At 73.3% G+C, this 57,671-nt stretch carries 44 protein-coding genes and 1 riboswitch (2 of these 45 running past the window's edge); of the genes, 20 read left to right on the plus strand and 24 right to left on the minus strand.

The features are described from left to right. The 4 genes from ACIO5D_RS28370 to ACIO5D_RS28385 all read right to left on the minus strand — a co-directional run. A protein-coding gene (locus ACIO5D_RS28370; RefSeq protein WP_363607964.1) for a S8 family serine peptidase crosses the window boundary here: on the minus strand, positions 1-839 show its 5' portion. The gene continues 649 nt to the left of window position 1, outside the view; 839 of the gene's 1,488 nt are visible here — the first part of the coding sequence; the start codon lies at positions 837-839; its stop codon lies beyond the left edge, outside the window. Between the two features lie 263 nt (positions 840-1,102). After that, positions 1,103-2,221 (minus strand): amidohydrolase family protein, encoded by a 1,119-nt coding sequence (locus ACIO5D_RS28375; protein WP_400798665.1) that lies wholly within the window; start codon positions 2,219-2,221, stop codon positions 1,103-1,105. A gap of 3 nt (positions 2,222-2,224) precedes the next feature. After that, the gene (locus ACIO5D_RS28380; RefSeq protein ID WP_400798668.1) at positions 2,225-3,664 is read right to left on the minus strand and encodes a glutamine synthetase; all 1,440 of its coding nucleotides are present in this window, start codon (positions 3,662-3,664) and stop codon (positions 2,225-2,227) included. Positions 3,665-3,740: 76 nt separating this feature from the next. Continuing rightward, positions 3,741-6,443, minus strand: a complete 2,703-nt coding sequence (locus ACIO5D_RS28385; protein WP_400798671.1) for an MXAN_6230/SCO0854 family RING domain-containing protein — start codon at positions 6,441-6,443, stop codon at positions 3,741-3,743. Positions 6,444-7,003: 560 nt separating this feature from the next. Between ACIO5D_RS28385 and ACIO5D_RS28390 the strand changes: the two genes are divergently transcribed. The 9 genes from ACIO5D_RS28390 (at position 7,004) to ACIO5D_RS28430 (ending at position 18,633) form a co-directional block, all read left to right on the plus strand. Beyond that, positions 7,004-8,782, plus strand: a complete 1,779-nt coding sequence (locus ACIO5D_RS28390; protein ID WP_400798674.1) for a 3-hydroxyacyl-CoA dehydrogenase family protein — start codon at positions 7,004-7,006, stop codon at positions 8,780-8,782. A 182-nt stretch (positions 8,783-8,964) separates the two neighbouring features. After that, on the plus strand, positions 8,965-9,882 hold the full coding sequence (locus tag ACIO5D_RS28395; protein ID WP_400653980.1) for a TetR family transcriptional regulator: 918 nt from the start codon (positions 8,965-8,967) through the stop codon (positions 9,880-9,882). 391 nt (positions 9,883-10,273) lie between these two features. Continuing rightward, positions 10,274-11,644 (plus strand): crotonyl-CoA carboxylase/reductase, encoded by a 1,371-nt coding sequence (gene ccrA, locus ACIO5D_RS28400; RefSeq protein WP_363607970.1) that lies wholly within the window; start codon positions 10,274-10,276, stop codon positions 11,642-11,644. Continuing rightward, positions 11,644-13,683, plus strand: coding sequence for a protein meaA (locus tag ACIO5D_RS28405; protein ID WP_400653978.1), 2,040 nt, complete (start codon positions 11,644-11,646; stop codon positions 13,681-13,683). Before ccrA ends, ACIO5D_RS28405 begins: the two co-directional genes overlap by 1 nt. A gap of 26 nt (positions 13,684-13,709) precedes the next feature. Then, the gene (locus ACIO5D_RS28410) at positions 13,710-14,696 is read left to right on the plus strand and encodes an HpcH/HpaI aldolase/citrate lyase family protein (protein ID WP_400653976.1); all 987 of its coding nucleotides are present in this window, start codon (positions 13,710-13,712) and stop codon (positions 14,694-14,696) included. Positions 14,697-14,714: 18 nt separating this feature from the next. Beyond that, positions 14,715-15,218, plus strand: a complete 504-nt coding sequence (locus ACIO5D_RS28415) for a MaoC family dehydratase (RefSeq protein ID WP_363607973.1) — start codon at positions 14,715-14,717, stop codon at positions 15,216-15,218. Between the two features lie 157 nt (positions 15,219-15,375). Next, positions 15,376-16,578 carry an acyl-CoA dehydrogenase family protein gene (locus ACIO5D_RS28420; protein ID WP_363607974.1) on the plus strand — a complete coding sequence of 401 codons (1,203 nt, stop codon included), beginning with the start codon at positions 15,376-15,378 and terminating at the stop codon, positions 16,576-16,578. 497 nt (positions 16,579-17,075) lie between these two features. Next, positions 17,076-17,768: a phosphatidylserine decarboxylase gene (locus ACIO5D_RS28425; protein WP_363607975.1), complete on the plus strand. Its 693-nt coding sequence runs from the start codon at positions 17,076-17,078 to the stop codon at positions 17,766-17,768. Beyond that, complete coding sequence (locus ACIO5D_RS28430) at positions 17,755-18,633, plus strand: CDP-alcohol phosphatidyltransferase family protein (protein WP_400653970.1); 879 nt, start codon at positions 17,755-17,757, stop codon at positions 18,631-18,633. Before ACIO5D_RS28425 ends, ACIO5D_RS28430 begins: the two co-directional genes overlap by 14 nt. A 106-nt stretch (positions 18,634-18,739) precedes the next feature. Here ACIO5D_RS28430 and ACIO5D_RS28435 read toward each other — a convergent pair whose 3' ends face one another. Both ACIO5D_RS28435 and ACIO5D_RS28440 read right to left on the minus strand, forming a co-directional pair. Further along, positions 18,740-20,014 (minus strand): hypothetical protein, encoded by a 1,275-nt coding sequence (locus ACIO5D_RS28435; RefSeq protein ID WP_363607976.1) that lies wholly within the window; start codon positions 20,012-20,014, stop codon positions 18,740-18,742. Positions 20,015-20,444: 430 nt separating this feature from the next. After that, positions 20,445-21,560, minus strand: coding sequence for an alpha/beta hydrolase family protein (locus ACIO5D_RS28440; RefSeq protein WP_400798677.1), 1,116 nt, complete (start codon positions 21,558-21,560; stop codon positions 20,445-20,447). Positions 21,561-21,840: 280 nt separating this feature from the next. Next, positions 21,841-22,005: riboswitch (cobalamin riboswitch) on the plus strand. 98 nt (positions 22,006-22,103) lie between these two features. Between ACIO5D_RS28440 and ACIO5D_RS28445 the strand changes: the two genes are divergently transcribed. The 5 genes from ACIO5D_RS28445 to ACIO5D_RS28465 are packed head-to-tail and all read left to right on the plus strand — an operon-like array spanning position 22,104 to position 28,746. Beyond that, a complete protein-coding gene (locus ACIO5D_RS28445; protein ID WP_400653966.1) occupies positions 22,104-23,093 on the plus strand; it encodes a cobalamin biosynthesis protein in 990 nt (329 codons plus the stop codon). Continuing rightward, complete coding sequence (locus ACIO5D_RS28450) at positions 23,090-24,634, plus strand: cobyric acid synthase (protein WP_400653964.1); 1,545 nt, start codon at positions 23,090-23,092, stop codon at positions 24,632-24,634. Before ACIO5D_RS28445 ends, ACIO5D_RS28450 begins: the two co-directional genes overlap by 4 nt. Next, on the plus strand, positions 24,631-26,745 hold the full coding sequence (locus ACIO5D_RS28455) for a putative cobaltochelatase (RefSeq protein ID WP_400798679.1): 2,115 nt from the start codon (positions 24,631-24,633) through the stop codon (positions 26,743-26,745). The genes ACIO5D_RS28450 and ACIO5D_RS28455 overlap by 4 nt, the downstream gene beginning before the upstream one ends. A gap of 5 nt (positions 26,746-26,750) precedes the next feature. After that, positions 26,751-27,356: a cob(I)yrinic acid a,c-diamide adenosyltransferase gene (gene cobO, locus ACIO5D_RS28460; protein ID WP_363607981.1), complete on the plus strand. Its 606-nt coding sequence runs from the start codon at positions 26,751-26,753 to the stop codon at positions 27,354-27,356. A gap of 10 nt (positions 27,357-27,366) precedes the next feature. Continuing rightward, a complete protein-coding gene (locus tag ACIO5D_RS28465; RefSeq protein ID WP_400798682.1) occupies positions 27,367-28,746 on the plus strand; it encodes a cobyrinate a,c-diamide synthase in 1,380 nt (459 codons plus the stop codon). 38 nt (positions 28,747-28,784) lie between these two features. On the opposite strand, the gene ACIO5D_RS28470 is transcribed toward ACIO5D_RS28465, so the two are convergent. From ACIO5D_RS28470 to ACIO5D_RS28485, 4 genes are all read right to left on the minus strand, one after another. Further along, positions 28,785-29,615, minus strand: a complete 831-nt coding sequence (locus tag ACIO5D_RS28470) for a hypothetical protein (RefSeq protein ID WP_400798684.1) — start codon at positions 29,613-29,615, stop codon at positions 28,785-28,787. A 208-nt stretch (positions 29,616-29,823) separates the two neighbouring features. Further along, positions 29,824-30,858: a TolB-like translocation protein gene (locus ACIO5D_RS28475; RefSeq protein ID WP_363607984.1), complete on the minus strand. Its 1,035-nt coding sequence runs from the start codon at positions 30,856-30,858 to the stop codon at positions 29,824-29,826. Beyond that, positions 30,855-32,177 carry an MFS transporter gene (locus tag ACIO5D_RS28480; protein WP_400798686.1) on the minus strand — a complete coding sequence of 441 codons (1,323 nt, stop codon included), beginning with the start codon at positions 32,175-32,177 and terminating at the stop codon, positions 30,855-30,857. The genes ACIO5D_RS28475 and ACIO5D_RS28480 overlap by 4 nt, the downstream gene beginning before the upstream one ends. A gap of 5 nt (positions 32,178-32,182) precedes the next feature. After that, positions 32,183-33,142: an alkaline phosphatase family protein gene (locus ACIO5D_RS28485; protein ID WP_400798689.1), complete on the minus strand. Its 960-nt coding sequence runs from the start codon at positions 33,140-33,142 to the stop codon at positions 32,183-32,185. A 304-nt stretch (positions 33,143-33,446) separates the two neighbouring features. Between ACIO5D_RS28485 and ACIO5D_RS28490 the strand changes: the two genes are divergently transcribed. Continuing rightward, positions 33,447-34,673, plus strand: coding sequence for a cobalamin biosynthesis protein (locus tag ACIO5D_RS28490; RefSeq protein WP_400798692.1), 1,227 nt, complete (start codon positions 33,447-33,449; stop codon positions 34,671-34,673). Further along, complete coding sequence (gene cobC, locus ACIO5D_RS28495; RefSeq protein WP_400798695.1) at positions 34,670-35,716, plus strand: Rv2231c family pyridoxal phosphate-dependent protein CobC; 1,047 nt, start codon at positions 34,670-34,672, stop codon at positions 35,714-35,716. The genes ACIO5D_RS28490 and cobC overlap by 4 nt, the downstream gene beginning before the upstream one ends. 162 nt (positions 35,717-35,878) lie before the next feature. Here cobC and ACIO5D_RS28500 read toward each other — a convergent pair whose 3' ends face one another. From ACIO5D_RS28500 to ACIO5D_RS28525, 6 genes are all read right to left on the minus strand, one after another. After that, complete coding sequence (locus ACIO5D_RS28500) at positions 35,879-36,406, minus strand: hypothetical protein (protein WP_400798697.1); 528 nt, start codon at positions 36,404-36,406, stop codon at positions 35,879-35,881. Positions 36,407-36,589: 183 nt separating this feature from the next. Continuing rightward, positions 36,590-38,431 carry an asparagine synthase (glutamine-hydrolyzing) gene (gene asnB, locus ACIO5D_RS28505; protein ID WP_400798699.1) on the minus strand — a complete coding sequence of 614 codons (1,842 nt, stop codon included), beginning with the start codon at positions 38,429-38,431 and terminating at the stop codon, positions 36,590-36,592. 76 nt (positions 38,432-38,507) lie between these two features. Further along, complete coding sequence (locus ACIO5D_RS28510) at positions 38,508-39,770, minus strand: nucleotide sugar dehydrogenase (protein ID WP_400798702.1); 1,263 nt, start codon at positions 39,768-39,770, stop codon at positions 38,508-38,510. A 67-nt stretch (positions 39,771-39,837) separates the two neighbouring features. Beyond that, the gene (locus ACIO5D_RS28515; protein ID WP_400798705.1) at positions 39,838-41,223 is read right to left on the minus strand and encodes an MFS transporter; all 1,386 of its coding nucleotides are present in this window, start codon (positions 41,221-41,223) and stop codon (positions 39,838-39,840) included. Beyond that, entirely contained in the window at positions 41,216-43,120 is a 1,905-nt protein-coding gene (locus ACIO5D_RS28520) for an NAD-dependent epimerase/dehydratase family protein (protein WP_400798708.1), read from the minus strand. Before ACIO5D_RS28520 ends, ACIO5D_RS28515 begins: the two co-directional genes overlap by 8 nt. 106 nt (positions 43,121-43,226) lie before the next feature. After that, a complete protein-coding gene (locus ACIO5D_RS28525) occupies positions 43,227-44,009 on the minus strand; it encodes a phytanoyl-CoA dioxygenase family protein (RefSeq protein WP_400798711.1) in 783 nt (260 codons plus the stop codon). A 590-nt stretch (positions 44,010-44,599) separates the two neighbouring features. Between ACIO5D_RS28525 and ACIO5D_RS28530 the strand changes: the two genes are divergently transcribed. Then, positions 44,600-45,229: a hypothetical protein gene (locus tag ACIO5D_RS28530; RefSeq protein ID WP_400798713.1), complete on the plus strand. Its 630-nt coding sequence runs from the start codon at positions 44,600-44,602 to the stop codon at positions 45,227-45,229. 204 nt (positions 45,230-45,433) lie between these two features. On the opposite strand, the gene ACIO5D_RS28535 is transcribed toward ACIO5D_RS28530, so the two are convergent. Together ACIO5D_RS28535 and ACIO5D_RS28540 are read right to left on the minus strand one after the other, a co-directional pair. Next, positions 45,434-46,621, minus strand: a complete 1,188-nt coding sequence (locus tag ACIO5D_RS28535; RefSeq protein WP_363607990.1) for a serine hydrolase — start codon at positions 46,619-46,621, stop codon at positions 45,434-45,436. A 123-nt stretch (positions 46,622-46,744) separates the two neighbouring features. Next, positions 46,745-47,371, minus strand: coding sequence for a TetR/AcrR family transcriptional regulator (locus ACIO5D_RS28540; protein WP_400653937.1), 627 nt, complete (start codon positions 47,369-47,371; stop codon positions 46,745-46,747). A 115-nt stretch (positions 47,372-47,486) separates the two neighbouring features. Here ACIO5D_RS28540 and ACIO5D_RS28545 point away from each other — a divergent pair, with 115 nt between their 5' ends. The 3 genes from ACIO5D_RS28545 to ACIO5D_RS28555 all read left to right on the plus strand — a co-directional run bounded on the left by ACIO5D_RS28545 (position 47,487) and on the right by ACIO5D_RS28555 (position 51,774). After that, complete coding sequence (locus ACIO5D_RS28545; protein ID WP_400653935.1) at positions 47,487-49,043, plus strand: long-chain fatty acid--CoA ligase; 1,557 nt, start codon at positions 47,487-47,489, stop codon at positions 49,041-49,043. A 46-nt stretch (positions 49,044-49,089) separates the two neighbouring features. Then, a complete protein-coding gene (locus ACIO5D_RS28550) occupies positions 49,090-50,259 on the plus strand; it encodes an acyl-CoA dehydrogenase family protein (RefSeq protein ID WP_363607993.1) in 1,170 nt (389 codons plus the stop codon). Between the two features lie 186 nt (positions 50,260-50,445). Next, positions 50,446-51,774 (plus strand): MFS transporter, encoded by a 1,329-nt coding sequence (locus tag ACIO5D_RS28555; RefSeq protein WP_400798716.1) that lies wholly within the window; start codon positions 50,446-50,448, stop codon positions 51,772-51,774. 100 nt (positions 51,775-51,874) lie between these two features. Here the strand turns inward: ACIO5D_RS28555 and ACIO5D_RS28560 are convergent, their stop codons facing one another. The 6 genes from ACIO5D_RS28560 to ACIO5D_RS28585 all read right to left on the minus strand — a co-directional run. Then, positions 51,875-52,324 (minus strand): cupin domain-containing protein, encoded by a 450-nt coding sequence (locus ACIO5D_RS28560; protein WP_400798718.1) that lies wholly within the window; start codon positions 52,322-52,324, stop codon positions 51,875-51,877. Beyond that, on the minus strand, positions 52,321-53,418 hold the full coding sequence (locus ACIO5D_RS28565; protein WP_400653930.1) for an LLM class flavin-dependent oxidoreductase: 1,098 nt from the start codon (positions 53,416-53,418) through the stop codon (positions 52,321-52,323). The genes ACIO5D_RS28560 and ACIO5D_RS28565 overlap by 4 nt, the downstream gene beginning before the upstream one ends. A 262-nt stretch (positions 53,419-53,680) precedes the next feature. After that, positions 53,681-54,703, minus strand: coding sequence for a glutamine synthetase (gene glnII, locus ACIO5D_RS28570; RefSeq protein WP_400653928.1), 1,023 nt, complete (start codon positions 54,701-54,703; stop codon positions 53,681-53,683). A gap of 175 nt (positions 54,704-54,878) precedes the next feature. After that, complete coding sequence (locus ACIO5D_RS28575; RefSeq protein ID WP_400798721.1) at positions 54,879-55,889, minus strand: SCO1860 family LAETG-anchored protein; 1,011 nt, start codon at positions 55,887-55,889, stop codon at positions 54,879-54,881. A gap of 199 nt (positions 55,890-56,088) precedes the next feature. Further along, positions 56,089-56,766 carry a uracil-DNA glycosylase gene (locus ACIO5D_RS28580; RefSeq protein WP_363608006.1) on the minus strand — a complete coding sequence of 226 codons (678 nt, stop codon included), beginning with the start codon at positions 56,764-56,766 and terminating at the stop codon, positions 56,089-56,091. 82 nt (positions 56,767-56,848) lie between these two features. Continuing rightward, positions 56,849-57,671, minus strand: partial view of an amidohydrolase family protein gene (locus ACIO5D_RS28585; RefSeq protein ID WP_400798724.1) — the 3' portion only. It continues 269 nt past the right edge of the window; only the last 823 of its 1,092 coding nucleotides appear in the window; the start codon falls outside the window, past its right edge; the stop codon is at positions 56,849-56,851.

Below are 57,671 nucleotides of genomic sequence, written 5' to 3' on the forward strand. Positions count from 1 at the left end.
TTGAACATCCACGGGTCGACGTAGTAGCTGTTGTTGGTGACCTTGAACTTGTGCTCACCGGCCCAGACGAAGCCGCAGATGGCGTACTCCGGGTAGATGAAGCCGCCCTCGTCGACGACCTTGACCGCGGCCAGCTTGACGTTCGGGGCCACGCCGACGACGCCCTTGCCGTTCTTGGCGGCGGCGATGGTGCCGGCCACGTGGGTGCCGTGGTCGCTGCTGGTCGGCTGCCAGGCGTTCCAGTCGGTGTTCGGCTTGCCGCCGTCGATGCAGGAGACCGACTGCGAGGCGTCCACGTTGGGTGCCAGGTCCTCGTGCAGCGCGTCAATGCCGGAGTCCAGCACGCCGACGGTGACGTTGCGGCTGCCGAGGGATATCTTGTGCGCCTTGTCCGCACCGATCTGGCGCATGTCCCACTGGTTGGCCTCAAGGGGCTCCTGGCCGGGGGCGGGCGCGGCGGTCGGCTCGGCGGCCACCTCGGCCTTCTGCGAGTCGGCGGCGGTGATGCCCTTGGTACGGCTGGCACCGACCGACTCGACGCCCTTCGCCTGCCGCAGCTTGGCGGCGAACTGGGTGTCGTTCGAGCGGGCGATCACCACGCCGATCTGCTCGTACGAGTAGACCACCGTGCCGCCGAGCGCGCTGACGGCCTTCTCGACCTTCTGCACCTGGCCGTGGTTGGCCTTGGTGTTGACGACGTAGCTGAGCAGAGGCCCGGTCGTCGGCTCGGCCCCGGCGGCCGCGACGGCGGTGCCTGCCGGCAGCGCGAGGGCGCCGGCGGTGGCGAGAACGAGGCCCACCGCGGCGTACCGGGTCCGGCTGATCCGAGGAACACTCATAGGGGTTGGCCCTCCCGAGTCGTCATGCAGCTGCGGTTGGCAGGTGCACTGGAATGATCGGGACGCTAGTGAACAAGCGTTGCAATCCGCAAGAGGTAGACATCTAATCGTCACAAGTCGGCCATCTGCGGAAGTTAAGACTCCGCTGTTGACTGCCGCGACGAAAGGTTCAGACCATCGGACTGTCAATCACATGAGCCCGGGCGTGTCGAGAGGGGGGAGTCAGCCCCGGACGGACGGCTGCTCGGGAACCGCCGACCGACTCAAAGGCCGTACAGGCAACGGGCGTTGTCCGCGGCGACCTGCCGGGCGAGGCGCTGCGCGTCCGCCGCCGAGCAGGCGCCGTCGGCCCGCCAGCCGGCCAGCAGGGCACCCAGGCCGTGCCGGAACTGGGCCGCGCCGACCAGGTACAGCTCCGGCAGCCCGTAGGCGTCGGTGGAGAACAACAGTTTGCCGAACGGTGCCAGCTCCAGCATCTCGCCGAGCACCGCCGCCGCACGCGGCCCGACGTAGGAGGCCGTCAGCCCGAGATCGGTGTAGACCCGGGGGAACGCCTGGGCCAGCCAGGCCGCCTGCCGGTGGTACGGATAGCCGTGCAGCAGCACCAGCGGGACGCCGCTCGGCTCGGCGGCCCGGACGAAGTCGGTCAGCAGGGACGGGTCGGCCCGGTGCAGGGTGAGGTCCGGATCGCCGAAGCCGGTGTGCAGCTGGAGCGGCAGACCGAGGTCCGCGCAGACCTCCAGGGCCGTCCAGAGCAGGTGGTGCAGCAGCACCGGATCGGTCAGCCGGCCGCGCCCCGCCCGCAGCCACTCCCCCGCGGCGGCGACCACCGCCGTCGGGGCGGGCCGCTCGGCGGGCACCGCGAGACCGTACCGGTAGGCGAGCACCGATTTGACCGCCACCGCACCGGCGGCGGCCGCCGCCAGCGCCTCCCGTACCGCGAGCGGCCAGGCCTGCGCCGTCGCCGAGACCACCTGGGCCACCGACTCCAGCCGCACCACCTCGCGCACCCGGGCGCCGGCCGCCTCGGCGAACTCGCTGAGCGGGAGCAGCTGGTGGCCGGCCGCCGTGGTCAGCCCGGTGTCCACCAGGCAGGTGTCCAGCGCGGCGGCCGCGAGCAGCCGCCGGGTGGCCTCGGGAGCGCCGAGCTCGCGCCGCCGGGCCAGGTAGTCGGCGGCCGGGGCGTGGCAGGGCAGCCCGAGCGCGGGCGGGCACCAGCGCCGGACCGCCAGGCCGAGTGCGCTGTCGAACGGCGAGGTGCCGGGGGCGGGCGGCCGGTCGGACTCGGTGAGCAGCCCGGCCAGGGCGTCGTCGGCCAGATCGGCCACCACCACGCTGTGGCAGTGGTGGTCGAGCAGCGCCGGGACATCCAGCGAGTCCACCGGTCAGTACCGCCAGCGGGTGGCCGCGGCCAGCTGCTCGGGGGTGGCCGCGGCGTACTGCTCGCTCTCGGCCCGGCGGACGGCCAGCACCGCCTCGTACAGCGGCTCACCGAGCGCCTCGCGGAGCACCGCCGACTTCTCGTACGCCGCGATCGCCTCGGCCGGGCTCGCGGGCAGCCGGGGCACCGTGCCGGGCGCGGCCCCGGCCGGATCACCGGTGAACTCCGGTGGCAGCGCGAGCCGTTGGTCCAGCCCTGCGAGGCCGGTGGCGAGCACCGCGCCGACCGCCAGGTACGGATTGGCGGTGGCGTCGAAGCACTTGACCTCGGCGTTGGCCGCGGTGGCCCGCTCGCCGGAGGAGCCGGTGATCAGCCGCAGGGCGGCCTCGCGGTTCTCCAGACCCCAGCACTGGTAGGCGCCGGCCCAGCGCGAGGGCACCAGCCGCAGATAGCCGGCGGGGCTGGAGGAGCCGAGCACCAGCAGCTCGGGCAGCGCGCCGAGCACCCCGGCGAGGAAGCCCTCGGCCTCCACCGTCAGCCCGTGCGGTCCGGCGCCGCCCCGGCCGAGGTTCCGCCCGTCGCGCCAGAGGCTGAGGTGGAGGTGGCCGCCGTTGCCGACCGCGCCGGGCTCGACCACGGGAGCGAAGGAGACCCGCAGGCCGTGCCGGGCGGAGACGGCCCGCACGGTGTGCCGGACCAGCACGGAGGCGTCGGCCGCGCCGACCGGGCCCTCGGGGGCGACCGACACCTCGAACTGGCCCGGGGAGTACTCGGGGTGGATCTGCAGCACCGTCAGGCCCTGCTCGCCGAGGGCGCGCAGCACGTCCCCGAGGTAGTCGGAGAGGTCGGTCAGGCGGTGCATACCGTAGGCCGGGCCGTCCGTCGGGTAGCGCAGGCCCTCCTGGGGCGCTCCGGCGCGGGCGACCACCCACTCGACCTCGATGCCGGCCTTGAGACTCAGGCCGCGCGCGGCCGCGGCGGCCTCCATCCGGCGGGCGAACAGCCGCTGGCACCCGGGGTGCGGGTCCCCCGTCTGCGTGTACCTCTCCCCCGGCGCCCAGGCCCAGCCGGGCTGGGCGGCCAGCGGGACGATCCGGTCGAGGGCCGGGTAGAGCCGCAGATCACCCGTCGGGCCGCCGATGATCCGGCTGGTGGTGATCGTGTCGTCGGCCAGGAAGACGTCGAAGCAGGGCGCGGTGCCGACGCCCCACTGCGCGGCGTGCACCAGCCCGCCGAGCGGGACGGCCTTCACCCGGGTGATGCCCGCGTTGTCCACCCAGGTGACGGCCACCGCCTCCACCCCGGCCACGCGCAGCCGCTCGGTGGCCGCCTCCGCCCGCTCGCCGCGCTCGGCGCGCGGCGGCAGGGCGACGGCGCCGAGGTGGCCGCCGAGGCCGGTGGCGGGCGGCTCGGCGGGGCCCGCGGCAACGGTTCCGGTGCTCATGCCCCCATGCTGCCGGGCCCGTTGACCCCGGGGAATTCCTCTATCGGGTGATTGGAGTGGACGCCTGTCCGCCCGTTCACTCGTCCGGGTTGAACAGGGCCACCAAGTCCCCTGCGGTGAGCCGCTCCACGGTGTCGGGCGCGGCGTCCGACGGGCCCGGGTACAGCCGGTAGGCGGCGCCGGTGAGGCCCGCGGGGACGGGCACATCGGCGTGCACCAGCGCGGTGAACGCCCGGGCGCCGGTGAGCCGTTCGGCGAGCAGCCGGACGGTGTCGTCGGCCGGCCCGTCGGTCCGGTCGTCGGGCTCGTGCCGGGCGCGCAGCCGCTCGGCGAAGGCCGCCACCGGCTCGCCCCCGGCCCGGCGGTAGGCGCTCAGCGCGGTGCCGGTGCGGCCGCGGACCAGGACCTCGTCGGTACGGGCGGCGGCGGTGGCGCAGGCGAGGTCCCAGAGCGTGGCGCGGGAGCCCCCGGCGAAGTGCGCCAGCACGTCGGCGGCGAGCACGCCGATCCGGTCCCGGTGCCGCCAGACGTTGTGGAAGCCGCCCGAGGCACTGGTGTTGAGGTCCGTCCAGACGTACTCGCGCTGGGTCAGGTCGACGATCATCGGGACACAGACCCTGGCGTCGCCGGCCAGGTCGAGGCGCTGGCGGACGTCCTTCGGCCGGAAGCTGCTCCGGCGGTACTTCGCGGTCTCGGTGGCGTCAAGGTCCAGGAAACCGGCGAAGGCGTCGGTGAGGTCCTCGAAGGGGATGTCGTTGTAGCTGAAGACGATCGTCACCGCGTAGCGCGCCCCGGCCGCGGCCAGCACGAGCAGGTCGAGGTCGACGAACTCGGTGGCGCCGTGCGGCGGCGGGGCCGAGGTGAGGTCGCCCGAGTGCACCGCCGCGCGCGGGCCGTGCACCAGGTGGGTGTAGTCGCAGAGGCCGACGAACCGCCACTGGTCGTCGTAGAGGGCGACCGACAGATCCAGGTCGACGCGTTGGCGCGGGGTCTGCATCCAGTGCAGGAAGAGCCGCACCCGCCGGCCGTCCGGGAGCCGCTGCACGCTGCCGCGCGGCAGCGCCACCAGCGTTTTGGCGCTGGCCCGTTCGGCGAACGGGACGACCAGGTCGGCCAGGCCCTCGTCCAGCACCGCGAGGTCGAGGCGCTCGTGCGCACCCGCCCGGCGCAGCAGTTCGGCCTCGATCAGGGCGCAGACCGGTGCGCTGAGGGCGGCCGGGACGACGGTGCCCCAGTCGTCGCGGGCGTGGGCCAGCGAGACCCGGCCGCGCGGGAAGTACAGCCGGCGCTCGCCGAGTTCACGCGGGGCGCGCAGCCGACCGTACGCGCCGAGCAGCGGGCCGGGCGCGACCTTGCGCAGCGCGCCCGGCAGCGCCCCGGCGAGCGCGGCGGGCAGCGGTTCGGCCGGGCTCCAGGTGGCGTGCACCCGCAGCAGGTGGTGCAGTCGGCGGACCAGCTCGCCCGGGCGGGCGGTCAGCAGCCGGACGGCGGCGGGCACGTCACCGACGGCGAGGGCCTGTTCGACCCGGCCCGCGAAGGTGGTGACGGCCAGCCTGGTGTGGCCGCCCGGGGTCTCGGCGACCCGCAGCGGCGCGGGCGCGTCGCGCAGTTCGGCGCCGAGGCCGTGCAGGTCGAGGTCGCTCTGCCGGAGCACGGCGAACGCGGCGGCGGCGTACGGGAAGCGGGCCCGGTGCTCGTAGGGGTGCAGCAGTTCGCCGGCCCGTAGCCAGGCGGACCGGTGGCGGCCGAGGTCCTCGGCCAGGGTGCCGAGCGGCAACGCGTCGAGGGCGGCGAGCAGTTCGCGGCGGAGCGGGCGGGGCAGGTTGCGCAGCCGCAGGCCCTTGGCGGTGGCGGGCAGCAGGTCGGGCTCGGCGCCGGACCAGGCCCAGATCAGCCGCAGTACGTCGGTGGCGGTGGTGAGGCGGTCGGCGAGCAGTGGGCGGGCGGTGGCCTGGTCGCGGTGGAGCAGGGCGGCCAGGACGCTCGCGCGGCTCTCCCGGACGGGGATGTCGACGGGCAGCCAGTCGGCCGGATCGGCGGGGGCGTGGTCGAGCAGCAGGGCGAGGTCTTCGCGGTCCTGCGGGTCGAGCGGGGTGCGGCGCCCGAGCAGCCGGGCCAGTTCGGCGGCGGCCACGGCGGCCGGGTCGGCGCCCTCGGCGAGGCGCAGCGGGCGCAGCAGGCTGTCGCGGGGGTGCTCGCGGGCTGCGTTGCGGACGGCCTTGGCGTCCAGCGGGAGGTGGCGTTCCCCGTCGACCGGGGTGCTGCAGAGCAGGCATCGCGCCCCGCGCGGCCAGAGGGCCTCGGCGTCCTGGTAGCAGTCGTCGCAGAGCAGGTGGGCACAGGGCGCGAGGGCGCCGATGCCGACCTCGACGCCGGTACGGTCGCACCAGGAGCAGGGCTGGTTCGGCTGGTTGAGCAGGAAGGCGCGGATGTGCGCGGAGTAGGTGGCGTGCGCGTGGGCCGGGACCGTCTCCGGGAAGCGGCGGAACAGCGGCTGGTGCTTGCGGTCGGCGCCGAGCAGGGCGTCGATCCGGCGCAGCAGTTCCGCTCCGGCGTCGGCCAGGGCGGCCGGGCGGAGCCGTCCGAGCGCGGCGCGCAGCGGCCCGGTCAGCAGGAAGCCGCGCTGCGCGAGGTCGGCCTCCAGGGCGATCAGCCCCGACGCGTTGGAGGGGTCCGGCTCTCCCGGGGCCGCCCCGGCGGCGACCACGACCGTCCCGTGCCGGCGCAGCAGGTACGCGTCCAGACCGGTGTCGGGCGTGGCGGTGCTCTGCTTCTTCACTGGTGTCCCCCGGGGATATGACGAAGCGGGGGCGGAGAGTGGGCGCACTCGGGTTCATTGTAAGAGATGAGAGGAGAAGGAAGCACGCCGCGGAGCCGCCCCCGCACCGCCACCCTAGCGAAGCCCCCGCCCGACGCCGAACGGATTTCCGGTTCGGTCCCCCCACCCCCTTCCTACTGGCGAGTAGCTTCGCTACAGTGTCCGCACGCACCACCGCCGGGCTTCGGGAGCCGCACCGGCGGGGTCGTCGGCCGGCGCGCGGGATCGTGCGGTACGGGCGGCGGCGGGCGGTGCGTCTTTCACCGGTCCGTGCCGCGATGGGCGGCGGGCCGGGTTTCCTCCTCGTATCAGCGCCGCTTCCTTCACCTTTGAGCGCCTGAGTACCACGGCACACCCGCGGCACGGCCGGAGCGGACCGGCGGCTGCGCCGGTGGGCCGCAACCGTCATCTCCCCAGCCCCGCGCGCGAACCCTCCTCCGGCGGCGGCCGTCCCCGGTGTACGGGCGCGGCGGCGCGCCCGCCGGAGCGCGCGGGCCCTTCATGACAAGGAGTCAGGACAGATGGAGCGTCCCTTTCCCACGGTCGCCGTGGTCGGCCTCGGCACGATGGGTGCCGGTGTCGCGGTCGCGGCCGCGAAGAGCGGCCGCCGGGTGATCGGCATCGAGGCCACCGCGGACTCGGCCGCCCGGGCGCTGGCCCGGATCGAGGAGGCGACCGCCCACGCGGTGGCCCGTGCGCGGATCACCGCCGAGGAGCGGGCCGCGCTGCTCGCGCTGATCTCGGTGGGCCACGCGCTGGAGGCCGCCGCGGCGGCGGACCTGGTGATCGAGGAGGTCCCCGAGCAACTGGAGCTGAAGCGGGAGCTGTTCGCCGCACTGGACCGGATCTGCCCGGCGGAGACGGTGCTGGCCACCGGCACCACCGCCCTGTCGGTGACCCGGATCGCCGCCGCCGCCACCACCCGCCCGGAGCGGGTGCTGGGGCTGCACTTCTTCAACCCGGTGCACACCATGAAGCTGGTCGAGGTGGTCCGCACCGTGCTGACCGCCCCGCAGGTGGCCGAGGACGCCGCCGCGTTCTCCCGCGACCTGGGCAAGGAGCCGGTGGCGGCGGGCGACCGGGCCGGCTTCGTGGTGAACGGGCTGCTCTTCGCCTATCTGAACCAGGCCGCCGCGATGTACGAGTCCCGGTACGCCACCCGGGAGGACATCGACGCCGCGATGCGGCTCGGCTGCGGCCTGCCGATGGGCCCGCTGGCGCTGCTCGACCTGATCGGCGTGGACACCGCCCGCACCGTGCTGGAGGCGATGTACGAGCAGTCCAGGGACCGGCTGCACGCGCCCGCGCCGATCCTCGGCCAGCTGGTGGCGGCCGGGCTGCTGGGCCGCAAGACCGGCCGCGGCTTCTACACCTACGAGGCGCCGGGCTCGTCCAGGACGGTCGACGCGGCGACCGCCGGCACCGCGGCGCGGGTGCCGGGCCGGGAGGTGCGCGACGTCGGAGTCTGCGGCTCGGGCACCATGGCCACCGGCATCGCCGAGGTGTTCGCCAAGGCCGGGTACCCGGTGCTGCTGGCCGCCCGCGGCCAGGAGAAGGCCGACCGGGCCAAGGCGCGGCTCGCCGGGTCGCTGGAGCGCTCGGTCTCCCGGGGCCGGCTGACGGCGGACCAGCGGGACGCGGCGCTGGCGCTGGTGACACCGGTCGACCGGTACACCGAGCTGGCCGGGGTGGACCTGGTGGTCGAGGCGGTGGCCGAGGACCTGGCGGTCAAGCGCGAGCTGTTCGCCACCCTGGACAAGATCGTCAAGCCCGGCGCGGTGCTCGCCACCACCACCTCCTCGCTGCCGGTGATCAGCTGCGCCACGGCCACCTCGCGGCCGCAGGACGTGATCGGGATGCACTTCTTCAACCCGGCGCCGGCGATGCGGCTGGTCGAGGTGGTCTCCACGGTGCTGACCGCGCCGGACGTCACCACGACCGTGCTGGAGCTGTGCGCGGCGGTGCGCAAGCACCCCGTGGAGTGCGGCGACCGGGCCGGGTTCATCGTGAACGCGCTGCTCTTCCCGTACCTGAACGACGCGGTGCGGATGCTGCAGGAGCACTACGCGACGGTGGACGACATCGACACCGCGATGAAGCTGGGCTGCGGCTATCCGATGGGTCCGTTCGAACTGCTGGACGTGGTCGGCCTGGACGTCTCGCTGACCATCGAGCAGGTGCTGCACCAGGAGTTCCGCGAGCCGGGTCTGGCGGCGGCGCCACTGCTGGAGCACCTGGTGGCGGCCGGCTGCCTGGGCCGCAAGACCGGCCGCGGCTTCCGCGACCACGCGCGCCGGTGACCGCGCCGTCGGCCGGGGGCGCCGGGCCCCGCGGCGCGGTGCCGCACGGGTCCCCGCCGCCCGGCTGGAGCCCCGGGGCGGTGGCCGCCCGGTGGCCGAGACCGGCCGTGACCGGCCCGGTTCCGCCGGTGCGCCGGGGAAGGCCGGCCACCCCGGCGGCGGGGACGTGTAGCGTTCCGGACATGGATCGGGTTCAGTCAGCCTCCCCACAGCACGCCGCCGTACCGCGCGGCGCCGACCGGCCGGCCGGGTCCGGCCCCGCCGTCCCCGACACCGGCCCGGGCAGCCGCCGGGCGGCCGCGCAGCGCCAGCAGATGCGCCAGGACCTGGCGACGGCGGCGATGGAGCTGTTCGCCTCGCAGGGCTACGAGGAGACCACGGTCGATCAGATCGCGGCGGCCGCCGGGGTGGCCCGACGCACCTTCTTCCGGTACTTCCGGTCCAAGGAGGAGGCGATCTTCCCGGACCACGACGACACCCTGGTCCGGGTGGCCGACCTGCTGGCCAGCGCCGAGCCCGAGGAGCACCCGCTGGACGTGGTCTGCCGGGGCATCAAGGAGGTGCTGCGGATGTACGCCTCCACCCCCTCGGTGTCGGTCGCGCGGTACCAGCTGATCCGTCAGGTCCCGGCACTGCGCGAGCGGGAGATCGCGGTGGTGGCCCGGTACGAGCGGTTGTTCACCCGCTATCTGCTGGGGCGGTTCGACACCCGCGAGTCCATCCCGTCGGGCTGGCAGCGCGGCGGTGAGGACGACTCGATGCTGGCCGAGGTCTCGGCGGCGGCGGTCGTGGCGGCGCACAACCACGTGCTGCGGCGCTGGCTGCGGGCCGGCGGGCGGGGGGACGTGGAGGCGCAGCTGGACCACTCCTTCGAGGTGATCCGGCGGACCTTCTGGGCCGCCTCGGAGCCCGGCCCGCGACGGCGTGGGTCGCTGGTGGCACCCGGTGCCAGTGTGACGCCGCTGGAGACGGCGGCCCGGAGCGCACTGAGTGCCAGCCCCGGAGGTGAGGTGCTCATCACAGTGGCCAGGACGGACGCCCCGCTGGACGTGGTGGTGGACAGCATCAGGGCTGCGCTGATCAGCGCCAAGGAGGCCTGAGCAGTAGCGTCTTCGCAGGTCGAAGCGGTTTCACAGGGCCTTGGGGGCCCGCGCCGGAGGGTCGGCGCGGGCCCCTTCCGCGTCTGCGGGCACCCGGTCGAACACGGATCCGGTTCACCCGAATTGATGACACCCGGTGTCTTTACGCGTGGCACAGGGTGCCACTACCTTGTTACCCACCAGTCGCGGCGCCGCGGCTCCCACCTCGGCGCGCCGTCGTCCGGCGTTCCCACACCCCGGGAGCTCTGCCCTACGCCAGGCACCAGCCGGGCGCACGCCAGGCCCACCCCGCCAGACCACCCACCACCCACCTCAGCGAAGCCGGTGTCCGCTCCCGGCTCCCCCAGACGCCCTGTGCTCCCTCGGCACAGGTACGCCTTCGGAGGCAGCCATGAAGGAAATCCTCGACGCGATCCTCAGCTCCGACAGCACGTCCGCGGACTTCGCCGCGCTCAGACTGCCGGAGTCCTACCGGGCGGTGACGCTCCACAAGGACGAGGAGCAGATGTTCGCGGGCCTCGACAGCCGCGACAAGGACCCCCGCACGTCCCTCCACCTCGACGAGGTCGCCCTGCCCGAGCTGGGCCCCGGCGAGGCGCTGGTCGCCGTCATGGCCAGCGCCGTGAACTACAACACGGTGTGGAGCTCGATCTTCGAACCGGTCTCCACCTTCGGCTTCCTGGAGCGCTACGGCCGCCTCTCGCCGCTCACCAGGCGCCACGACCTGCCCTACCACGTGGTCGGCTCGGACCTCGCGGGCGTGGTCCTGCGCACCGGCGCCGGGGTCAACGCCTGGAAGCCGGGCGACGAGGTGGTCGCCCACTGCCTCTCGGTCGAGCTGGAGTCCTCCGACGGCCACAACGACACGATGATGGACCCGGAGCAGCGGATCTGGGGCTTCGAGACCAACTTCGGCGGCCTGGCCCAGCTGGCCCTGGTGAAGACCAACCAGCTGATGCCCAAGCCCGCCCACCTGACCTGGGAGGAGGCCGCCTCCCCCGGTCTGGTCAACTCCACCGCCTACCGCCAGCTGGTCTCGCAGAACGGCGCGGGCCTGAAGCAGGGCGACAACGTGCTGATCTGGGGCGCCAGCGGCGGCCTCGGCTCGTACGCCACCCAGTACGCGCTGGCCGGCGGCGCCACCCCGATCTGTGTGGTCTCCAACGACCAGAAGGCCGAGATCTGCCGGGCGATGGGCGCCGAGGCGATCATCGACCGCTCCGCCGAGGGCTACCGGTTCTGGAAGGACGAGAACACCCAGGACCCGCGCGAGTGGAAGCGCCTCGGCGGGCGGATCCGCGAGCTGACCGGCGGCGAGGACGTGGACATCGTCTTCGAGCACCCCGGCCGCGAGACCTTCGGCGCGAGCGTCTACGTCACCCGCAAGGGCGGCACCATCGTCACCTGCGCCTCCACCTCCGGCTACATGCACTCGTACGACAACCGGTACCTGTGGATGTCGCTCAAGCGCATCGTCGGCTCGCACTTCGCCAACTACCGCGAGGCCTGGGAGGCCAACCGCCTGATCGCCAAGGGGAAGATCCACCCGACGCTGTCCAAGGTCTACCCGCTGGAGCAGACCGGCCAGGCCGCCCTCGACGTCCACCACAACAAGCACCAGGGCAAGGTCGGCGTGCTCTGCCTCGCCCCCGCCGAGGGCCTGGGCGTGCGCGACGCCGAGCTGCGCGCGAAGCACCTGCCGGCCATCAACCTGTTCCGCGAGGTCTCCGAGCGGGCGGCAGAGCCGAGCCGGGGCCTCTGATGGCAGACCGCGACCGCCCCTGGCTGATGCGGACCTACGCCGGCCACTCCACCGCGAGCGACTCCAACGCCCTCTACCGGCGGAACCTGGCGAAGGGTCAGACCGGTCTCTCCGTCGCCTTCGACCTGCCGACCCAGACCGGCTACGACTCCGACCACGTCCTCGCCCGCGGCGAGGTCGGCCGGGTCGGCGTCCCGGTCGGCCACGTCGGGGACATGCGCACCCTGTTCGAGGGCATCCCGCTCGACCGGACCAACACCTCGATGACGATCAACGCCACCGCGATGTGGCTGCTGGCGCTCTACCAGGTGGTCGCCGAGGAGCAGGGCGCCGACATCTCCGGGCTCACCGGCACCACCCAGAACGACATCGTCAAGGAGTACCTCTCGCGGGGGACGCACGTCTTCCCGCCGGGCCCCTCGGTGCGCCTGATCACCGACATGATCGCCTACACGGTCGGGCGCCTCCCCAAGTGGAACCCGATCAACATCTGCAGCTACCACCTCCAGGAGGCCGGTGCCACCCCGGTCCAGGAGATCGCCTACGCGATGTGCACCGCCATCTCGGTGCTGGACGCGGTCCGCGACTCCGGCCAGGTGCCGGCCGAGCGGATGGGCGAGGTGGTCGCCCGGATCTCCTTCTTCGTCAACGCCGGCGTGCGCTTCGTCGAGGAGATGTGCAAGATGCGCGCCTTCGCCCGGCTCTGGGAGAAGGTCACACTGGAGCGCTACGGCATCCAGGACGCCAAGCAGCGCCGCTTCCGCTACGGCGTCCAGGTCAACTCGCTGGGCCTGACCGAGGCCCAGCCGGAGAACAACGTCCAGCGGATCGTGCTGGAGATGCTCGCCGTCACGCTCTCCAAGGACGCCCGCGCCCGGGCCGTCCAGCTGCCCGCGTGGAACGAGGCGCTCGGCCTGCCCCGCCCCTGGGACCAGCAGTGGTCGCTGCGAATCCAGCAGGTGCTCGCCTACGAGTCCGACCTGCTGGAGTACGGGGACCTCTTCAACGGCTCCGAGGTGGTCGAGGCCAAGACCGCCGAGCTGCTGGCCGGCGCCGAGGCCGAGATCGCCAAGGTGCTGGAGATGGGCGCCCGGGCGGGCAACCGGGGCATCATCCCGGCCGTCGAGTCCGGCTACCTCAAGTCCAGCCTGGTCGCCTCGCACGCCGCCCGCCGGGCCAGGATCGAGTCCGGCGAGGACAAGATCGTCGGGGTCAACTGCTTCGACACCACCGAGGAGAGCCCGCTCACGGCCGACCTCGACACCGCGATCATGGTGGTCGACCCGGCCGCCGAGCAGTCCGTGCTCGCCGCGCTGGAGGACTGGCGCGCCCGGCGCGACGAGGCCGCCGCCCAGCGGGCGCTGGAGGAGCTCAAGGCCGTCGCCGCCACCGACGCCAACCTGATGGCGCCGACGCTCGACTGCGCCCGGGCCGGGGTCACCACCGGCGAGTGGGCCTTCGCCCTGCGCGAGGTCTTCGGCGAGTACCGCGCGCCCACCGGCGTCGGCGGCGCCCCGGTCGCGGTCGCGGCCGAGCCGGGCGGCGAGCTGGCCGCGGTCCGCGCCGCGGTGGCCGCGACGGCCGCCGAGCTCGGCGCCGGCAAGCTGCGGCTGCTGGTCGGCAAACCCGGGCTGGACGGGCACTCCAACGGCGCCGAGCAGATCGCCGTCCGCGCCCGGGACGCCGGGTTCGAGGTGGTCTACCAGGGCATCCGGCTGACACCCGAGCAGATCGTCTCCGCCGCCGTCGCCGAGGACGTGCACTGCGTGGGCCTGTCGATCCTCTCCGGCGCCCACACCGAGCTGGTTCCCGACGTACTGCGGCGGCTGCGCCGCGCCGGGGTGGAGGATGTCCCGGTGATCGTGGGTGGCATCATCCCGGCAGCGGACGGCGAGGCCCTCAAGGCCGCCGGCGTCGCCGCCGTGTTCACCCCGAAGGACTTCGGCATCACGACCATCATCGGCCGGATCGTGGATGAGATCCGGCTGGCCAACAGGCTCCAGCCGTGGACGCCCGAGCCCGCCGCGACCACCAGCTGACCCCCGGAAGGAACTGACCCGCCCTCATGAGCAACGCCAGCCCGACGCCCGCCGCCGCCTTCGACCGGCTCCGCCCCCGCCGCTCCTGCCTCGCGGTACCGGGCAGCAACCCGCGCTTCCTGGAGAAGGCCCAGGGCCTGCCCGCCGACCAGGTCTTCCTCGACCTCGAGGACGCCTGCGCCCCGCTGGTCAAGGAGAGCGCCCGGCACTCCATCGTCGACGCGCTGAACAACGGCGACTGGGGCGGCAAGACCCGCGTCGTCCGCGTGAACGACTGGACCACCCACTGGACGTACCGCGACGTGATCACCGTCGTCGAGGGCGCCGGCCCGAACCTCGACTGCATCATGCTGCCGAAGGTCCAGGACGCCGAGCAGGTCAGGGCCCTCGATCTGCTGCTCACCCAGATCGAGAAGACCATGGGCTTCGAGGTCGGCCGGATCGGCATCGAGGCGCAGATCGAGAACGCCAAGGGCCTGATCAACGTCGACGCCATCGCCACGGCCTCGCCCCGGCTGGAGACGATCATCTTCGGCCCGGCCGACTTCATGGCCTCGATCAACATGAAGTCCCTGGTGGTCGGCGAGCAGCCGGCCGGCTACCCGGCCGACGCCTACCACTACATCCTGATGCGCATCCTGATGGCCGCCCGGGCCAACGACCTCCAGGCGATCGACGGCCCCTACCTCCAGATCCGCAACCAGGAGGGCTACCGCGAGGTGGCCGGCCGCGCCGCCGCGCTCGGCTTCGACGGCAAGTGGGTACTCCACCCCGACCAGGTCGCCGCCGCGAACGAGATCTTCTCGCCCGCGCAGGAGGACTACGACCACGCCGAGCTGATCCTGGACGCCTACGACTGGTGCACCTCCGAGGAGGGCGGCGCCAAGGGCTCCGCGATGCTCGGCGACGAGATGATCGACGAGGCCAGCCGGAAGATGGCACTGGTCATCGCTGGCAAGGGCCGCGCCGCCGGTCTCAAGCGCACCTCCACGTTCGAGCCCCCGCAGGCCTGACCCCCAGGAGCCCTGATCATGCAGTTCGGACGCACCTACGAGGAGTTCGAGGTCGGCGCGGTCTACAAGCACTGGCCCGGCAAGACGGTCACCGAGTACGACGACCACCTCTTCTGTCTGCTCACCATGAACCACCACCCGCTCCACCTGGACACCAACTACGCCGAGAAGACGACGGACTTCGGCAAGAACGTCGTGGTGGGCAACTACGTCTACTCCCTGCTGCTCGGCATGTCCGTCCCGGACGTCTCCGGGAAGGCCATCGCCAACCTGGAGGTCGAGTCGCTGCGGCACATCGCGCCGACCTTCCACGGCGACACCGTCTACGGCGAGACGACCGTGCTCGACAAGTGGCCGTCCAAGTCCAAGGACGACCGGGGCATCGTCCACGTCGAGACCAAGGGCTACAAGCAGGACGGCACCGTCGTCTGCGTCTTCCGCCGCAAGGTGATGGTGCCGACCGAGACCTACACCAAGGAGCGCGGGGGCGAACAGCCCGGGCGCCCCACCCCGCAGCCCTAGGACCCCGGACGGGTAGGCCGCCGTCATCGGCCGAACCCCACCCCGGTACGGGGGCCCTGCTGCCGCAGCCACGCCGGCGGGGCCCCCGGCAATCCCCCCCCCCCCGCTCTTCCGCCCTTACCCCCACCCTCTTCCTCTTCTCCACAGGAGCCGCACGATGGGACGCCTCGCACAGACCGACGGCCTCACCGAGATCCAGCGGGACATCCTCGCCACCGTGCGGGATTTCGTCGACAAGGAGATCATTCCGGTCGCGACCGAGCTGGAGCACCGGGACGAGTACCCGACCGCCATCGTCGAGGGGATGAGGCAGCTCGGCCTCTTCGGCCTCACCATCCCCGAGGAGTACGGCGGCCTCGGGGAGTCGCTGCTGACCTACGCCCTGGTGGTGGAGGAGATCGCCCGCGGCTGGATGTCGGTATCCGGAATCGTCAACACCCACTTCATCGTCGCGCACATGATCAACGCGCACGGCACCCAGGAGCAGAAGGACTACTTTCTGCCGAAAATGGCGGCCGGCGAGATCCGCGGCGCCTTCTCGATGTCCGAACCGGGCCTCGGCTCCGACGTTTCCGCGATCTCCACCAAGGGGGTCCGGGACGGCGACTGCTACGTCCTCAACGGCCAGAAGATGTGGCTCACCAACGGCGGCACCTCCACCCTGGTCGCGGTGCTCTGCAAGACCGACGAGGGCGGCAGCACCCCGTACAAGAACATGACCACCTTCCTGATCGAGAAGACGGCGGGCTTCGGCCCGAACCCGTCCGTCCCCGGCCTGACCGTGCCCGGGAAGATCGAGAAGATGGGATACAAGGGCGTCGACACCACCGAGCTGGTGCTGCAGGACGTCCGCGTCCCGGCCGACCGCGTCCTCGGCGGCGTCCCGGGCCGGGGCTTCTACCAGATGATGGACGGCGTCGAGGTCGGCCGGGTCAACGTGGCCGCCCGCGGCTGCGGCGTCGCCCGCCGCGCCTTCGAGCTGGGCGTCTCCTACGCCCAGCAGCGCTCCACCTTCGGCAAGAAGATCGCCGAGCACCAGGCGATCCAGTTCAAGCTCGCCGAGATGGCCACCAAGGTGGAGGCCGCCCATCAGATGATGGTGATGGCCGCCCGGAAGAAGGACGGCGGCGAGCGCAACGACCTGGAGGCGGGGATGGCCAAGTACCTCGCCTCCGAGTACTGCAAGGAGGTCGTCGAGGACGCCTTCCGCATCCACGGCGGCTACGGTTTCTCCAAGGAGTACGAGATCGAGCGCCTCTACCGGGAGGCCCCGATGCTGCTCATCGGTGAAGGTACTGCGGAGATCCAGAAGATGATCATCGGACGCCGGCTGCTGGAGGAGTACCGCATCGCGGAGTGACCCCCGGGCGGGGGACGCGCCGAGCGGGGGTCTCCCCGGGCAGGCGACTCAACCGACCCGGTGACGGCCGGTCGACGGGCGTGCGGGCCCGTCCCGGCACCGCGCCGTGCCACCAGGAACCCCGGCCTGGTCCGCCGGGAGTCCGGCACGGCCTTCCGGAAGCGGCCGCAGGGCGTACAACTGCTGTCACACGCCCGGCGGCCGCTTCCGCGCGTCCGCGACACGCCCTTGGCGGTCCCCGGTTCCTCCGGGACGCCCGTTGAGACAAGAGTCACCGGCCTCGTCAGGACCCTTGGGAACCGGACCGGGGCGAGCTACGGTCGTACACACAGAAGGCGCGCGAACGCCGCGCACAGGACACATGAACGAGCAGGCGGGTTGCCCACCCACCGTGTGCTCCCGATAGCATCCACCGGGACAGCAGCCGTCCCTTTATTACTCGATCCCCGCGGTGGCCCCCGTCCAGCGGCCATGATCCCCCGCGACAAAGGTCTTCGATGCCCATCAGCCCGTCCCCTCACACCTCCGTCCCGGAAGGCGATGCCCTCGCCGCTCCGACGGCCGGTCGGCGACCCCGCGTGACCATCGCGCGCGGAGCCACCCCCTGGTTCGTCCCCACCCTCGCCACGGCCGCCGTGACCACCGCGCTCACCCGGCGCAGCGGCAAGTGGGCCCTGGCGGCGGTACCCGCCTGCGCGCTCGGCGCGGGCATGCTGTGGTTCTTCCGCGACCCCGAGCGTGAGATCGGCACGGGCAGAGTGATCTCCCCCGCCGACGGCGTGGTGCAGAGCATCGACGCCTGGCCGGACGGCCGCACCCGGGTCGCGATCTTCATGAGCCCGCTCAACGTCCACGTGAACCGCGCGCCGCTGCCGGGCACGGTCACGTCGGTCGAGCACGTGGCGGGCGGCTTCGTGCCCGCGTTCAACAAGGACAGCGACCAGAACGAGCGGGTCGTCTGGCACTTCGACACCGAGCTCGGCGACATCGAGATGGTGCAGATCGCGGGGGCCGTGGCCCGCCGGATCGTGCCGTACGTCGAGGCCGGAACCAAGGTCGAGCAGGGCGATCGGATCGGTCTGATCCGGTTCGGGTCCCGGGTCGACACCTACCTGCCGGCCGGCGTCGAGGTCGGCGTCGAGGTCGGCCAGAAGACCACAGCCGGGGTGACGCGCCTTGACCGTGACTGATCCTGAGACGATCGTCGGCCTGGACGACGAGGAGACGGTTCTGCGCCGCCGCCGCTGGGCGCGCGACCGCGAGCTGCGTGCTCCGCGTTCTCCGCAGCACCTGTCCACCGCCGACTTCCTGACCCTGGGGAACGCCGTCTGCGGCTTCCTGGCGATCTACTCGATCACCACCGGGGTCCTGGTCCCGCACATCACCAACCCGGACGTCGCTCCGGACCGGCACAGCGCCGCCACCGCGGTGACGCTGCTGCTGATCGGCTCGATGTGCGACCTCTTCGACGGGCTGGTGGCGCGCAAGCTGCGCTCCTCCGCCCTCGGGGCCGAACTCGACAACCTGGCCGACCTGATCAGCTTCGGCATCGCGCCGGCCTACTTCGTCGCGGTCTGGGGCATGGTCTCGCCGGGCTCCGACAGCCGGCTCTCCGCCCTGATCGCACTGACGGTCCTGCTGTCGGTGGTGCTGCGGCTGGCCCGCTTCTCGGCCGTGAAGATGCGCCCGGGGGTGTTCCAGGGCATGCCCTGCCCGATGGGCGCCATGACGGTGATCGCCATCGTGCTGCTGGACCCGCCGTTCCTGCCCGGCCTGCTGGCCATCGCGGGCACCGCGTACCTGATGATGAGCCGCATCGAGTACCCGAAGCCACAGGGGCTGCTGGCCACCGCCACGCTCTGCTGGATCGTGGTCTCGATCGGCTGCCTGGCGGCCTGGGCGACCGGCCTGCCCGGCGGCGACATGCTGCTGCACATCGGCGCCTTCGCCCAGATCACGCTGGCCGCGATGGCTCCGCTGCTGGTCATCCGCCGCAAGGTGGGCCAGAAGGTCGGCGACGTCCGCGCCCGCCGCGCGGAGTCCCGGATCGGCTGACCGGCCGCACGCGCGACCGCATGACGGAGGGCCCGGATCCACTGGATCCGGGCCCTCCGTCATGTCCTGGGCCCTGAGCCCTGGAGCCTGGGGACCGCCGGCCGGGTTACGCCCCGCCGCGGTGGACGCTGAACGCCGAACGGCGGGCCGCGCGGGCCACGCCCGGGTCCGGGTGGACACCGGAGACGGCGGTCAGCACCGAGGCGGCCCGGGGGTGCCCGGACTGCCTGGCGCGGGCGAACAGCCGGACCGGGTCACCCGCCGAGGCGCCCTCGACATGGCCGACCAGCAGATCCGTCTCCCCGTGGTCGAGTACGGCGGCGGCGGTGTCCACCCAGAGCCAGGCGGCGTCCTCCGCGCCCAGCACATCGGCCGGGGAGACCCCCTCGTCCGACTGCTCGGCCAGCCAGAGCAGCGCGTACGGGCGCAGCACCGGCTCGTCCACCGCGGCGCGGACGGCCTGTTCGGCGGTGCTGCCGGCCACCCGGAGCGCCTCGAAGGCCAGGCCGCGGACCAGCGCGTCGTCGCCCTGGGCGGCGTCCAGCAGCTCGGCCACGGCCCGGTCGGCCGGACGGGCGGCGACCCAGGCGCGGAACTCGGCCCGGGCCGGGCCCGGCGAGTAGTCGGCGCAGGCGTTGAGCAGTTCGAAGGCGCTCTGCTCGATGTGGCCGGCGGCGGTCTGCGCGACGGTACAGATCTCCTCCAGCTTGGCCCGCACCGCCCAGTGCCCGAGCGGCGAGAGCTCGGCGGCCTCGTCCCGGCGGACCACGGCGCCGACGGCGGCCAGGCCGTCCAGCATCCAGTCCAGGACGGCGGCGACGTCGGACGGCGCGGCCGGGGTGTCGATCTGCGGCTCGCGGCAGGTGCCGCGGACGGCGGACACGGCGGAGGCGGCGTGCGGGATGGGCGAGAGGCCCAGCGCACCGGCGCCACCGCCGACCCGGCGCTCGTCCAGGCCCCGGCGCAGCAGCTCCAGCAGTTCGCTGTCGGCGACCGGGCCGGCCACCAGGTGCAGGAAGGAGAGCAGCTGCGGCGCCTGGTCGACGGCCTGCCCGGCGAGCACCGCGAAGACGCCGCGCAGCGCGGCTGGCGGGACGGGGGCGAGCAGCGTCCAGGCGTCGAACAGCGCCGACCAGCCGCGGACCACGGCCTCGTCGTCGTGCTCCCAGGCGTGCAGGCGCCAGCCGGGGGCGGCGCCGCCGTCCCTGGCCTCGACCAGGCCGACCAGCAGGGCCTGGCCCCAGGCCCGGGCCGCGGCGCCCACCGTCATGGCGAGTGCCCGGCCGGCGGCGCGGGCGTCCTCGGGGAGCAGTTCGCCGCGCTTGTCGACCTCGGAGAGTTCGCCGGCCCAGCGGGCGATCCGGACGGCGTCGACGAGCATCCGACGGGCCAGCGGAGCGAGCTCGGCGGGGGCCGGGAAGCCCTCCGGTACGGGGACCCGGCCTCGGCCGGGAGCGGGTGCGGGGCCTCGTCGGCGGGGTACGCCGGGAGCGCCCGGCCTGATGCCGGCGGGGCGGTGGGCCGTTCCGGGGAGACGGGTCACCGTCGCACCGGTACCGATCGTCGGCGGGAGCGGGGCATCACGGTCGCGCGGGTTCCGAGACGTCACGTCGAGCAGTCTTCCCCTTGTACCGGCCTTCTGTCACATCCGGTTGGCCACGGACTCCGGAAGGGCGGTCGCGGCGGGTCGACAAGATCGGGCAACAGAGGCCAAACCGCCTGGCCGGATCTGCATGACGCGAACACGCCAGGTCAGAGCGGTCGGCCGGCCGGGCCGGAGGGAGCTGCCGGACGGCCGGCCGGAGCCGTCGTCAGAGCAACGGCGTGAGCCAGCGGCGCAACAGCTCTTCATAGCGGTCGGGGTCGGCGTTCCAGAGGGCGGCGTGGTCGGCGCCGGGGAAGGCCTGGAGGCTGACCAGGTCGAAGCGGCGGTCGGCGAGCCGGGCGGCGGCCCGCCAGGGCGCCACCGGGTCGTCAGGGCTGTGCAGCACCATGGTGGGCACCCGCAGGTCGGTGCCCTCGGCGAGCCGCGCGAAGTCGGCCAGGTCCACCCCGGTCCGGCCCTCGGCGGCGAGCGCGCCCGGCCCGGCGGCCGTACGGCCGAACCCGGCCCGGGTGGCGCCCCGGCGGGCGAAGACCGGCCGGTCGAGCACCGGGGAGTCCAGTACCAGGCCGCTGATCGCCGAGGCCCAGGCGGACCGGGCGGCGGTCTGCAGCACCATCGTGGCGCCGAGCGACCAGCCGTGCAGCACGACCCGGCCGGCGCCGCTGTCCAGGGCCAGCCGCACTGCCGCCTCGACGTCCCGCCACTCGGTCTCGCCGAAGTCGTCGAGGCCGTCCGGCGCGGCCGGCGCGCCCCGGTCTCCCCGGTAGGTGACGGCGAGGGCGGGCAGACCGAGACGGTGCAGCACGGGCAGCACCGGGAGCGTCTGCTGCCGGTCGGCGCCCGGGCCGTGCACCAGGATCACCCAGGTGCCGCGTTTGCCGTCGAGCCGCCAGGCGGGCAGGGCGCCCAGCTCGCCCTCGGCGGCGGTCTCGGCGTAGGGCAGGCCGAGCGCGCCGGTCGGGTCGCCGAGGTGGACCCGGGGGGTGAAGCGGACCTCGGTGCCGGGCGTAAGGGCGCCCCGGTCGGCGCGGACCAGTCGGCGGGTGACGCCCTGTTCGTCGGCGTGCAGGATCTCGTCGACCACCGCGTGGCCGCCCTCGTCCCACTCGACGGCCCAGCGGCCGGGGCGGGTGCTCTCCGGGCTGCGGGTGAAGGTGGCCCGCCCGACGGCCAGGCTCCGCACCGTGACGGGGCCCGCCTGCGGCCGGGAAACGGCCGCCGGGTGGAGCATCCGCTGGACGGCCCTGCGCCCGGCCAGCAGTACGGCGGCCCCGGTGCCGACGGCGGCGGCCGCCACGGCGGCCGCGGTTCCCCAACGCATATCGCTCCCCGCTCTGTTGATCGCGGACTGGGCACCCACCAGTCCACTCGCGGGACCGGACCGGGGCCACCGGGCATGGGCCGACCGGGTGTCACGCCGGACGGGACAGCGGGGGCCGCGGCCTCCACCTGCGGCCGGGCGATCGCGCCCCCTCCGCACCCCCGCGACACCGACCCGCGGAGGCGGCGCGCGGGCGGGCCGTGTGACCAACCCCTCCGTGACCTTGGTTGACTCCCGGTTCGGCCGCGTGATGGGATCCTTCAGCCAAACGGAGGCATGCAGAGGAAGCCGGTGCGAGTCCGGCGCGGTCCCGCCACTGTCACCGGGGAGCACGCTCGGATCAATTCCCTCCTTGCCCGCCAACAGGCAGGAGGGGCCCATCGGCGGGCCGTCAGAAGCCGCTGGAGGCTCCGGGGGTGTGTCGGACCCGGAAGCCAGGAGACTCTCGCCGCCGGTACGTCGATCCAGGGCGCGGACCCTGAGTGAGGACACGCACGCGATGCAGGCTGCCCCGACCGCCCGCCCCCTCTGCCGCCCTTCGCCGTGCGCCCGCTGACCCGCGCGGCCGCCTTCGCGCTGGGCGCCGTCGCGGGACATCTCGCCGACGCCCGCTTCGCCGATCCCCGGCGCGGCCACCCGGTGGCCGCCTTCGGCAGCGCGGCGGGCCGGCTGGAGAAGACGCTCTGGCGCGACGACCGCGCCGCCGGCACCGCCTACACCGCGCTCTGCGTGGGCACCGTCGCGGCCGGGGCGGTGGCCGCCGAACGCGCCCTGGGCCGGCGGCCGCTCGGCCGCGCCGCGCTGACCGCCGCCGCGACCTGGACGGTGCTCGGCGGCACCTCGCTCACCCGGGAGGCCAGGACCATCGGCCGCTCGCTCGCCGCGGGCGATCTGACGGCGGCCCGGGAACGGCTGCCGCATCTGTGCGGGCGCGACCCGAGCGCGCTGGACGAGCAGCAGATCGCCCGCGCGGTGGTCGAGTCGGTCGCCGAGAACACCGCCGACGCCGTGGTGAACGCCCTGGTCTGGGGCGCGCTCGCGGGCACGCCCGGGCTACTGGCGTTCCGCGCCGTCAACACGCTGGACGCGATGGTCGGCCACCGCTCGCCGCGCTACGCCCGGTTCGGCTGGGCCTCGGCCCGGCTGGACGACGTGGCGGGCTGGCCGGGCGCCCGGCTGACCGCGCTGCTCACCGTGGCCGCCGCGCCCGAACCCCGGACGGCCTGGCGGATCTGGCGCCGGGACGGCTCCGCGCACCCGAGCCCCAACGCGGGCCAGGCCGAGTCCGCGTTCGCGGGCGCGGTCGGCGTGCGGCTGGGCGGCACCCTCGCGTACGGGGAACGGGTGGAGCACCGGCCGGTGCTGGGCGGCGAGCTGCGGCCGGTGACGGTGGAGGACATCGAGCGGGCCTGCCGGCTCTCCCGCCGGGTGGGCCTGCTGGCCCTGGGCACCGCCGTCGCCGGGCACGCGGCGGTCCGGGCCGCCACAGGAAGCCGGACCGTCCTGGGACGGAAGAAGAGGAGGAGCGCATGAGCAACGCACTGCTGGTCGCCGGGACGACCTCGGACGCCGGCAAGACCGTGGTCACCGCGGGCATCTGCCGCTGGCTGGCCCGGCAGGGTGTCCGGGTGGCGCCGTTCAAGGCGCAGAACATGTCGCTGAACTCCTTCGTCACCGCCGGCGGCGCCGAGATCGGCCGCGCCCAGGCGATGCAGGCGCAGGCGGCCCGGGTGGAGCCCGAGGCGGCGATGAACCCGGTGCTGCTCAAGCCAGGCGCGGACGGCCGCAGCCAGGTCGTGCTGCTCGGCCGCCCGGTCGCCGAGGTGGGCGCGCTGGACTACCGCGAGCGCAAGCCGGTGCTGCTGGAGCGGGCCCTGGAGTGCCTGGCGGACCTGCGCAGCCGCTACGACGTGGTGGTCTGCGAGGGGGCCGGGTCGCCCGCCGAGATCAATCTGCGCGACCGGGACATCGCCAACATGGGTCTGGCCACCGCCGCCGGGCTGCCGGTGGTGGTGGTCGGGGACATCGACCGCGGCGGGGTGTTCGCCGCCATGTACGGGACGCTGGCGCTGCTGTCCGCCGAGGACCAGCGCCATGTGACGGGCTGGTTCGTCAACAAGTTCCGGGGCGACGCCCGGCTGCTGGCGCCCGGGCTGGAGATGCTGGACCGGCTGACCGGCCGCCCGGTGCTCGGCACCCTGCCGATGCTGCCCGGGCTCTGGCTGGACGCCGAGGACTCGCTGGACCTGTCCACCGTGGTGGACCGCGCCGAGGGCCGCGGGCCGGTCGGCGCGGACGTGCTGCGGGTGGCCGTGGTGCGCTTCCCGAGGCTGTCCAACTTCACCGACGTGGACGCGCTGGCGCAGGAGCCCGGGGTGCTGGTCCGCTGGGCCACCCGGCCCGAGGAGCTGGCCGACGCCGACCTGGTGATCCTGCCCGGCACCCGGGCCACCGTCGCCGACCTGGCCTGGCTGCGCGAACGTGGTCTGGAGCCGGCCCTGAAGGCACGGGCCGCCGCCGGGCGGCCGGTTCTCGGTGTCTGCGGCGGCTACCAGATGCTGGCGCGCGGCATCGTGGACGAGGTCGAGTCCGGGGCCGGCGAGGTGGCCGGGCTCGGGCTGCTGCCGACGCGTGTCCGGTTCGGGGCCGCGAAGGTGCTCGGCCGTCCGGTCGGCGAGGCGTACGGGCAGCGGGTCGAGGGGTACGAGATCCATCACGGTGTGGTGGCCGTCGAGGGGGGAGACCCCTTCTTCTCCGACGGCCGGGGCCGCGCTCTGGACGGCTGCCGGGTGGGCGCGGTCTGGGGCACGACCTGGCACGGCGCACTGGAGAACGACGGGTTCCGTCGCGAACTGCTGCGCGAGACCGCCGAGTTGGCCGGCCGGGCGTTCGTTCCCGCGCCGGACACCTCGTTCGCCGCGGCGCGCGAGGCCCGGCTGGACCGGCTGGGGGACCTGATCGAGGAGCACGCGGACACCGACGCGCTGTGGAAGCTGATCGAGGGCGGGGTGCCGGCCGCGGGGTCGCTGCCGTTCCTGCCGCCCGGAGCGCCTGAGGAGGCCGACAAGGCATGAGTGACGTCCGCTACCCCTTCACCGCGATCGTCGGTATGGCCGACCTGCGGCTCGGACTGCTGCTCAACGCGGTCTCCCCGGCCGTCGGCGGCGTGCTGGTGCGCGGCGAGAAGGGCACCGCCAAGTCGACCATGGTGCGCGCGCTGGCCGGCCTGCTGCCGTCCATCGCCACCGTCGACGGCTGCCGCTTCGCCTGCGACCCGGCCGCGCCCGACCCGCAGTGCCCGGACGGCGCGCACGCCGGCGCCACGGCCTCCGGCCGTCCGGCCCAGCTGGTCGAGCTGCCGGTCGGCGTCTCCGAGGACCGGATCGTCGGCTCGCTGGACCTCGAACGGGCGCTCGCCGAGGGCGTCAAGGCGTACGAGCCGGGGCTGCTGGCGCGGGCGCACCGGGGCGTGCTCTACATCGACGAGGTCAACCTGCTCCAGGACCACGTGGTGGACCTGCTGCTGGACGCCGCCGCGATGGGCCGCTCCTACGTGGAGCGCGAGGGCGTCTCGGTGCGGCACGCGGCCCGGTTCCTGCTGGTCGGCACGATGAACCCGGAGGAGGGCGAGCTGCGCCCGCAGCTGCTCGACCGGTTCGGCCTGACCGTGGAGATCGCCGCCACCCGCGACCCGGCGGAGCGCGCCGAGGTGGTCCGCCGCCGCCTGGCGTACGACGCCGACCCGGCCGGGTTCGCCGCCCGGTTCGCCGAGGACGAGCGGGCGCTCGCCGAACGGATCACCACCGCACGGGATTTGCTGCCCAAGGTCGAACTGGCCGATGTGGCGCTGCGTCAGATCACCGCCGTCTGCGCGGCGTTCGAGGTGGACGGGCTGCGGGCGGACATCGTGATGGCCCGTACCGCCGTCGCGCTGGCCGCCTGGGCGGGCCGGACGGAGGTGCTGGAGGAGGACGTCCGCAAGGCCGCCCGGCTGGCCCTGCCGCACCGCCGCCGGCGCAACCCGTTCGACGCGCCCGGCCTGGACGAGGAGCAGCTCGACCGGACCCTGGAGGAACACGCCGACCCGGAGCCCGAGCCCGCGTCGCAGCCCGAACCGCAGCCGGAGGACGGGCCCGAGGGCGGCCCCGAGGGCGACGGACCCGACCCGGACGGCGGTCCGGACGGGGGCGGCCCCGACGGCGGTGGCGGCGCACCCGAGCCGACCGGGCCGACCGGCCCGGACGCACCCGGCGCCGAGGCCCCCGCCCCCGAACCCGGACCGGCCCCGGAGCAGACGCCCGAGCAGGCGCCCGTGCCCGCACAGCACCCCGCCCCCGCGCGCGAGTCCGCGCCGGTGGCCGCCGGGGAGCCGTACCGGACCAGGCTGTTCAAGGTGGACGGCACCGGGCGCGGGGCCCAGGGCCGCCGCTCCCCCGCCGAGACCGACGGCGGCCACACCATCCGCGCCCGGCGCCCGCAGGGGCGGCTGGCCCGGCTGCACCTGAGCGCCACCCTGCAGGCCGCCGCGCCGCACCAGGCGGCGCGCGGGCGGGCGTCCCGCGCGCTGGTTCTGCACAAGGACGACTTCCGCGAACAGGTCCGCCAGGGCCGGGAGTCCAACCTGGTGCTGTTCCTGGTGGACGCCTCCGGCTCGATGGCGGCCCGGCAGCGGATGACCGCCGTCAAGGGCGCCGTGCTCTCGCTGCTGATGGACGCCTACCAGCGGCGCGACAAGATCGGCATGATCACCTTCCGGGGCGCGTCCGCCGAGCTGGCGCTGCCCCCCACCTCCTCGGTCGAGGTCGGCGCCGCCCGGCTGGAGTCGCTGCCCACCGGCGGACGCACCCCGCTGGCGGCCGGGCTGCTACGCGCGCACGAGGTGCTGCGGGTGGAGCGGATGCGCGACCCCGACCGCCGTCCGCTGCTGGTCGTGGTGACCGACGGCCGCGCCACCGGCGCCCGGGACGCCGTCGCGCAGTCCCACCGCGCGGCCGCCCTGTTCGCCGCCCAGGGCGTGGCGAGCGTGGTGCTGGACTGCGAGACCGGCCCCGTCCGGCTCGGCCTCGCCCGGACGCTGGCCGCCCGGCTCGGCGCCTCCGCCGTTACCTTGGACGAGCTGCGGGCCGAAGGCGTGGCCTCGCTCGTCCGCGACAACCGTGCAACCACGATGCGAAAGGCGGCCTGAACCCCATGCCCAAGGGAGTGCCCGAGAACGTCCCCGACGACGGCCTGACGACCCGTCAGCGCCGTACGCTGCCGATCACCGCCGTGCACACCGGCCCCGGCAAGGGCAAGTCCACGGCCGCGTTCGGCATGGCGCTGCGGGCCTGGAACCAGGGCTGGCCGGTCGGGGTGTTCCAGTTCGTCAAGTCCGCCAAGTGGAAGGTCGGCGAGGAGAACGCGCTGCGCGTCCTCGGCGCCTCCGGCGAGGGCGGCACGGTGGCCTGGCACAAGATGGGCGAGGGCTGGTCCTGGGTGCAGCGCTCCGCCGAGATGGAGATGGACAGCGAGGCGGCGGCCAAGGAGGGCTGGGAGCAGGTCAAGCGCGACCTGGCCGCCGAGACCTACCGCTTCTACGTGCTGGACGAGTTCACCTACCCGATGCACTGGGGCTGGATCGACGTGGACGAGGTGCTGACGGTGCTGAGGGACCGCCCGGGCAGCCAGCACGTGGTCATCACCGGCCGGTACGCGCCCGAGGCGCTGACCGAAGTCGCCGACCTGGTCACCGAGATGACCAAGGTCAAGCACCCCATGGACGCCGGCCGCAAGGGCCAGCGCGGTATCGAGTGGTAGTCGCAGGTACGTGAACATTCCCCGTCTCGTCGTCGCCGCGCCGTCCTCCGGCTCGGGCAAGACCACCGTCGCCACCGGCCTGATCGCGGCGCTCGCCGCCCGCGGGCTGGCGGTCTCGCCGCACAAGGTGGGCCCGGACTACATCGACCCGGGCTACCACGGCCTGGCCGCCGGCCGCCCGGGCCGCAACCTGGACGCCTTCATGTGCGGGCCGGAGCGGATCGCGCCGCTCTTCCTGCACGGCGCGGCCGGGGCGGACGTGGCGGTGGTCGAGGGCGTGATGGGGCTCTTCGACGGGGCCTCCGGGCGCGGGGAGCTGGCGTCCACCGCGCACGTCGCCAAGCTGCTGCGGGCGCCCGTGGTGCTGGTGGTCGACGCCTCCTCGCAGTCCCGCTCGGTGGCCGCGCTGGTGCACGGCTTCGCCTCCTGGGACCCGGAGGTCCGCCTCGCCGGGGTGATCCTCAACCGGGTCGCCTCCGACCGGCACGAGCACCTGCTGCGCGAGGCCCTGGAGGAGGGCTCCGGCGTGCCCGTGCTGGGCGCGGTGCGCCGCTCGGCGGCGGTCGCCACGCCGTCCCGCCACCTCGGCCTGATCCCGGCCGTGGAGCGCTCGGCCGAGGCCCTGCGGGCCGTCGCGGACATGGGCGAACTGATCGGCCGGTCGGTCGATCTGGACGCGGTGCTGGCACTGGCCCGGACCGCTCCCCCGCTGGACGACGCGCCGTGGGACCCGGCCGCCGAGGTGGCGCCGGTGCCCGGCACGCCCCGGATCGCGGTGGCCGGCGGCGCCGCGTTCTCCTTCTCGTACGCCGAGAACGCCGAACTGCTGACCGCCGCCGGCGCCGAGGTGGTGCCGTTCGACCCGCTGCACGCCGACGCGCTGCCCGAGGGCACGGCGGGGCTGGTGATCGGCGGCGGCTTCCCCGAGCTGTACGTCCGCGAGCTGAGCGGCAACACCGCGCTGCGCGGGGCGATCGCCGCGTTCGCCGCCTCGGGTGCGCCGATCGCCGCCGAGTGCGCCGGACTGCTGTACCTGGGACGGGAGCTGGACGGCCTGCCGATGTGCGGCGTGCTGGACACCGCGGCCCGGATGACCGAGCGGCTCACCCTCGGCTACCGGGAGGCGGTGGCGCTGCACGACTCGCCGCTCGGCCCGGCCGGCACCCGGGTACGGGGGCACGAGTTCCACCGCACGGTCTGCGAGCCCGGCGCGGGCGAGCGGCCGGCCTGGGGCTGGCGGCTGCCGGCCGGCCCGCGCACCGAGGGCTTCGCGGGTACGGGTACGGGGGCGGGCCAGGTGCACGCCTCCTACCTGCACCTGCACTGGGCCGGATCGCCACAGCTGGCCGCCTCGTTCACGGCGGCGGCCGCCGCGCACCGGGCGGGCTGAACCCCGCCGGGGCGGGCGGGCCGGATCCCGGCCGCCCCTCAGCCGGTGGCGCGGACGTAGATGTCGGCGGCGCCCGGCAGGCCTCCGGGGACGGTGGCGACGTAGATCCGGCGGCCGGTGGTCGGGCGGGCGTCCGGGGGTGCCGGGGTGGGGGTCGGGGTGGGAGTCGCGGTCGGAGCCGGGACGGGCTCGGGCTCGGGCGTGGCCGGGGCGGGGGTCTCCGTCGCCCCGCACGGCTCCGTCTCCTCGTCCCCGCTCCCCTCGCCGCCCTCGCCCGCGCACTCGCTCGGGCCCGCGCCCTCGGCCTGGAGGCCGGGCGGGGCCGGGGAGACGACGGGCCCGGTGTCGGACGCGCTGCCGGGCGCGGCCGCCGGTACCGCCGCCGTGGGCGCCGGGTCCGGCGGGGCGTCGGGGGCGGACGACGGCAGGTCGGTCCGCGGCTCCGGCAGTTCCGGCGCCTCGGCCGGTTCGTCGCCGCCGAGGGCCTCCGCCAGGTCGGGCGGCAGCGGCGCGCTGGGGCCGGGGGCGGGCAGGTCGTAGGTCCGCAGGAAGTCGCCGACCCCGACGTTCCGGCCGCCGCCGAGCCGGTAGTGCAGATAGGCCACCGGAACGCCGTCCGCGGTGCGCGTGTACACCGCCCCGACGGGCACGTAGTACGGCCCCGCGCCCGGGTGCTGGGACGGATGCAGACCGGCCAGCAGTTCGGCGCGGTCGCGGTCGGTCTCGGGCGTCTCCCGGCCGAGCGTCAGCGCGTTGACGCCCCGGACCATCAGCGCCGCCGCGACCGCCACGCAGAGCACCAGCCCCACCGCGACCGTGCGCCGCAGCACCGGGCGCCCGTGCAGCGCCGGCCAGGAGTCGCTGGGCATCCGCTCGCCCGGCGCCCCTCCCGACAGCCCGCCCGTGCGCGCTCCGCCCGGCCGTTCCGCTTCCTTCACCGCTCCCGATCCCCCGCCCTGTCGGCACGCCCGAGGCACTCACCGTGCCGTCGGCCCGGCCGCCATGTTCTCGCATCGCTCTCGCAGTGCTCGACGTGGACCGGCCGCTCGAAGTTCCGGGTCGTACCGATCGGCCCGGTCAGCCGGGGTAGGCCGGAGCCACCGCCGCTTCGAGCACCCGCCGGGACTGCCCGGTTCCGTCCGCCGGAACGGTCCACAGATCCGCCCCGAAGTCGCCGGGAAGCGCGTAGAGCAGGGTCGAGGCGTCCGACCAGACCGCCTGGTCGTCGATGCTGCGCTGCTCGGCGGTGGCGGTCTCGGTCATGGTGGCGAGGTCGAGCACGTAGAGCCGCCAGGGCGCGTCCTCGGGCAGGCCGGGGACGCGCCGCTTGTACGCGATCCGGGTGCCGTCCGGGGAGAGCGAGGGGCACTCGACGTTCTGGTGGAGGGTGGTGAGGCGGCGGGCGGCGAGGTCGCCGCGGACGAGGTAGGTCTGGCCGCCGGTGGCCAGGGTGGCGTAGAAGAGGTCGTCGTCGGCGAAGGTGACCCCCCAGATGTTGACGTCGTGCGCCTGGTACGGGTGGCCGTCCTTGATCACGTCGAAGGTCTCCAGGTTGTCCCGGAGGTTCCCGTCGCGGACGTCGACGATCGAGGTCCGGGTGGAGAAGTCGGTACCCGCGTAGGAGTCCCCGCTGACGAAGACCGTCCAGGCGGCGAGGTGGCCGGAGGGTGAGACCCGGGAACGGGTCGGGATGCCGGCGGCCGGGAAGGAGCGGAGTTCGCGCAGGTGGTCGTCGAGCAGGACGGCCCGGTAGCTGTCCTGCAGCGTCCCGCGCTCGGCCTGGAGGCAGACGCCCGTCCCGGCCGCCGCGTAGAAGCGCAGGCACTGGACGCCGGAGGCGGTGCGCGGGCCGTCGGGGTGGTCGGCGGGGACGGTGGCGAGCTCGTCGCGGTGCGGCCCCCAGGCGAGGTTGCGGAACACCAGCTGCCGTCCGTCGGAGGGCCGTCCGAGCGAGACCGGGCCGGTGGTGACGACCGGCCCGCCGGGCTGCGCCTGGTCCCGGCGGGCCGAGCGGTCGGCGGCGTACAGCACGGCGCCGGTGCCGACCGCGCCGAGCAGCAGGACGGCCACCAGCAGGATCAGCACCCTGGTACGGCCGGGGAGTCGGGTCATGAGAGCACCTCGGAGTCGGATCCGGCGCCGGGCCGGGCGTCACGGAGCACGAAGGCCGCCCCGAGCACGCACCCGGCCAGCGCGACCGCCGACCAGGCCAGCGCGGCGGTGCCGCCCACCGCGCTCCACAGGGCACCGAACACCAGCGAGCAGGCGAACCGGGCGAGCGCCTGCCCGGTGCCGACCAGGGCGAGCCCGGCGCCGCGCTGTTCGGCCGGCACCGCGTCGGCCGCGGCGGCGGCGAGCACACCGTCGGTCGCCGCGTAGAACGCGCCGTGCAGCACCAGCACGCCGAGCACCGCGGGCAGCCCGTCCAGCGGCGAGAGCAGCAGCCCGTACGCGAGCAGCAGGAGGCCATGCCCGGCCAGGAAAAGCCGGCGGCGGCCGATCCGGTCGGCGAGCGCCCCGAGCGGGACGGCGAGCAGCAGGAAGGCGGCGGCCGTGCCGAGCGGCAGCAGCGGGAAGAGGTCGGTGGCGAGGCCTAGCCTGCGCTGCACCAGCAGATAGAGGAAGGAGTCACTGACGGTGGTCAGCCCGAGCAGCACCGCGCAGAGCGCCAGCCGGCGCAGCGCGGGCCTCCGCAGCAGAGCGAGGCCTTCGCGCAGCGAGGGAGCGGTAGTTGACGCTTCGTCAGCCTGCTGCCGGTTCGGCACGAACAGCAGCAGGACCAGCACCCCGAGCACCGCCACACAGGCGCTGACCGCGAACACCGCGTCGTAGCCGTGCCGTTCGCCGCCGTCGGCGAGCAGTGGGCCGCCGGCGAGGCGCAGCACCAGGAACGCGGTGAGCGGTCCGAGCAGCGCGCCCGCCGTGTCCATCGCCCGGTGGACGCCGAACGCCCGCCCCCGGTGCTCGGGTTGGGTCGCCAGCGAGATCATCGCGTCCCGGGGCGCGGTGCGCAGACCCTTGCCGGTGCGGTCGACGGCGAGCACGGCACCGATCAGCGGCACGGTGTGGACGAGCAGCAGCAGCGGTTTGCAGAGCGCCGACAGGCCGTAGCCGACCGCCGCGACCGCCTTGTGCCGGGCCGCGCCGCCCGCGCCGCGCCGGTCGGCGAGATGGCCGCCGGCCAGCCGGACCAGCGCGCTGAACCCGTTCTGGATGCCGTCCAGCAGGCCGAAGCCGAGCGGGGAGAGGCCGAGCCCGGTGAGCAGGTAGAGCGGCAGGACGGCGCTGACCATCTCGGAGGAGACGTCGGTGACCAGGCTGACGGTGCCCAGGACCAGCACGGTGCCGGGCACGGCGGCGGCCCCCCTCCGCCCCGGCCGGTCGGCCGGGGCGGAGGGGGCCTTGGAACCGCGGGATTCCGCGACGTACACGGGCGTCAGTTCCAGATGCCGGTGATGGTGGCGGCGGAGGCGGCGTTGCCCGCGTGGCTGCTCAGCCCGGCGAGGTCCTCCAGGGTGCGCAGCACGTTGTAGTGGTTGTAGGTGGTGGCGGTGGTGCTGCCGGGCGTGACGTGCGTGCCGTAGAAGAGGGTCGGGATGCGGTTGCCGGAGAGCTTGTTGTCCTCGTCGAAGGTGAGCACGAGGAGGCTGTTGTGGCTCTGGGCCCAGGCCGCGTACGCGCCGAGCTTGTTCTTGACCCAGGTGTCGCCGGTGGAGACCGAGCAGTCGTGCATGTCGTTGCAGAGGTCGGGCACGACGAAGGAGACCTTCGGCAGCGTGGTGTAGTCGGCCGGGAACTGCGCGAAGGTGTACGCGCTGCTGGTCGGCACGTTGTTGAAGCCGAACCACGGGTTGTGCTTCTGGGCGTAGTTGCCGCTGCTGCAGGTGGTCGAACCCTGGCTCGGCAGGCCCTCGTTGTAGCTGGCCCAGGTCTGGCCGGCGGCGATCAGCTCGGAGCCCAGGTTGGGGGCGGAGAGCGAGCCGACCGGCACGCAGCTGTCGTCCGTACGGCCCTGGGTGGCGCCGGAGAACAGCATGTAGTAGTTGGGCTCGCTGGGGTGGGTGAGCCCGTAGGACTGGGTGAGGGTGGCCCCGCCCGCCTTGAGGGTGCCGTTGATGTACGGCGCGCTGGAGCTGCCGACGACCTGCGAGTAGGCGTGGTTCTCCAGGACGACGACCACCACGTGGTCGGGCGCGGGCAGGGTGGCGGCCTGCGCGGTGCTGCCGGTGGCCGCCCAGAGGCCGAGCGAGCCGGCGACCAGGCCGAGGCCGGCCGCGAGGGCGGTGAGCGTGCGGCGGGGGGCCGCCTCGGCGGTTCCTTCGGTGGCTCCTTCGGCGGTCTTCTCGGCGGTCTCTTCGGTGGTCTTCTCGGTGGCGCGGAATCGTGCGAAGGGCATGGTGTCGTCCTCCGTGCGTCGGGACTTCCGGGTTCGGGATTTCCGGGGTTGGAGCGCCGCAAACAGTAGGAGCGCGGCGGTGTCGTGTACCGCACAAGGAAGGTGAAGAACAGACGAACACGGCGATGCCGTCCGCGGTGGCTGTCACAGCCGTCCCGATTGACCCGTCCGTCGCCGCCGTGGTGGGATTCCACGGGCGCCGCCTCCTCTGCGCGGCTTTGTCCCGGGGCCTCGCGGGGCCTCTCGCGGGGCGTCCCGCGAAGCCCGTCAAGCCCGTCAAGCCCGTCGCGCTAGGGAGCGGAACGTGATCGGTCTGGTCGCCGTGACCGCGGCGGGCCGCCCGCTCGCCGAGGAGCTGCACGCGGCCTGGCCGGACGGCAGCGTGGTCGTCCCGGCCGGGCGCGACGCGGACGGGGACCCTCGGGAGATCCTGGACCTCGCGCTGGGCGGCTGCCGGAGACTGGTCTGCTTCGCGCCCGTCGGTCTCGTCGTGCGACTGCTCCTCGACGCGGCCCCCGGCCTGTCGGAGCGGCCCGCCGTGGTCTGCGTCGATCTCGAACGCCGCTTCACCGTCTCGCTGACCGGGGGTCCCGGGGGAGCGGGCGGAGGCGCTGACGGGGGTGCGGCGGCCGACGGGGGCGCGGGCAGCGACGGGGGCGCCGACGAGCTGGCCGGGGAGGTGGCGGCCGTCCTCGGCATCTGGCCGGTGGTCACCGACGGGCCCGCGGCCGACCCGCTCGCCGACGCGACGGAAGCACCCGGCCGCCCCACCGCGTTCCCGGCCCGCCCCGGCGGCCTGCCGCCCCTCCCGCGCCGCAGAGACCTGGTCATCGGGATCGGCGCCCGCCAGGCGACCGAACCCCCGGAGGTGGCCCGGCTCATCCGCCGGACGCTGCTGGAGGCCGGACTGTCCAGCCGCTCCGTCGCCCGGCTCGCGACCCTGGACGGCAAGGGCGACCACCCCGCCGTCCGCTGGGCCTCCGCCCGGATGGGCCTGCCGGTGGACGAGCACCCGGCCGACACGCTCGCGGCCGTCGCGGTGCCGAACCCGTCCGCCGCCGTCGGCAACGCGGTCGGCACCATGAGCGTGGCGGAGGCCGCCGCGCTGGCGAGTGCGCCGGGTGGCGAGCTCGTCGTCGCCAAACGCAAGTCGGCGACGGCGACGGTCGCGGTGGCCCGCGCCGCGGTGCGCGGCCGGCTCGCCGTCGTCGGCCTGGGCCCCGGGGAGCACGACCTGCTCGTCCCCCGTGCCCTGGCGGAGCTGCGGCGCGCGACGGTGGTGGTCGGCGAACCCGGCGCGGTCGAGCGGATCGCCGGACTGCTACGGCCGGGAACACGGCGGTCCGCCGTCCCGGACGGCTGTGCGGAGCTCGCCGTCGCACTCGCCTCGCAGCGGCAGGCCGTCGCCCTGGTCGCGCTCGGGGACGGCGCCTCGTACGCGCCGCCGCCCGGGCCGTACGAGCTGCACCGCGTCCCCGGTCTGCCCCTTCCGCCCCCTCCCCCCGTTCCCCCCGTAGGAGACCTCTCATGACCACCGCTGGGCCCGACCTCCGCCACCACGGCGACGCCGAGGTGCGCGCCGACGGGCTCGGCCTGGTCGACCTCGCCGTCAACGTCCGGACCGGCACGCCCCCGTCGTGGCTGCGCGAGCACCTCGCGGCGACCCTCGGAGGTCTCGCCGCCTACCCCGACCAGACCGCCGCCCGGGCCGCCGTCGCCGCCCGGCACGGCCGGCCGGTGGAGGAGGTGCTGCTGACCTCGGGCGCGGCGGAGGCGTTCGTGCTGCTGGCCCGCGTCCTGGCGGCACGTCATATCGTCGTGGTGCACCCGCAGTTCACCGAGCCCGAGGCGGCGCTGCGGGACGCCGGGCACGAGGTGGACCGGGTGCTGCTCGCTCCCTCGGACGGCTTCCGGCTGGGATCCGTGCCTCCCACCGCGGACCTGGTCGTGCTCGGCAACCCGACCAACCCGACCTCCGTCCTGCACCCGGCCGCCGCCGTCGCCGCCCTCGCCCGGCCCGGCCGGACCCTGGTGGTGGACGAGGCGTTCATGGACACCGTGCCCGGCGAGCGCGAATCCCTCGCCGCCGTCCGGGACCTGCCCGGGCAGGTGGTCGTCCTGCGCAGCCTCACCAAGACCTGGGGCCTGGCCGGCCTGCGGATCGGCTACGCCCTCGGCCCGGCGCCGCTGATCGCCGCCCTCGGCGCCGCCCAGCCGCTCTGGCCGGTCTCCACCCCCGCCCTGGCCGCCGCCGAGGTGTGCAGTGCCCCCGCCGCCCTCGCCGAGGCCGAGCGGGCCGCCGCCGAACTGGGCGTCCACCGGGACCACCTGCTGAAGGGGCTCGCCGCGTTCCCGTCCGTCCGGGTGCACGGCGAGCCGGCCGCCTCCTTCGTGCTGATCCGGCTGCCCGGCGCGGCCGTCGTCCGCGAGCGCCTGCGGGACGCCGGCTTCGCCGTCCGCCGGGGCGACACCTTCCCCGGCCTCGGCCCGGACTGGCTGCGCATCGCCGTCCGGGACGAGGAGACGACCGACCTGTTCCTCACCGCCCTGGCCGGCGTCCTCAGCACAGACTGACCGCGCCCCCACCGCCACCCGCCCGGCGGCCACCACCTGCGCACAGACACCGGCGCGGGGCATCGGCGCCATGCCCTCCGGCGGCACCAGCCGGTTCCGCTCGGCGAGCACCCGCGGCGCGGCCGTGCTGCGCGGCAGCGGCCCGCGGGTGTCCCCCCACCCTCATGCCGCCGCCCACTCCTTCAGCGTCGCGAAGTCGCCCTCCCGCAGGCCGAGCCTGGGATCGATGCGGAGGGTGAGGGCGCGGCCCGGGTGGTGGGCCGCTATCCACTCGGTGTCCTGCGGCCCCAACTCGTCGTCCACCCAGGCGAACGGCCGCCCGGCCGCCCGGGCGACGAGGTACCTGGTCTTCCAGTGCAGCCCGTCCGGATCCTCCCGGTGCGGCTCCGGCCAGTCCACGAACGGCAGCTGCGGCAGCCCGAGCAGCGGTGCGATCCAGGCATTCGCCTCGTCCATCCAGGTGGTGGCCCAGACCAGCTCGTACGGCAGCGCGAGCAGCTCCGACCCGTGCACCGGGTTGAGCCACAACCGCAACGGCCGCACGTACTCGGCGGGCCCGCGCGGGAACCGGGACACCCAGGAGTCCGGCTTCACCCGGTGGGTGAGGTACCCCTCCGGCCGCTTGTGCGGCTTCGCGGCATACGGATTCAGCGGACCGTCGACGTCGAGGAGGAGCAGTGGTGGCGGCATGCCCCGCGTCCTGACCCCGCCGCCCCGCCTCCGGCCACCCGTTTTCCGGCTGCCGCTTCGTCCGGTGGGCCTCCGGCCGGGCGACCGGTTCCTGCGGGCGGCCCGGTGCCGCGAGGTGGCCGGTGTTCCGGAGCGGCTCGAAGGTCCCGACCGCTGAGCGGTCGGGACATGATCGACGCGTTCTCAGAGGGCTATCCGGACGTCGTACGTCCGCAGCCAGTCGTCCAGTTGGAGCGTCGTTTCCAGCGCCGCCCGGCTCATGCCCTGCTCCAGTGCCGCGGCGCCCTCCCTGGCCACCGCCTGCTTGAGTCCGGCCGAGAACAGCGGGGCGAGCGGGCTCTGGTCCGCCCGGACGACCTCCGCCAGGCGTTCCCGGAGCGTCCGGTTGTAGGCCGCGGCGCGGATAGAGGGGTAGGGGGTCTTGATCCGCTGGGCCACCGCTTCCGGGAGCAGGTCCTTCATCGCCGCGCGCAGCAGGCTCTTCTCCCTGCCGTCGAAGCTCTTCATGGCCCAGGGGATGTTGAAGGTGTACTCGACGAGCCGGTGGTCGGCGAAGGGGACCCTGACCTCCAGCCCGGAGGCCATGCTCATCCGGTCCTTGCGGTCGAACAGCACCTGGGCATGGCGCGTGAGCGCCAGATAGGTGACCTCCCGGTAGCGTGCCTCGGCCGCGTCATCGAGGTGGTCGGCCGCCGCGATCTCCGCGACCGCGGCGCTGTGGCAGTCGCGCTCGTACGCCGCGAGGTCGAGTTTGGCCAGGAGGTCGGACGCGAAGATGACCTCGTTGCCCTGGTAGTTGCTTCGGCCTTCGTGCACCCAGGGGAAGGTGGTGGAGAAGACCGCGTCGGGGTCGCGCTGCCAGCGGTATCCACCGAAGACCTCGTCACCGCACTCTCCGGAGAGGGCGACGGTGGAGTGCTTGCGCACGATGCCGAACAGCAGATGCAGCGAGGCGTGCTCATCGCCCTTGGCGATGGGCAGATCGTAGGCGGCCAGCACGGACGACCGCAGCGCCGGATCGAGCAGGTCGGGCGCCTTCAGGGGCAGTTCGCTGTGCTCAGAGCCGACGTGCTCCGCCAGCAGACGGGCGTAGATGTGGTCCTCGTTGGCCTGGCTGCCGGCTGTGCCGTCAAGGTCGGGGTCGCTGACCGAGCAGGAGCGGATCCGCCCCAGCCCCCGGCTGCCGGACACCTGGGCCGCGAGTGCGGTGAGGGAGCTGGAGTCCAGGCCGCCCGACAGCAGTGTGCACAGCGGCACGTCGGCCACCATCTGCTGGATGACGATGGATTCGAGCATCTCGCGGACGGTGCTGATGGTCCGGTCGAGCGTGTCGGTGTGCTCCCCCACCTGGAGCTGCCAGTAACGCCGCTCGACCGCGCCGGCCCGGGTCACCCGCACGGTGCAGCCCGGCGGGACCTCTCGCATACCGCGGAAGATCGCGTTTCCGGGCACCTTGGCGACCGACAGGACGTCGCGGAGCCCGTCCGCGTCCACCACTGCCTTGAAATCCGGATGGGCGAGGATCGCCTTCGGCTCGGAGCCGAATAGCACCCCGGCGGGGGTCGTCGCGTAGTACAGCGGCTTCACGCCCATCCGGTCACGGACCAGGAGCAGTTCATCCCTGTCCAGGTCCCAGATGGCGAAGGCGAAGATCCCCTCAAGGCGCGTGGCGAAGTCGGGCCCCCACTCCAGGTACGCGCGGAGGACCACCTCGGTGTCGCTCCTGGTTTTGAAGTGATGCCCCAGGGAGCTCAGTTGATTGCGCAGCTCCGGGAAGTTGTAGGTCTCGCCGCTGTAGGTCAGGACGGCCCGGGAGCCGGGGCCCTCCTCGGCCACCATGGGCTGGCAACCGCCTTCGAGGTCGATGACGGACAGCCGCCGGTGCCCCAGCGCGACGTGCTCCCCGAACCAGAACCCTTCCGCGTCCGGCCCGCGCCGGGCCATCGTGGTCGTCATCGCCCGTGCGATGTCCTGGTATTGGGCTACATCACGTGAGAAGTCGACCCATCCGGCAATACCGCACATGGAGTTACTCCTGAGAGAAAGGGAAAGAAGGAAAAGTGGGACAGTCGGGGGTGAACCCGTCCGATGGCAACGGGCCCTACAGGCGCTCGACGTGGGGCTGCGGGCGGGCGGAGCCGCGGGTGTCGAGGAGCAGGGGTACGTGCCGCTCGATCACGTCGATGTCGTAGGACCGGTGATGCTGGAGCAGGATCGCCAGGTCCGTCTGCTCCAGGGCCTGGGGCAGTTCGGCCACCGCGGCGGGTACCACGGCTCCCTCGACCTCCCAGACCGACACGTAGGGGTCGTGGAACGACACATTGGCGCCGAGGGCACGCAGTCGCTTCACCACGTCACGGGCGGAGGTCTCTCGCTGGTCGGCGATGTCGGCCTTGTAGGTGACGCCGAGGAGCAGCACCCGCGCCCCGCTGAGGGTCTTGCCGGCCCTGTCGAGGAAGTGCTGGGCACGCTCGACGACGTACCGGGGCATCCGCGTGTTGATCTCCTGGGCGAGTTCCACCATCCGGAACGGGTAGCCGAGGGTGCGGACCTTGTGCGCCAGGTAGTTGGGGTCGATGGGGATGCAGTGGCCGCCGACGCCCGGTCCTGGACGGAAGGCCTGGAAGCCGAAGGGCTTGGTGGCCGCGCAGGAGATCGCGTCCCACAGGTCGATCCCGAGTTCGTGGCAGAACACCGCCATCTCGTTGACCAGCGCGATGTTGACATGCCGGTAGGTGTTCTCGATGAGCTTGGCCATCTCGGCCTCGCGAGTGCCGGCGGCCTGGACGACGCTGTCGACGACCTTGCTGTAGAAGGCGGCCGCGACGGCGGTGCAGGCGGGGGTGTACCCGCCGACGACCTTGGGGGTGTTCCTGATTCCGTAGAACTTGTTGCCCGGGTCGACGCGCTCCGGCGAGAAGGCCAGGTGGAAGTCAGCCCCGGCGGTCAGGCCCGAGCGTTCCAGGATCGGGCGCGCGATCTCGTCGGTGGTGCCCGGGTAGGTGGTCGACTCCAGGACCACCAGCGTCCCGGGCCGCAGGTTCCGGCTCACCACCGCGCAGGCGTTCTCCACCATGGTCAGATCGGGCCCGCCATGCGGGGACAGGGGGGTCGGCACACAGATCACCACTGCGGCGGCGTCCGCGATCACCTGCTCGTCGGCCGTCGCGGTGAAGCCCGCCGCCCGCATGCCTGCGACCGACTCGTCGTCGATGTCATCGATGTGGGAGGTGCCGGCGTTGAGCCGCTCCACCGTCCGCTCGTCGCGGTCCAGGCCGGTGACGGTCATCCCGGACCGGATCGCCTCCAAGGCGAGCGGCAGTCCGACGTAGCCCAGGCCTATGACGACCAGGTCACTGCGCACAATGGTCCCTTTCTGGTGCGGAAAATGGTCTTTGAGCGGGAGCCCTTCGGTTCGTCCGCGCGATCACTCACACCTTGCGGGCGCGCACGGCGAGCAGGGCGACCAGGAGGGTCGGCACGAGCAGCAGCCCGAAGGCGGCCCCGTAGCCGACGAGTTCGGACGCGCCGATTCCCAGGAAGGTGTTGAGCACGGCGGAGAACAGAGCCATGACCGCGATCTGGCCGAGGTTCTGGTTGGTCTGCATCGCGCTGCTCGCGTAGCCCTGCCGGCCGGCCGGGCTGTGCGAGAGCGACAGCACGGTGAGGGACGGGTCCAGCAGGCCCATGCCGACGGCCGCGACGGGCATGGCCGCCACGGCGGTGAGCCCCGGCACCCCGGGCAGAGTCCCGGCCGTGGCGAGCGCGACCGCCGCCATCATGATCACCGCGCCGACGGAAACCAGCCGGTGACGGGGCAGGTCCTGCAGCAGCCGTCCCTGAACCCAGGAGGCGCCCGCCCACACCACGGCGGCGGCCGTGAACGCCACGCCGACCACCACCGCGGGCGTGTGCCGTTCGGTGATCAGCATCAGCGGCGCGAACGCCTCCACCGTGAAGTACGTGCCGGAGGCCAGTCCGCGCAGCAGCACCGTGGTCGGCAGACCCTGGGCGGCCCGCCAGGTACCCACGGGCAGCAGCCGCGGCGCGAAGAACACGAGCAGGCCCAGCCCGACGGCCACGAACAGCAGGTGGCGGACGTCCCAGCCCGACACGCCGTACTGCCCGAGCGCCGCGCCCACGCTGAGCGTCGCCGCGATCAGCAGCGGTGGGCGCGACGGGTGGTCGTCCGACGGCACGACCGCCTCCGCCGAGGAGCGGGCGCGCAGCACAACCACCAGCGCGAGCGTCGGCAGCAGGGACAGCACGGCCAGGCCGTAGAACACCACCCGCCAGGACCACCACTCGGACACCAGCCCGGCCAGCGGGGGGCCCGCCAGCGACGGGATGATCCAGCTCGTGCTCATCAGGGCCAGCATTCGGGGGCGCAGATGTTCCGGATACGCCTGACCGATGGCGGTGTTGACCGACACCCCGACCATCCCGGCCGCGAGCCCGTCCACGAACCGACCCGCCGCGAGCTGCCAGATGGACGTGCTGGTGGCCGAGACCAGCAGGGTGACCACCGACAGCACCATGCCCGCCGCCAGCGGCCTGCGGGCCCCGGAACGGTCCGCCCAGTGGCCACCCAGGACACCGCCCAGCAGGCTCGCCGCCACGAAGCAGCCGGCCACCACCGGGAACAGGGACACCCCGTCCAGGTCCCGGGCCGCCATCGGCAGGGTGGGTACCACGGCCAGCGCGGCGAACCCGGTCAGGAACATCACCGCGGTGAAGGTGGTCGTGGCGGCCGCGTACTCCCGGGAGAACATTCCGTCCTTGGAGTCGATGGGCCGTACAAGCGCTTGCTCAGACATTGCTTCCCAACTGTGGAAGACCGGTGATCGCGTCATGGGTGTCGCAGGCCAGCCACTGTGCCAGGGCGCGCAGGCCCTCGTGCAGCGGAGCCGACGCCCGCCACCGCAACCCGGTCTCGATCAGCCCGGTCGCCATGACTCCTTGCCGTACGCCGGGCTGGGGCAGTTCCTCCCAGACGGTGCGGCGCGCAATGAGCGCAACCAGTTCGGCCAGTTCCTCCTCCGTGTAGGCCGCGGAGGCGATGTTGAACACCGGCTGCCCGGCCGGCGCGGAGAGAACGGCGTCGATCGCCCCGGCCAGGTCCCGGTAGTCCACCACCTGGTGCCGGCGGCTCTTGTCCAGCAGCAGGGAGCGCCGCGTCCACGCGCGGTGCATCCACTCCGCGGCCGCGCCCCCCACCAGGACGCCCGGCCCCACCGGCTCGGCCGACCGCAGCACCTGCACCTCGATGCCGCTCTCCGCACCCCATCGGCGGCACCGTTCCTCCTCGTGCCACCACCCCAGGGCCTTCGGGTCGCTCGGCGGCTCCGTCACCGACGCCTCCGTGACGAACTGCTCGTCGACGCCCCGGTAGACCTCCGCAGAACCGACGTAGACCAGCCGCTCGATCTGGCTCCTCCCGGCGGCCGACAGCACCTCCGACAACGAGCCAGGCCCGCTGCCGGGGGACCCGAGGTGCACCACGTACCCGGTGCCGTCCAGCTGTCCGGCCCCGGGCGCATCCGGAAGGTGAGCGGCTTGGTATCCCAAGTCACCGAGCAGTCCGGCCAGTTGACGTCCGAAGCTGCCTTCTCCGCCGGTGACCGTCACCCGGGCCCCGTCCGCCGGCTCCGCACCGGCGCGCTCGGCCCTCCGCCCCTCCGCGAACGCGGCCAGGGCCAGCTCCCGCACGGGCGGGATCAACTCGCCCAGCTCCTCGGCGGTGAAGTCCTCGCACAGGCCGCCGGGCCCCAGCGTGTCCATCACGGCGCGCGCCACCTCCTCCGCCGGCGGCTCGGCCGCGACGGCGGCCACGACCACACCCATCGCGAACGCCGTCTCCCACACCGCTCGCGCCACCTGCCCGGACAGCGACGACGGGGGAGCCGCCGCGAAGGCCGTCCGGCACTGCTCCGCCAACCCGAGGCGCCGCAGGTACCGTTCGGTCTCGAGGTACTCCCACTCGGCGTCCTTCCCGTGACGGATCGCCGTCCGGGCATCGCCGTACTGGTAGAAGGGGACGACCGCGAACTGGGCGCAGTCGAAGGTCGTGGGCACCACCGCCCGGCTGCTGAACAGGGCCGCCTGCCGCCAGCCGTGTGTGCTGTTGCCGGCGATGCTGGGCACCTCGCTGTGATCCACCGTGCTGGGCACGGACACGCGTATCGGAACCTCGAGCGAGTTCAGGTACCGCTGCATCACGACGTCGTAGGGCCAGCCGATGCCGTGCTCGGCCGCGAACCTCGTGTAGCCACGGGCCGCTTGCGCCGGAAGCATCAGCGCCAGGCACGGCGCGTGCTCCTCGATGGCGTACGTCCACTGCTCACCGGCCAGCGCCGCAAGCCGCATCGCCGCACCGGTGCGTCCTTCCCAGCCCGCGTAGAAGGCGACGGCCTCGCCCGGGACGGCCGCCGCGACCTGCTCGGCATACGCGAAGAATCCCTGGGCCAGCACCACGTCGTCCTGCAGCACCAGGTGGTGCGTGGCGTCCGGCGCCACACTGTCCCAGGCGAGCGCCGCGGAGCGCAGCGCCGTCGGCGGCCCCTCGGGCTCGGGGTCCGTCACCACCCGCACCCGGCCGGCGGTGTCCGCCTCCGCGAGCAGCCTGGCCGCGTCGATGCGTTTCGGATGCGTCATCACCGCACCGCTCAACCGGACCGGGCCGCTGGTGGCGTCCGTGTGGTTCTGGGAATCCATTGCAATACCTCGCAGAAATGGGTGGCGCATTGCGGGGGCATGAGCGGGAGACATCGCAGGCAGGGTTCGGCAACACTTCAGAATGGGCCGGGAGCCCACTGGTCACTCAGGAGTCGGAATCTTCCGCACTCTTGTTGCGCACCTTGCGCTCGTTGTCCTCAAGGCCGTGATCCATGCCCTGATCCCGTTCGATCCTGATCATCTCGGCGGGCCGGTAATTGAGGATGTAGGCGCGTCGACTGCGGTCGGAGGTGTTACCGCGGGAATAGTGCAGGGTCTGGCCGGCATGCGCGACCGCTCCCCCCGGGGACAGCGGCACCGCGGCCGCGCCGGGCTCATTCTCCGAGCAGTCGCATTCGATGTTACGGCCGTCGCTGGTCGGGCGGTGCGTGCGCAGCGGTTCCTGGTGGGAACCCCGGATGTACCACATGCAGCCGTTGTCCGGGGTCGCCTCGTCCAGTGCCACCCAGATCGAGACCGCACGGGTGTCGGGCAGATCGATCCAGTAGGCCGCGTCCTGGTGCCAGGGGGTCGGCACGCCGGAGCCGGGCGCCTTGTGGATCATCATGTCGAAATCCAGGACGGCGTCGTCACCGATCAGTTCGCGTGCTACCGCCAGGGCCCGCGAGTGCAGCGGGAGGTCCCGCAGCGGGGCGTAGAGCGCCGAGGGCCACATGATCTGAGTGATGTTCTCACGGATGCCCTCCCGCCGCGGAACGTGGGAAGCGAGGTCGGAGCGCTTGTCCCCGCTCGCGATCTCACCGCTGAGGAGTCTGTCGTAGATCTCGCGGTAGGTCTCGACCTCTTCGGGGGACAGAAGCGTCCCGACCGGGGCGAACCCGTCCCGCTGGAATGCCTGGGTGCGCAAGAGGCCGGCTTTCGCTGTCATGACGATAGAGCCTTTCCTTCAGCCGTTGCCATCGGATCTTCTGAATCACGGCCAGTAGCCCGGATCGGAAAACACCACGCCACCCACAGCACAATGCTGGGCCAGGAGAGAAAGGGCGCAGGAACCCGACGCTCCGTCGTGCCGCGGAGGCACTCATTCGCGCCTGCGGACAACGGCTACCGGCGAGCAATCGGAACTTGTCGCACCGGAAACATAATCGGATGCCTTTAAGGTCGTCAAGAGATTGGTCCAGACCACCCATTCGTCAGATCTGTCCACTTTGCCGGGATTCATCCGCCGGCGGCGTCCGTAAATTCGGCCACCCATCCCGGGGTCGTGCAAGGGTTTGGCTGAATGCGGGCTGTCGAGCGTCGATTTCCGGCCGCCTTTTCCCACGCCGGGGATTATCAAAGGTTGGCGCGAAATTAATGAACTCCGGGGCGGTCCCGCTCCACCAGCGCTCTTTCGCCCGGCGGCAACGCCCACCCTTGCCACCAGACCTCAAACGTGACCCCGGTCACGGCGACCCTCTCCCGTTCCGTGATCACATCATTGGCCTTTCCCACCCCCACAACGCCCCGGAGGCTGGCATGACCGGCGTCGGCACCGTCTCGCCCGAAGGCCTGAAGGTCCACGTGGCACACCGCAGGAATCCCTACAGGTACATGCTGACCGACAATCAACTCGACGCCCTGCTAGTGGAAGTTGGGCTGCGCCGCGCCGCGAGCGTCTGGAAGCACCACACCACCGAAGAGCGGCAGGCGCCTCGCGGCGCCTACCCCCGCCCCCTGATGGGCTTCGTCCTCATGGACGCCACCGCGGGCAACTGGACCCCCAACGAGGACGCGGTCCTCGGCGTGATCGCCATCGGCGACAGCGGCCACGCCTTCCTGCCGAACGCCGCCGCCAAGGCCGGCGCCCACCGCCGGCTCGGCCGAAACAACGGCGAGGCCGTGCACGTCGACCCCCACCTCCTCGGCACGGGCGGCTTCCGCTACGGCCACTCCGCCGAGGTCCGCGGACAGATCGTCGGCGCCAGCTCGCAGAGCACCGACCAGGACCTCTACGAAGCGGCCCGGCTGGCCACCGATTTCGTCGACGCGGTGAACGACCGGCACCTGGTCTGGGAACAACAGCACGGCCCGGGCGACTGGGCCTCGGCCGACGACAAGCCGGCCCTCGAATACCGCGCCATGACCGACTGGTTCGACCCTCACTGAGCGCCCGCCCCCGGCCGCCGAACAGCAGGCACGGACCGCCGGGGACGGCTGCGGCCTGTCCTCCGGCCCAGCCGTCCCGCCACCACCCGGCACCCCGGATCCCTGCCGCCGCGCCTCCCGCGTTCAACCGCTCCCGGTCCCGGCACCAGCCGGGACCGGGAGCGTGAGGGGAGTTCCGGCCGCGACCGAACGCGCCGTCGAGCCCTAGGAGTTCAGGTGGATTCCGATCGTCAGGAACGCCTGGACGAGGGGGACCTGGGGGACGGCCGGGGAGACGACCTGGGAGGCGTAGTGGACGATGACCAGGTCGAGTGCGGGGGAGATGAAGAGCCGCTGGCCGTGGATGCCGCTCGCCATGAAGGAGCCGTACGGGTCGTTGGGGATCCACCACAGGTCGTGGTAGGAGAGGGTGGCCGGCGCGTCGGGGGGTGCGGCGGGGAAGCGGACCCGGCGGGGACAGCCGTCCGGGACGCCCGACACGATGGTTGACGCGACGGCCTCGGGAATGACCTGGCGGTCGCCGACGGCGCCGCCGCAGCGGATCATCTCGCCGAGCCTGGCCACGTCGCGCGCGGTGGCGCTGAATCCGCCGCAGGCGGACTCGTTCCCCTCGGCGTCGAGGATGTAGTAGGCGTCCTCCTCGGCGCCGATCCGGGTCCAGATCGTGTCGGACAGGTGCGCCGAGGTGGTGGTGCCGGTGACGCGGCGCAGGACTTCGGCGAGGGCTTCGACGTTGCCGTTCTCGTAGCGGAAGCCGGTGCCGGGTTCGCCGGTCGCCCGGGCCGTCGCGAGGTGTTCGCGGATGGTGGCCGGTCCGCTGTAGCCGAAGGGCCGCAGCTGGGGTGCCAGGACGGCGAAGTAGCGCTGGGCCTCCAGCGCCTTGTCGTAGGGTCGCCCCGCGTAGCTCATCCGGGTGCCCATGTGGAGCAGGTGGTCGACCGTGGCGTCGCCGAAGGCGGTGCCGGCGAGTTCGGGGACGTACGTCGAGACCTCGGCGTCGCGGTCGAGCCGTCCTTCGTGGACGAGGACGGCCGCCAGCAGGCCCAGGTAGGACTTGGCGGCCGAGGCGTTGAAGTGGGGTACGTGGGGCTCGTAGCCGTGCAGGTACTGCTCGTGGACGACGCTGCCCCGGTGCAGGACGAGCAGGGCGTCGGTCTCGGCCTCGGCGAGCAGCCGCGCGAGTGTCAGCGTACGGCCCTGCGGCCCGGCGAAGGCGAGACCGTCGAGCGCGCCGGACGGTGCGCCGGGCAGGTCCCGGGCCGGGCCTCGGCCCCGCCAGACACCACGGCTGGGAACGGTCTCCCGGCCGGACGTCGTATGGCGGCGGGCCCAGGACGGGTCCGTGAATCCGCGGGCCCAGGAGAGGTCGGACAGTGGGGGCATGACGGGCATGCGGCAGCTCCGCTCTTCTCATGCGTGCCTTCCGGGCTCGTTACCGTACATCGCGTCTGGTAAATCGGCCAGGGACGGCAGGGTGCGGTGAGAGACGGAAGGGTGCGGTGAGATGAGCGGGCCCTACGGCACCAGGTCCAGGGCCCCCGGAGCATCCGAGGGCGCCAGCCCCGTGGCCCACACCCGCCCGTAGACGGACAGGTCGCGCAGGTGGGCGGTGATGTCGGCGGCGCTGTAGCCGGTGTCGCTCTCCACCCACCAGGCCAGCACGCCGATGAGCTCGCCGGTCCAGGCCCGCGCGACGAGGTCGAGCGGGATCCGCGGCGTCACTCCGAGCTGTGCGACCCGCTCACGGAACGCGGCCTCGGCGTGCGCACGGATGAGCTCGGTGAACTCGCGCAGCGCCCGCCCGTCGCCCTCCCCCCGCAGGATCACCTGGTAGACCGGCCGTTCCTGCGCGGCGTGCTCGAAGATGTACTTCACCGGCAGTCCGGTGAAGCCCTGGGCGTGCGCCTGCCGGACCGCCGGCAGGAGGCGCTCGCGGTCTTCGGCGAGGTCGCGGACGATGCCGACGAGCAGGTCCTCCTTGTCCCGGCAGTGCGCGTAGAAGGTGGCGCGGCCGACGTCCGCGCGCTCGGTGATCTCCTCGACCGTGATCGCCTGGAACCCCTTCTCCAGGGCGAGTTCCACCAGGGCTCGGCGCAACGCGGCGCGTGTCCGGCGAACGCGGCGGTCTCCCGCTGGCTTCATGTCCACATCGTTTCCTTCTGGTCCGGACCGTTGACCCGACCCTAACGCTGCCCTTAGGTTGCCGGACACCAAACTAGTTACCGAACAAAGAGTTCGGAATCTCTGTGGAGGTGCGATGAATCTCGGGCGATACGTGCGCCGGGCGGCCGGCCATCACCCCGACGCCGAAGCCGTGGTCTGCGGGCCTGTCCGGCTGACCTACGCGGAACTCGACGACCACAGCGACCGGCTCGCGACCGCGCTGCGCGAGCTGGGGCTGAACAGGGGTGACCGGGTCGCGACGCTCGCGGCCAATCGTGCCGAACTCGTCGTCACCGAAGTGGCGCTGTACAAGGCCGGACTGGCCCGCGCACCTGTCAACGCGCGCCTCGGCGACGCCGAAGTGGCCCATCTGCTCCGCGAGTCCGAAGCCCGGGTCCTGCTCACCGACGCCGGCCATCTGGACACGGCCCGCGCGGCGGTGCCCGGCACGGAGGTGAAGACCGTCCTCGGCTACGACGGTCCCGGCGATCTGGGCCCGGGCTACGCGGACACGCTGGCCGACGCCGCCGGCGGGGCCGTCGACGTCGACTGCGACGAGAGGGACATCGCCGTCCTGCACTTCACCTCCGGCTCCACGGGCCGGCTCAAGGCGGCGGTCCAGACGTACGGCAACCGGCTGGCGCTGATACGCAAGTCGGTGATGAACGCGGACACCCGGATCGGCCCGGGAGAGCGGCAGATCCTCGCCGGCCCCGTGACCCACGCCTCCGGCATGCCGCTGATGGGCGTCTTCTTCGCCGGCGGCTGCGCGGTCGTCCTGCCGCGCTGGGACGCCGAGGAGTTCCTCGCCACCGTCCAGCGGGAGCGCGCCACCCACGCCTTCGTCGTACCGACCATGGTCAACACGGTGCTCGCGCTCCCGAACGCCCGCGACTACGACCTCTCCAGCCTGCGTCAGCTGATCTACGGCGCCGCGCCCATGTCACCGGCCCGCATCCGCGCCGCCTGGGACCTGTTCGGGCCCGTGCTCTCCCAGGGATACGGCTGCGGGGAGACCACCTCCGGGGTCCTGTTCCTCTCCACCGAGGACCATCGGCGGGCGATCGACGGCGAGGACGAGGAACTGCTCCTGTCCTGCGGGCGCCCGCTCGCCGAGGCCGACGTCCGGATCGTCGACGAGGCGGGCGCGCAGGTGCCCGACGGCGGGATCGGCGAGATCGCCGTCCGCGGCCCCGATGTCGTCCCCGGCTACCACAACGAGCCGGCGCTGACCGCCGAATCCTTCCGCGACGGCTGGTTCCTCACCGGAGACCTCGCCCGCCGCCGGTCCGACGGCTACGTCTTCATCGTCGACCGCAAGAAGGACATGATCATCTCCGGCGGGTTCAACATCTACGCCGTCGAGGTGGAATCCGTCCTTCACCAGCACCCGGACGTCTACGAGGCCGCCGTCGTCGGCGTCCCGGACGACCGGTGGGGCGAGGCCGTCAAGGCCGTGGTCGTCCCCCGCGCCGGCGCCGTGCTCACCGAGACGCAACTCGTCGGGTTCTGTGCCGAACGGCTGGCCCGCATGAAGAAGCCCCGCTCCGTCGACTTCGTCGCGGCCCTGCCCCACAACCCCAACGGCAAGATCGACCGCCGCGCGATCCGCGAGCCGTACTGGGCGGGCGCCGAGCGCCGCGTCCACTGACCCTCCGAGCCCGCCTGACGCACCCCCAGGAACAGGAACCGCACCCATGCCCTACACCCTCGAACCCTCCTACGAGGACAACCCCCGCCTCCAGGACCTCGTCGTCCGGCTGCGCGGCTACCTCGCCGACGAACTCATCCCCTACGAACGCGAGCACGGCATCACCCCCGAGAGCAGGCTCGACCGCGCCACCCTCGAACGCGTCTGGAAGCGCAGCGGCGAACTCGGCTTCTACGGCATCAGCCTGCCGCCCGAACTCGGCGGCCAGGGCCTGGGCTTCACCGAACTGTGCGCCCTGAAGGAGGAACTGACCGCCTCCGGAGCCGCCCTGTCGCACTCCGTCCTCGGAGACCTGGGCGGGCCGCTGCGGGTGGGCGCCATCGTGAAGTACGCCACCGAATACCAGCTGGAGCGCTATCTCCTGCCGGTGATCCGCGGCGAACGCGCCTGCTGCTTCTCCCTCACCGAGCAGGACGCCGGCTCCGACGTGCGGCGCATGACCACCACGGCCGTCCCCGACGGCGACAGCTACGTCCTCAACGGGCACAAGGTCTTCAGCTCCGCCGCCCCCTTCGCCGACTTCGCGATCGTCGTCGCCCGCATGGCCGGCACGGACGAGGCGTACAGCGCCTTCCTGGTCGACCTCGACAGCCCCGGCTGCCAGGTCCTCGACGGAGAAGTCCCCATGTCCGGCCAGCAGATGGAAGGAGACCTGCTCCTCGAGGACTGCCGCGTCCCGGCGGCCAACCTGCTCGGCGAGATCGGCCAGGGCCTGCGCATCGGCATCGGTCGCATCACCCTCAACCGGCTGCTCCACTGCCCCTCGCTGATCGGCGCCGCCCGGCGCGCCTGGGACCTCTCCGTGGCCCACTCCAAGAGCCGGGTCGCGTTCGGGCAACCGCTGCTCGCGCTCCAGGCCATCCAGCACAAGCTCGCCGAGATGGCCACCGACATCTACGCGGCCCGCTCCATGGTCACGGCCACCGCCGCCCGCGCCGACCTCGGCGCGAACATCGCGGTGGAGGCCAACATGTGCAAGCTGTTCACCTCCGAGGCGTGCTTCCGCGTCGCGGACCAGGCCGTCCAGATCCACGGCAAGGCCGGTCTGACCCGCGGTCACGAGGTCGAGCAGATCTTCCGCACCCTGCGGATGTTCCGGATCGTCACCGGAACCACCGAGATCCACAAGAACGCCATCGTCAAGGCACTTGTCTGACCGGGCACTCCCCACCCCGGGAAGCAGAGGCCGCCGGGCGTACACCCGTACGCCCGGCGGCCCCGACACACGCAAGCCCGCCTCCCCGGAACTCTGCCCCCTCACTGTCCGGGGCCGCCCGGCCCGACCACGGTGGCCCGTCGGCATCACGACCCCCTGCTCCACCCCCACCCGCAGGAGTCACCCATGGCACCCCACCCCACCGCTCCCCCGCTCGGCCGGACCGACGCCGTGGCCACCGATCCCCCGTACGACCGCCGCCGCGCCTGGCTGATCACCGCCATGATCGTGACCTTCATGGTCATCAACTTCGCCGACAAGTCCGTCCTGGGTCTCGCCGCCCTCCCGATCATGGACGAGCTGCACATCGACAACAGCACCTACGGCCTGGTCTCCAGCTCCTTCTCCCTGCTCTTCAGCCTCTCCGGCCTCGTCGTCGGCTTCCTCTCCACCCGGATATCCAGCCGAACGCTCCTGTTCGCCATGACCATGCTGTGGGCCGTCGCACAGCTGCCGGTCCTGCTCGCCGCCACCGTGCCCGCGCTGATCGCCGGCCGCGCCCTCCTCGGCGCCGCGGAGGGCCCCGCCGCGTCCATGTCCATGCACGCGCTGTACAAGTGGTTTCCCCCGAACCGCCGCGGCCTGCCCTCGGCCCTGCAGATCGGCGGTGCGGCCCTCGGCACGCTCATCGCGGCGCCCGTCCTCACCTGGGTCATCACCGGATTCGGCTGGCGGGCGGCCTTCGCCGCGCTCGCCGTCGTCAGCGCGATCTGGGGCCTGCTCTGGTGGCGGGTGGGCCACGACGGCCCGTTCGACCACGCCCGCACCACTCCTGTCACGGGTGGCACGCCGGGGGCCAGGCTCCCCTACCGCCGGTTGCTGACCACCGGCACCGTGCTGGGCAGTATCTCCAGTGCCTTCGGTGCCGCGTGGGCCCTCTCCCTCAGCCAGTCATGGCTTCCCGCCTACCTCCGAACCGAACTCGGGATGAGCCCGAAGGCCGCCGCCACCACCATCAGCGCCGTCTCCGCCTTCAGCCTCGTTCTGCTGCTGGCCGTCTCCCCGCTCATGGACGCGCTCAAGTCCCGTGGCGTGTCGAGCCGTTGGTCGAGCGGCGCCGCTCAGGGCAGCGCGGTCTGCGTGGCGGGCTGCGCGATGGCCGCCCTCCCGCTCACCGACGCCGCCCTTCCCCGCCTGCTCCTGATCGTGCTCGCCTTCGGCACCGTCGCCATCGCGATCCCCCTGCACTACATGACCGCCGCCGAGGTCGTCCCCACCGCCCAGCGAGGCGCCCTCTTCGGTATCGTCGCCGCCACCGGCACCCTCCCCGGCCTCCTCGCGCCCTTCCTCACCGGCCGCCTCCTCGACACCGCGGACGATCCCGCCTCGGGCTACCGCACCGCATTCCTCATCGCCGGCCTCGTGATGACGGTGGCGGGAACACTCGCCCTCATCGCCATCCGCCCCGAACGCGACGCCCGGCGCCTGGAACTGGACACACCCGGGAGTCCATGACGAATCGAGGTCCCGCCGGAGGGCCGGCTCGTAGGCGGGAGGTCTGGTGGACGGCCCTCGCCGCCGCGCCAGGGGTAGCACTCCGCCGGGCGGCGGAGCGCTACCCCTGCGGCCGGTGGACGTACAGGGCGGGCAGGTTGACCACGATCGCCTCCTGGGTGGAGCGGGCGATGACGACCACGGCCTCCTCCCCGTCCGGGTTCTCCTCCCGGTGGGGGACGAAGGGCGGGATGAAGACGTAGTCGCCGGGAGCGGTGCGGATCCACTCCTCCGCGCCGTCCTCCCGCAGGAAGACGAACTCGGGCCGACCGCTGACCACGTAGATCGCCGTCTCGGAGTCGCCGTGGTGGTGGTCGCCGGAGGAGGTGGCGGGGGCGACGTGGGTCTGCCCCATCCAGAGGCGTTCGGCGCCGACGCTCGCACCACTGACGGCGGCGAAGCGGCGCATGCCGCCGGTCTGGGCGGTGCCCGCGTCGAGGTTCCCGGCCGGGATGTGGTGGACACTGGAGGCGGCGGCGGGCGGCAGGTCGGGGTGGAAGGCGTCGGTCACGGCCGGCTCCACAGGTTGCGGGCGGCCAGCAGCGGCAGCACGCCCTCGCCGAACCAGTACGCCTCCTCCAGGTGCGGCATCCCGGAGAGCACGAACTCGTCGATGCCCAGCTCGTGGTACTCGGTGACGAGGTCGGCGACCTCGCGGTGGCTGCCGACCAGTGCCGTGCCCGCGCCACCGCGCAGCAGGCCGATGCCCGCCCACAGGCCGGGGTGGATCTCCAGCCGTTCCGCCGAGCCGCCGTGCAGCGCGAGCATCCGCCGCTGGCCCTCCGACTCGCTTTCGGCGAGGGCCCGTTGGGTCGCGCGGATGCGTCCCGGGTCCATCGCGGCGAGCAGCCGCTCCGTCTCGGCCCAGGCCTGCGCGGAGGTGTCCCGGGTGATGACGTGCAGACGGATGCCGAAGCGGACCACCCGGCCCCGGGCGGCGGCGAGTTCACGGATCCAGGCGATCTTCTCCCGTACCTGGCCGGGCGGTTCGCCCCAGGTCAGGTAGACGTCGGCGTACCGGGCGGCGATCTCGCCGGCCGCCGGGGAGGAGCCGCCGAAGTAGACGGGCGGCACCGGGTCGGGCAGCCGGTTCAACGTGGCGCGCTCGACGCGCAGATGGGGGCCGTCGTGGTCGACGGTCTCCCCCGCCCAGAGCCGCCGGGTGATGGAGAGGAACTCCCCGGTCCTGGCGTAACGCGCGTCCTTGTCCAGGAAGTCCCCGTACGCCCGCTGCTCGGCCGACTCGCCGCCGGTCACCACGTTGAGCAGCAGCCGTCCGCCGGACTGCCGTTGGTAGGTCGCCGCCATCTGCGCGGCCAGCGTCGGGCTGAGCTGCCCGGGCCGGAACGCCACCAGGTACTTGAGCCGATCGGTGACCTGGGTCAGCATCGCCGTCGTCAGCCAGGCGTCCTCGCACCACGCGCCGGTCGGCGTCAGCACCCCCTCGAAGCCCAGCTGTTCGGCGCTGCGGGCTATCTGTCCCAGGTAGGCGACGCTCGGCGGCCGGTCCGACCCGGCCGTCCCGGGCGTCGAGCCGTGCCCGCCGCCGACGACGTGCCGGCTGTCGCCGTTGGTGGGGAGGAACCAGTGGAAGGTGAGGGACATGGGCGTACGCTCCTGTGCCGGGCATGCGTGCCTGAAGGGTGAACTCGAAGGACGGTTCAGGGCCGACAGGCGGCCGAGCAGACCCGCACCAGGTCCACGTGCAGACGGCGCACGAGGGGGTGGCGGGCGGGAGCGGTCATGCAGGCGATTATGCCCGACCCGGCCCGGAACGACCCGGCCCAGCGCGAACACGGCCCGGCACGAACACGGCCGCCGGCCCTCCCCGTGGGGAAGGCCGGCGGCCGTGGCGGAGCGGGGCGGATCAGACCTGGCCGGCCTTCTCCAGGGCGGCGCAGCAGGTGTTGATCAGGAGCCGGGTGACGACGTAGGGGTCGACGTTGGCGTTCGGGCGGCGGTCCTCGATGTAGCCCTTCTGGTCCACCTCGACCTGCCACGGGATGCGGACCGAGGCGCCGCGGTCGGAGACGCCGTAGCTGTAGACGTTCCACGGGGCGGTCTCGTGCTTGCCGGTCAGGCGGGACTGGATGTCGTCACCGTACTGGCTGACGTGCTCCAGCACCGTCTCCTGGGAGGCACCGAGCGACTCGCAGGCGGTGATGATCGCGTCGTAGCCCTCGCGCATCGCCTTGGTGGAGAAGTTGGTGTGCGCGCCCGCGCCGTTCCAGTCGCCGCGGACCGGCTTGGCGTCGAGGGTGGCGTCGATGCCGAACTCCTCGGCGGTGCGGTAGAGCAGGTAGCGGGCGATCCACATGTCGTCCGAGGCGGTCAGCGCGTCGACCGGGCCGATCTGGAACTCCCACTGGCCGGGCATGACCTCGGCGTTGATGCCGCAGATGGCCAGGCCGGCGTCGATGCAGCGGTCGAGGTGCAGTTCGACGATCTCGCGGCCGAAGACCTCCTCGGCGCCGACGCCGCAGTAGTAGCCGCCCTGCGGGGCCGGGAAGCCGCCGTCGGGGAAGCCGAGCGGGCGGGCGCCCTTGAAGAAGGTGTACTCCTGCTCGATGCCGAAGATCGACTCCTGCGCGGCGTACTGCTCGGCCACGGAGCGGAGCAGCGCGCGGGTGTTGGACTCGTGCGGGGTGCCGTCGGTCTCCAGCACCTCGCAGAGGACGAGGATGTTGTCGCCGCCGCGGATCGGGTCCGGCACGACCCTGACCGGGTCGAGCACGCGGTCCGAGGCGTGGCCCTTGGCCTGGTTGGTGGAGGAACCGTCGAAGCCCCAGGTGGGGATCTTGTCGGCGTTCGGCAGGACCCGAGTCTTGGAGCGGAGCTTGGCGGTCGGCTTCGTGCCGTCGATCCAGATGTACTCGGCCTTGATTGCCACGGCGGTGAACCTCGCAAACTGAGTGGTGGGTGCCCGCGTAGCGTTGCAAGCCGCCGTTTCCCGGTTGTTCCTCTCATGTAACACGCAGGTGAACCAACCGTCCGCATTGGCGCGGTCACGGTGCGAGAGTGCCGCCGCCGGGCACCCCCGCACCGCGGCGCCGGTGCCGGTGGCGTCAGCGGCGGCGGGCGTGGGCGGCCCGGCGGCGGCGGGTGGCCCAGAGGGCGCAGCCGCCGCCCGCGACCAGGGCGGCGGCTCCGGCGGCCAGCGGGCCGGTGGCGTCGCTGCCGCCGGTGGCGGCCAGATGCTCCCCGGGGGCCGCGGCGGCCCCGGTGGCGGCCTGCGGGACGGTGGCCGGGCGGGTGGCGGCCGGGGTGGTGGCCACTGCGACGGCGGTCGTCGCGGTGCCGTCCGCGACGGGCTGCACGGTCGGGGTCGCCGTCGGGGTGGCGGAGGCGGGCGGGGCGGTCGGCTTCTCGCAGCTCACCGAGGCGACGGTGATCTTCCCGGTCACCTTGGCGACGTTCAGGTTGAGCGGGTTCACCTCGACCCGCACCTCCAGTGCGGAGGCGGCGGCGGTGGTGGAGGTGGTGGTGCGCTTGGAGAACTCGACCGAGACGCTGCCGACCAGCGGGACGTCCACCGCGGTCGGACCGTACAGGCTGAGGGTGACCGGCTTGCCGAGGACGGTGAGCCGGGCGGGCGCGGTGACGTTCGCCGTGGGCTGCCCGTCGACCGGACAGGTGGCCTCGGAGCTGAGCGCCTCCAGGCCGAGCAGGGTGGTGAGCGGCAGGCCGGGTGCGTGCACGTCGGCGTTGACCAGCTGGACGGAGGCGGTGGCGCCCTTGGCGTCGGCCCTGGTCACCGACTTGCCGATGTCGGCCTTGACCAGGGTGATCGGCCCCCGCTGGTCGACGCCGTCCACCGTGGCGGTGAGCACCGAGCCGTCGCGCTGGGCCGGGGTCTCGACCTTGTTGAGCGCGACGTTCACCGGGACGTCCACCGTCTTGTTCAACAGGCTGACGTGCAGGTCGAGTTCGGCGGTGACGGCGCGCGCCCTGCCGGGTTTGGCAGCCGCCGGGGCGGTGGGCCCGGCAGCGTGCGCGAACGGCGCGGCGAGCAGGGCCGGGACCACCACCCCGGCGGCGACGGAGGCGGAGAAGGAGACGGAACGCGAAGAAGACATGGCGGTACCCCCACGGATGGCGATGCGGTGGAGCGCGCCTCCGACGTCACCCACGACAGGGCGGGGAAAGGGGTCGGCGCTCCGAACGACGAGCCGCCAGTCTTCTCGAACAATCCGTCACATGAGTCACACAGAAAGTCATTTCACTCGTTCGAGTGAGAATCCAGGTTGACGCTCAGTGCCGGCCCCCGCCGACGCGCTACGGCAGCCGCCAGTCCACCGGCTGCGCCCCCTGCCGCACCAGCAGCTCATTGGCCCGGCTGAACGGCCGCGAGCCGAAGAAGCCGCCGTTCGCCGAGTACGGGCTCGGGTGCGCGGACTCGATCGCCGGCACCTCCCCCAGCAGCGGGCGCAGATTGCGGGCGTCGCGCCCCCAGAGGATCGCGACCAGCGGGCCGCCGCGGGCCACCAGCGCCCGGATCGCCTGCTCGGTGACCTCCTCCCAGCCCTTGCCCCGGTGCGCGGCGGGCTTGCGCGGAGCCGTGGTCAGGGCCCGGTTCAGCAGCAGCACGCCCTGCTGCGTCCACGGCGTGAGGTCGCCGTTGGACGGCTGCGGCAGGCCGAGGTCGTTGCCGTACTCCTGGAAGATGTTGATCAGGCTGGCCGGGATCGGCCGCACCTCGGGCCCCACCGAGAAACTGAGCCCGACGGCGTGCCCGGGCGTCGGGTACGGGTCCTGCCCGACGATCAGCACCCGCACCGAGGCGAAGGGCTGCTGAAAGGCGCGCAGGACGTTCGGCCCGGAGGGCAGGTACGTGCGGCCGGCGGCCAGCTCCGTGCGCAGGAAGTCGCCCATGGCGGCGACCCGCCCGGCGACCGGCTCCAGGGCGGTGGCCCAACCGGGCTCGACGATCTCGTTCAGTGGACGCGGTGCCATGGGCGCCACCCTATCGGCCTACACCGACAGGTCGTTCCCCTGCACGCCACCGAAAGGATCATGACGGGGGGCGCGGAGAGGATCACCCCACCGGACGCCCCCTCAGCACCACCACCCGCGGGTCCGCCAGCACCCGGACGTCCGCGCGCGGGTCCTCGTCGTACACCACGAAGTCCGCCGACGCGCCCTCCTCCAGCCCGGGCCGGCCCAGCCACTCCCGCGCCCCCCAACTGGCCGCCGACAGCGCCTCGGCCGGGGTGAGCCCCGCCTTCACCAGCTCGGCCACCTCCTCGGCGACCAGGCCGTGGGCCAGCGAGCCGCCCGCGTCCGTGCCGACGTAGACCGGGATGCCCGCGTCGTGCGCCGCGCCGACGGTGTCGTACCGGCGCGCGTGCAGCCGGCGCATGTGCGCGGACCAGGCCGGGAACTTGGCCTCGCCGCCGGCCGCGAGGCCCGGGAAGGTGGCGATGTTGACCAGGGTCGGGACGATCGCCACCCCGCGCTCGGCGAAGACCGGGATCAACTCCTCGGTGAGCCCGGTGGCGTGCTCGACGCAGTCGATGCCGGCCGCCAGCAGATCGGGCAGCGACTCGGCGGCGAAGCAGTGCGCGGTGACCCGGGCACCCTCCTCGTGCGCCGCCGCGATCGCCTCGGCCAGCGCGTCGCCCGGCCAGCAGGCGGCGAGGTCGCCGCGGTCACGGTCGATCCAGTCGCCGACCAGCTTCACCCAGCCGTCGCCGCGCCTGGCCTCGGCGCGGACGTACGCGGTGAGGTCGCCGGGCTCGATCTCGTGCGCGTAGTTGCGGATGTAGCGGCGGGTCCGGGCGATGTGGCGGCCGGCCCGGATGATCCGGGGCAGATCCGCGCGGTCGTCGATCCAGCGGGTGTCGGCGGCCGAACCGGCG

The sequence above is a fragment of the Kitasatospora sp. NPDC087315 genome, from assembly GCF_044744345.1.
In the GTDB taxonomy this organism is placed as follows: Bacteria; Actinomycetota; Actinomycetes; order Streptomycetales; family Streptomycetaceae; genus Kitasatospora.

What these genes read in the sequence shown, in the direction of transcription:
- ACIO5D_RS28380 (WP_400798668.1), bottom strand. Translation starts at nt 3,664, where the DNA reads ATGAGCACCGGAACCGTTGCCGCGGGCCCCGCCGAGCCGCCCGCCACC.
- ACIO5D_RS28390 (WP_400798674.1), top strand. Translation starts at nt 7,004, where the DNA reads ATGGAGCGTCCCTTTCCCACGGTCGCCGTGGTCGGCCTCGGCACGATG.
- ACIO5D_RS28395 (WP_400653980.1), top strand. Translation starts at nt 8,965, where the DNA reads ATGGATCGGGTTCAGTCAGCCTCCCCACAGCACGCCGCCGTACCGCGC.
- ccrA (WP_363607970.1), top strand. Translation starts at nt 10,274, where the DNA reads ATGAAGGAAATCCTCGACGCGATCCTCAGCTCCGACAGCACGTCCGCG.
- ACIO5D_RS28405 (WP_400653978.1), top strand. Translation starts at nt 11,644, where the DNA reads ATGGCAGACCGCGACCGCCCCTGGCTGATGCGGACCTACGCCGGCCAC.
- ACIO5D_RS28410 (WP_400653976.1), top strand. Translation starts at nt 13,710, where the DNA reads ATGAGCAACGCCAGCCCGACGCCCGCCGCCGCCTTCGACCGGCTCCGC.
- ACIO5D_RS28415 (WP_363607973.1), top strand. Translation starts at nt 14,715, where the DNA reads ATGCAGTTCGGACGCACCTACGAGGAGTTCGAGGTCGGCGCGGTCTAC.
- ACIO5D_RS28420 (WP_363607974.1), top strand. Translation starts at nt 15,376, where the DNA reads ATGGGACGCCTCGCACAGACCGACGGCCTCACCGAGATCCAGCGGGAC.
- ACIO5D_RS28425 (WP_363607975.1), top strand. Translation starts at nt 17,076, where the DNA reads ATGCCCATCAGCCCGTCCCCTCACACCTCCGTCCCGGAAGGCGATGCC.
- ACIO5D_RS28435 (WP_363607976.1), bottom strand. Translation starts at nt 20,014, where the DNA reads ATGCTCGTCGACGCCGTCCGGATCGCCCGCTGGGCCGGCGAACTCTCC.
- ACIO5D_RS28440 (WP_400798677.1), bottom strand. Translation starts at nt 21,560, where the DNA reads ATGCGTTGGGGAACCGCGGCCGCCGTGGCGGCCGCCGCCGTCGGCACC.
- ACIO5D_RS28450 (WP_400653964.1), top strand. Translation starts at nt 23,090, where the DNA reads ATGAGCAACGCACTGCTGGTCGCCGGGACGACCTCGGACGCCGGCAAG.
- ACIO5D_RS28455 (WP_400798679.1), top strand. Translation starts at nt 24,631, where the DNA reads ATGAGTGACGTCCGCTACCCCTTCACCGCGATCGTCGGTATGGCCGAC.
- cobO (WP_363607981.1), top strand. Translation starts at nt 26,751, where the DNA reads ATGCCCAAGGGAGTGCCCGAGAACGTCCCCGACGACGGCCTGACGACC.
- ACIO5D_RS28470 (WP_400798684.1), bottom strand. Translation starts at nt 29,615, where the DNA reads ATGCCCAGCGACTCCTGGCCGGCGCTGCACGGGCGCCCGGTGCTGCGG.
- ACIO5D_RS28475 (WP_363607984.1), bottom strand. Translation starts at nt 30,858, where the DNA reads ATGACCCGACTCCCCGGCCGTACCAGGGTGCTGATCCTGCTGGTGGCC.
- ACIO5D_RS28485 (WP_400798689.1), bottom strand. Translation starts at nt 33,142, where the DNA reads ATGCCCTTCGCACGATTCCGCGCCACCGAGAAGACCACCGAAGAGACC.
- cobC (WP_400798695.1), top strand. Translation starts at nt 34,670, where the DNA reads ATGACCACCGCTGGGCCCGACCTCCGCCACCACGGCGACGCCGAGGTG.
- ACIO5D_RS28500 (WP_400798697.1), bottom strand. Translation starts at nt 36,406, where the DNA reads ATGCCGCCACCACTGCTCCTCCTCGACGTCGACGGTCCGCTGAATCCG.
- asnB (WP_400798699.1), bottom strand. Translation starts at nt 38,431, where the DNA reads ATGTGCGGTATTGCCGGATGGGTCGACTTCTCACGTGATGTAGCCCAA.
- ACIO5D_RS28515 (WP_400798705.1), bottom strand. Translation starts at nt 41,223, where the DNA reads ATGTCTGAGCAAGCGCTTGTACGGCCCATCGACTCCAAGGACGGAATG.
- ACIO5D_RS28520 (WP_400798708.1), bottom strand. Translation starts at nt 43,120, where the DNA reads ATGGATTCCCAGAACCACACGGACGCCACCAGCGGCCCGGTCCGGTTG.
- ACIO5D_RS28525 (WP_400798711.1), bottom strand. Translation starts at nt 44,009, where the DNA reads ATGACAGCGAAAGCCGGCCTCTTGCGCACCCAGGCATTCCAGCGGGAC.
- ACIO5D_RS28530 (WP_400798713.1), top strand. Translation starts at nt 44,600, where the DNA reads ATGACCGGCGTCGGCACCGTCTCGCCCGAAGGCCTGAAGGTCCACGTG.
- ACIO5D_RS28535 (WP_363607990.1), bottom strand. Translation starts at nt 46,621, where the DNA reads ATGCCCGTCATGCCCCCACTGTCCGACCTCTCCTGGGCCCGCGGATTC.
- ACIO5D_RS28540 (WP_400653937.1), bottom strand. Translation starts at nt 47,371, where the DNA reads ATGAAGCCAGCGGGAGACCGCCGCGTTCGCCGGACACGCGCCGCGTTG.
- ACIO5D_RS28545 (WP_400653935.1), top strand. Translation starts at nt 47,487, where the DNA reads ATGAATCTCGGGCGATACGTGCGCCGGGCGGCCGGCCATCACCCCGAC.
- ACIO5D_RS28550 (WP_363607993.1), top strand. Translation starts at nt 49,090, where the DNA reads ATGCCCTACACCCTCGAACCCTCCTACGAGGACAACCCCCGCCTCCAG.
- ACIO5D_RS28555 (WP_400798716.1), top strand. Translation starts at nt 50,446, where the DNA reads ATGGCACCCCACCCCACCGCTCCCCCGCTCGGCCGGACCGACGCCGTG.
- ACIO5D_RS28565 (WP_400653930.1), bottom strand. Translation starts at nt 53,418, where the DNA reads ATGTCCCTCACCTTCCACTGGTTCCTCCCCACCAACGGCGACAGCCGG.
- ACIO5D_RS28575 (WP_400798721.1), bottom strand. Translation starts at nt 55,889, where the DNA reads ATGTCTTCTTCGCGTTCCGTCTCCTTCTCCGCCTCCGTCGCCGCCGGG.
- ACIO5D_RS28580 (WP_363608006.1), bottom strand. Translation starts at nt 56,766, where the DNA reads ATGGCACCGCGTCCACTGAACGAGATCGTCGAGCCCGGTTGGGCCACC.